This window comes from Streptomyces sp. TLI_053, from assembly GCF_900105395.1.
Taxonomy (GTDB): Bacteria; Actinomycetota; Actinomycetes; order Streptomycetales; family Streptomycetaceae; genus Kitasatospora.
This window is the reverse complement of the sequence record NZ_LT629775.1, coordinates 3,033,442-3,090,307: the sequence shown is the minus strand read 5'-3', so window position 1 is coordinate 3,090,307 and position 56,866 is coordinate 3,033,442. Positions and strand designations below refer to the sequence as shown.

The following is a 56,866-nucleotide window of genomic DNA, read 5'->3' as shown; positions in this document are numbered from 1 at the left end:
CCGGCCACCGCGATCCTCGGCCGCGCCGCACCGGAAGCCGCACCGGAGGCCGGACCGGGGGTCGCACCGGAAGCCGGACCGGGGCCGGCGGCGACCGCGGCCACCTCGCGGGCCGGGTCCCACGGCTGCGCGGACAGCGGCGGTGCGGTGCGGGCCAGCGCCAGCACCGCGTCCAGGTCCACCGAGGCGGCGACCAGTTCGCCCATGTCGGCCACCGCCCGCAGGGCCTGCGCCGAACGCTCCACCGCCGGGATCAGCCCCAGGTGCCGGGAGGGCGTGGCGACCGCCGCCGAGCGCCGCACCGAGCCCAGCACCGGCACCCCGGAGCCCTCCTCCAGGGCCTCGCGCAGCAGCAGTTCGTGCCGGTCGGAGGCGACCCGGTTGAGGATCACCCCGGCCAGTCGGACCTCCGGGTCCCAGGAGGCGAAGCCGTGCACCAGCGCCGCCACCGACCGGGACTGCGAGGAGGCGTCCACCACCAGCACCACCGGCGCCCGCAGCAGCTTCGACACGTGCGCGGTGGACGCCAGCTCGCCGCGCCCGGAGGCACCGTCGAACAGCCCCATCACACCCTCGACCACCGCCACGTCCGCCCCGGCCGCGCCGTGCAGGAACAGTGGTGCGACCCGCTCCGGCCCGCACATGAACGCGTCCAGGTTGCGGCCCGGCCGGCCGGCGGCCAGGCCGTGGTAGCCCGGGTCGATGTAGTCCGGGCCGACCTTGTGCGGCGAGACCGCCAGCCCGCGGGCGGCGAGCGCGGCGATCAGGCCGGTGGCGATCGTGGTCTTGCCGGCGCCCGAGGAGGGCGCCGCGACGACGAGACGGGGGATGTTCACGGTGCTGCTGCTTCTCTCGCTGGTACTACCGGGACGCGCGGCGGGTCCGACGGACCCGGCGCGCTACCACTCGATGCCGCGCTGGCCCTTGCGGCCGGCGTCCATCGGGTGCTTGACCTTGGTCATCTCGGTGACCAGGTCGGCCGCGTCGGTCAGCAGCTCCGGCGCGTACCGGCCGGTGATGACGACGTGCTGGCTGCCCGGGCGGTCCTTGAGCACGGCCACCACCTCCGCCGGGTCGATCCAGCCCCAGTGCATCGGGTAGGTGAACTCGTCCAGCACGTAGAAGCGGTAGGTCTCGGCGGCGAGGTCGCGCTTGACCTGCTCCCAGCCCTCCTTGGCCGCCGCCTCGCTGTCCAGCTCCATCTCGCCGGTGCGCTGGATCCAGGACCAGCCGGAGCCCATCTTGTGCCAGTCGACGGTGCCGCCCTCGCCGGAGGCGCCGAGCACGCGCAGCGCGTTCTCCTCGCCGACCTTCCACTTGGCGGACTTCACGAACTGGAACACCCCGACCGACCAGCCCTGGTTCCAGGCCCGCAGGGCCATGCCGAACGCGGCGGTGGACTTGCCCTTGCCGGGCCCGGTGTGCACGGCGGTGATCGGCTGGGTACGGCGCTGGCGGGTCGTCAGGCCGTCGTCGGGAACGCTCTCGGGGACACCCTTGGGCATGTCGGCTCAGGCCGCCTTTCGCGAAGCAGGAGAAGCAGAGGAAGCAGAGGAAGCGGAGGCAGAGGAAGCAGAAGCGGAGGAAGCAGAGGCGGAGCCGCTCGGACGGTTCCCGCCCCGGCTGTCGCGGACCAGTGAGGCGACGCCGTCGGCGCGCAGCTCGTCCAGGGTCACGGCGGTGGCGCGGAGCCGGTCGGCCAGGGTGCGGGCCAGGCCGAGCCGGACCGGGCCGGACTCGCAGTCCAGCACCACGCTCGCCACGCCCTGCCCGGCCAGCAGTCCGGCCGCCCGGTGCGACCGCGCGACGGCGTCCCGGGCGCCGGTGGCCCGGCCGTCGGTCACCACGACCAGCAGCGGGCGGCGGTCCGGGTCGCGCAGCCGCTCGACCCGCAGCACCTCGTGCGCCCGCAGCAGTCCGGCCGCCAGCGGGGTACGGCCGCCGGTGGGCAGCGACTCCAGCCGGGCCGCGCCGACCTCCACCGAGGAGGTCGGCGGCAGCACCAGCTCGGCGTCCGAGCCCCGGAAGGTGATCATGCCGATCTTGTCCCGGCGCTGGTAGGCGTCCATCAGCAGCGACAGCACCGCGCCCTTGACCGCGGTCATCCGCTGCCGGGCCGCCATCGAGCCGGAGGCGTCCACCACGAACAGCACCAGGTTGGACTCCCGCCCCTGGCGCACCTGCTCGCGGAAGTCGTCCTTGTGCAGGACCAGGGCCCGGGAGGACCGGCCGCGCGCCAGCTGGTGCGGGGCGGCGGCGCGCAGGGTGGCGCTCAGGTGCAGCCGGGCGAGCCGGCCGCGCGGGCGGCGGGCCCTGATGGTGTGACCGCTGTCGGTCTCGGCGGGGGAGCGGCGGCCCTGGGCGCCGCGCCCGGTGCCGTCCACGGCGAACAGCCGGGTCCGGTACGGGTCGCCGGCCGCGACCGGTGCCGTCTCCCGGGCGGGGGACGGCGGCTGGAGCGGGACCGGCTGCGGGGCCGGGGCGTCGTCCTGGGCCGGGGCGTCCGGCGCCTCGGCCGTCGGGCCGTCGGGGCCGTCCTGGCCGGACGGCTCGGGTGCGCCGCCGCCACCGCCGCCGTCGGGGCCGCCGTCCTGCGGGCCGTCACCCTCGGGGCCGTCGCCCTCGGGACCGCCCTCCGGGTCCGGGTCCTCCTCGGGCTCCTGCGGCGGCTGCGGCTCCTCGGGCTCCGGCTCGGCGTGCTCCTCCAGCACCCGGTCCAACTGCTCCTCGTCCAGCCCGGGGGCGTCGAAGGGGTTGCGCCGCCGCCGGTGCGGCAGCGCCAGCCGGGCGGCCTTGCGGACGTCCTCCGCCAGTACCTCGGTCCGGCCCGCCCAGGCGGCCAGCGCGACGGCGGTCCGGGCCATCACGATGTCCGCGCGCAGTCCGTCCACCTCGAACGCCGCGCAGACGGCGGTGATCTGCCGCAGGGCGGCGTCGGTCAGCTCCACCTGCGGCAGCAGCTCGCGGGCGGCGGTGATCCGGTCGGCGAGCGCCCGCTCGTCCGCGGCGAAGCGGCCGGCGAAGGCGGCCGGGTCGGCGTCGTAGGCGAGCCGGCGGCGGACCACCTCGGCGCGCTCCACCGGCTCCCGGGTGGCGGCGATCTCCACCGTCAGGCCGAACCGGTCGAGCAGCTGCGGCCGCAGCTCGCCCTCCTCCGGGTTCATCGTGCCGACCAGCAGGAAGCGCGCCGCGTGCCGCACCGACACGCCCTCGCGCTCCACGTAGGAGCGGCCCATCGCGGCGGCGTCCAGCAGCAGGTCCACCACGTGGTCCTGGAGCAGGTTGACCTCGTCGATGTAGAGCACGCCGCGGTGCGCCCGGGCCAGCAGCCCCGGCTCGTACGCCTTGACGCCCTCGGACAGCGCGCGCTCGAGGTCCAGCGAGCCGACGATCCGGTCCTCGGAGACGCCGACCGGCAGCTCGACCAGCTCGGCCGGGCGCTCCGAGGACGTGCCTCCGCCGTGCGCGCCGTCCGGGCACTGCGGGTCCGGGCCGGCCGGGTCGCAGGCGAAGCGGCAGCCGTCGACGGTCGCGATGGAGGGCAGCAGCCCGGCCAGCGCGCGCACCATGGTCGACTTGGCGGTGCCCTTCTCGCCGCGCACCAGCACCCCGCCGACCGCCGGGGAGACGGCGTTCAGCAGCAGGCCGAGCCGCAGGTCGGCCATGCCGACGATCGCGGTGAACGGGTATCGGACGTCACTCATGCATGCTCCCCAGGGGCTCCGGGCGGAAGGAACGGCAGCGATCCGGCCGCCGGCACCCCGCCCTCGATCAGCTTCCACAGCGCGTCGGTGTCGGCGTGTTCCTCGATCAGTTCGCCCAGCCGGTCGAGCCGGGCCTCCCGCGCGTCGGTGAAGGAGGTGTCCGGCGCGGGGACGAACGCCCGGCCGGCCGCCGTCGCGACCTCGCGCAGCAGCGCGCGCCGGAAGCCGTCGTTCTCCAGCGCGCCGTGCCAGGTGGTGCCCAGGACGGAACCCACCCGGCACCCGTCGAGGCTCTGTCCGTCGTCATCGGAGATGAAGGCCTCCCCGCCCTCGACCGCGACGATGCCGTGGTGGATCTCGTAGCCCTCGACCCGCTCCCCGAACGCCTCGCCGACGGGCCGGCCGAGCACCTTCTCCACGCCGAAGCGCACGGACGTCGGCAGCAGCCCGAGGCCCTCCACCGGGCCCGCCTTCGACTCGACCTCGTCGACGATCGAGCCGGCCAGCATCTGGTAGCCGCCGCAGACGCCCAGCACCGGCAGCCCGGCCGCCGCCCGGGCCCTCAGCACCGGTTCGAAGCCGCGCTCGCGCAGCCAGCCGAGGTCGGCGACGGTGGCCCGGGTGCCGGGCAGCACCACCAGGTCGGCGTCGGCCAGCTCCTCCGGCCTGGTGGCCCAGCGGACCAGCACACCGGGTTCCTGGGCGAGCGCGTCCAGGTCGGTGAAGTTGGACAGCCGGGGGAAGCGCAGCACCGCCACCCGCAGCACGTCGGCGCCCAGCGGGCCGCGCGCGGCGGTCCGGTCGACGACGGTGGACAGGTCGAGCGAGTCCTCCGCGTCCAGCCAGAGGTCCGGCAGCATCGGCAGGGTGCCGAGCACCGGACGCCCGGTCAGCTCCCGCAGCATCTCCAGCCCGGGGGCCAGCAGCCGTGCGTCGCCGCGGAACTTGTTGACGAACCAGCCGGCCACGTGCCGCTGGTCCTCCGCCGACAGCAGCGCCAGCGTCCCGTACATGGCCGCGAACACGCCGCCGCGGTCGATGTCCCCGACCACGACGACCGGCAGGCCGGCCGCGGTGGCCAGGCCCATGTTGGCGATGTCCCGGTCCCGCAGGTTGATCTCGGTGGGCGAGCCGGCGCCCTCGCAGACCACCACGTCGAAGCGGCGGCGCAGGTCGGCCAGGCACTCCAGGGCGCGTTCCAGCAGCAGCGGCTTGCGTTCGCGGTAGTCCAGCGCGCCGACCTCGGCGACCGGGCGGCCCAGCAGCACCACCTGGCTGCGGCCGTTCGCGCCGGGCTTGAGCAGCACCGGGTTCATCGCCGCCTCCGGCTCGACCCGGGCGGCCTGCGCCTGCATCACCTGGGCGCGGCCGATCTCGGCTCCGTCGGCGGTGACGAAGGAGTTCAGCGACATGTTCTGCGCCTTGAACGGCGCGACCGAGACCCCCTGCCGCGCCAGCCAGCGGCAGATGCCCGCCGTGACCACGCTCTTGCCGGCGTCCGAGGTCGTCCCGGCGACCAGCAGTGCCTTGCTCATGCCCGGTACCTCCGCTTCCTGATCAGCGCCGCCCGCAGCAGCAGGTGCCCGGCGACGGTCGTACCCAGGGCCAGCGCGCCCACCCGCCGGGAGAGCACGCAGGCCCGCTCGATGTCGTCCACCCCGACCGGGCGCAGCCCCTCACCGAGCACCGGCCGGTGCTCCGTGCGATCGCCGTACCGGAGCGTCCCGCCGAGGCGGACGCCGACCGCGCCGGCGAAGGCCGACTCGGCCTGGCCGGCGTTGGGGCTGGGGTGCGCGGAGCCGTCCCGCCGCCAGATCCGCCAGGCGGTGCCCGGTTCGGGGGCGGCGGCCACCGTCAGCAGCGCGGTCAGCCGGGCGCCCGGCCAGCCCGCCACGTCGTCCAGCCGGGCCGAGGCCCAGCCGAACCGGGCGTAGCGCGGCGAGCGGTGACCGACCATCGCGTCCAGGGTGTTCACGGCGCGGAACGCCAGCAGCCCCGGGGTACCGGCCAGGCCGCCCCAGACCAGGGCGTTCACCACGGCGTCGGCGGTGTTCTCGGCCACCGACTCGACCACCGCGCGGGCGATCTGCTGCTCGTCCAGGGCGCTCGGGTCGCGTCCGCACAGGTGCGGCAGCCGTTCCCGGGCCGCCGTCAGGTCACCGGCCGTCAGCGCGCGGCCGACGGTGCGGGCCTCCCGGGTCAGCGAGGTGCCGCCGAGCACCGTCCAGGTCGCGGCGGCGGCGAGCGCGGCCCGGCCGAGCGGCCGTCGGGCCAGCAGCCGGTCGGCGGCCACCGCGCCGGCCGCGACGGCGCCCACGCACAGCGCGGTGTAGGCGGTGCCGGCCGCGCGGTCGTCGCGCCACAGCAGCCGCTCCAGCCGACCGGCCGCGCTGCCGAAGCCGGCCACCGGGTGGCCGCGGCGCGGATCGCCGAACCGGGCGTCGGCCAGGTACCCGGCGACGGCGCCCGCGCCGAACGCGGCGGCCCGGGTCAGCGGGCGCAAGGGAGGGCGGGTGGCGCGGTCGGCGGAGTGCTCGGGGGGAGGTCCCGGCCCGGCGGGGCAGCCTGCATCGCGTGCGTGTCCTCACTCAGGGTCCGCGCCCTGGATCGACGTACCGGGGGCGAGAGTCTCCTGGCTCCCGGGTCGGACGCGCTCCCGGGCCTTCCGGCGGCCGCTGACGGCCCTCCGTGGCTGAACTCCGGTCGTGCTCCCCGGTGACAGTGGCGGGACCGCGCCGGACTCGCACCGGCTTCCTCTGCTTGCCTCCGTAATGGCTGAAGGATCCCATCACGGGCCCGAAGGGGGAGTCAACCGAGGTCGCGGAGGGGTTGGTCACACGCCGGGGCCCTCCCGGCGGCCGCCCCGGCACCCGCTCGGCACCTGCCCCGTGCCCGCCCCGGCACCCGTCCGCCGCCCGCCCCGGCGGCCCGCCGTGCCCCGTCGCTACCTCCGAGGCCGCCCGCCGCCGGACCGCGCCCCGCTGTGCGATCCTCCACCCCCGCCGGGCGGCGCGCCCGCCCCGCTTCGTGCGTTCGTCGGCTGGGGCACCACCCGGCGCCGCGCCTACCGTCGGGACCCATGCGACCCCAGCGCCCCCACCTCTTCGCACGTCCGGCCCGGTCCGCCCCGCCCGCCCCGCCGCCCCCGGTGCCGTTCTCGCCCGCCGCCGTCCGCGCCCACCGCGCCGCCCTCGGCCTGACGCCCGAGCAGGTCGCCGAGGGGATGGCCGCGCACGGCGTCCGGCTGCTCCCGGCCCACGTCCTCGGCTGGGAGAACGGCGGTCCGCCCCCCGGCGAGGAGGAGTTCCTCGCCCTGGCCCGGGCGCTGTGGTGCCCGCCCGAGCAGCTGATGGGTGTCCGCCCGGCGAGCCTGCGGGACTTCCGGCTCGCCCGCGAACTGAGCCAGGACGGCGCGGCCCGCCGGATCGGCGTCCCGGCCGGGGAGTACCGGCGGGCCGAGGTCACCGGCCAGTGGGACGGCGACGCCGAGCCGACGGCCGCGCTCGCGCACGTGCTGGGCCTGACCCTGCGGGAGCTGGTCGCGGCCACCGGCCGCCGGGAGGAGCTGGACCGGCGGCTGCGGCGCTGCGTGGACGGCCGCTGGCAGGCGCAGGTCGGCGCGATCGTCCGGATCGTGCCGGTGGACCGGGCGGACCTCGAGGCCGTCCTGCCCGTGCTCCAGGACGAGCGGCAGGTGCCCGCGCACTGGGGGTCCGGCGGCTGGGGGCCCGCCGAGGGGGCGGCCGCGCCGTCCGCGGCCGGGGGCCCGCCGGTCGAGCACTTCTGGGAGCTGCTGGCCCGACGGGAGCCCGCGATCCCCGTGTGATCCGGCGTTCGTTCTGGCACTCTCGTTCTGACGATCCCGGTGCGGCCCTCCCCGCGCGGCAACCCGTACGGCCGTGTCCTGCTGGCCCGGCCGGGTCGCGGCCAGTGGACTGGGCTGTGACGTGGGTCCGGACACCGGTCGGCCCAGAACCGAGCAGCGGGGAGCGAGTATGCGTTGGGGAATCGCGGCCACCGTGGCGGCCGCCGCGGTCGGCACCGGGGCGGCCGTCCTGGTGATCGGCCGCCGGGCCTCGGAGCGGATGGTCCGCCCGGCCGGGGCCGCCCGGGAGCGGACCGGCCCGGTCGTGGTCCAGAGCCTGGGGGCCGGGCGGATCACCTTCACCCGGAGCGCGGAGAGCGAGCGCCCCGGGCGCTGGGCCGTCGAGTGGGGGGAGGACGGGCACGCCGTCGTCGAGGAGGTCCTGCACCGCGACGAACGGGGCGTCACCCGCCGCCTGGTCCGCGCCGACCGTGGCACCCTCGCCCCCGGTACCGAGGTCCGCTTCACCCCGCGGGTGTACCTCGGCGACCCGGCCTCGGCCCTCGGCCTGACCTTCGGCGAGACCGCCGTCGAGGGGGAGCTGGGCGCGCTGCCCGCCTGGTGGCTGGACGGCAAGCGCGGCACCTGGGTGATCCTGGTGCACGGCCCGGACGCCGACCGCGCCCAGGTGCTGCCCGTCCTGCCCGTGCTGCGGCGGCTCGGCCTGCCCGCGCTGGCGGTCAGCTACCGGGGCGACGCGGGCGCGCCGGCCTCCCCCGACGGCCTGGGCCACTTCGGCGAGACGGAGTGGCGGGACGTCGAGGCGGCGATCCGGCTGGCCCTGGACGGCGGCGCGGGCCGGGTGGTGCTGTACGGCTGGTCGCTGGGCGCCACGATGGCCCTGCAGGCCGCCGCCCGCTCGGACTTCGCCTCCTCGGTCAGCAGCCTGGTCCTGGACTCCCCGGTGCTGGACTGGCCGGCCACGGCCCGCCGGGGCGCGGCCAGGGCCGGGTACCGGGGCGCGGCCGCCGAACTCGGCGCGCTGGCCGCCGAGGGCCGGACCGGCGTGGATCTGGCCGACTTCGCCCGTCTCGCGGAGGGCACCGACCTGCGGGTGCCCACCCTGGTGCTGCACGGCCCCGACGATCCGGTGGCGCCGTTCCGGGCCGCCGAGCGGCTGGCCGCGAGCCGTCCGTCCCTGGTGAACCTCCAGGCCTTCCCCGGCGGCGACCACGCCGCGCTGTGGAACACCGACCCGGACCGCTACTCCGAGACCCTGCGCCGCTGGCTCACGCCCTTCTGCTGAGCCGCCGCCCCCGTCGCCCCCGCCGCCCCGGCTCCGGCCCCGCCGGGTGCTCCCCGCCGCGTCGCGCGGGGCCGGGGAGCCGGGGGGAGCGGGTGAGCGGCCGGCGGACGGAGGGCGGCGCGCGGGCCGCCCGGGACCCCCTCCGGACCACCGGCCCCTCCGGGCCGCCCCACCTGGCATGGACCCGCCACAAAGATCAAGCCAGTCGGTTTGGCCTCTGTTGCCCGATCTTGTCGATCCCCCCGCGCCCCCGCCCCGCCCCGCGCGGACAACCGGATGTGACAGAAGGCCGGTACAAGGGGAAGACTGCTCGACGTGACGTCTCGGAATCCGCGCGACCGTGATGCCCCGCTCCCGCCGACCAACGGTTCCGGCGCGACGGTGACCCGTCTCCCCGGAACGGCCCACCGCCCCGCCGGCGCGAGGCCGGGGAGCCAGGGCGTACCCCGCCGACGAGGCCCCGCCCCCGCCCCCGGCCGAGGCCGGGTCCCCGTCCCGGAGGGCTTCCCCGCACCCGCCGAGCTGGCCCCGCTGGCCCGCCGGATGCTGGTCGACGCCGTCCGGATCGCCCGCTGGGCCGGCGACCTCGAGGAGGTCGACAAGCGCGGCGAACTGCTCCCCGAGGACGCCCGCGCCGCCGGCCGCGCCCTCGCCATGACGGTGGGCGCCGCCGCCAAGGCCTGGGGCCAGGCCCTGCTGGTCGGCCTGGTCGAGCCCCGCGACGGCGGCGCCGTCCCCGGCTGGCGCCTGCACGCCTGGGAGCACGACGACGAGGCGGTGATCCGCGGCTGGTCGACCCTGTTCGACGCCTGGACCCTGCTCGCCCCGGTGCCGCCCGCCGCCCTGCGCGGCGTGTTCGCGGTCCTCGCCGGACAGGCCGTCGACCAGGCGCCCCAGCTGCTCTCCTTCCTGCACCTGGTGGACGGCCCGGTCGCCGACGTCGAGCTGCTGGAACTGCTCCGGCGCGGCCTGGACGAGCGCCGGGTCGGCGGCGGCGAGGGCGCCTTCGGCCTCTCGCCCGTCCCGCACGCGGCCTCCGCCGTCTCCGCCGTCCGCGGCACCTGCCGCGAGCCGCAGATCGACACCCCGGCCTCGCCGGCCGACGTCGCCGCCGTCCTGGACTGGATGCTGGACGGCCTGGCCGCCGTCGGCGCGCTGGTCCGCGAGGACAACGCCGCCGAGCTCTCGCCGCTCGGGCACTGGGCGGTGCGGGCCAAGCTGGAGGAGATCTGCACCGTCGCGCAGACCGCCGCCGGCCACATCGAGCAGAGCGCGATGGAACTGCTGAGCGCCTGCGCCGACTACTCGCCGGGCCCGGCCCGCGCCGAGTACCGGGCCTGGCTGGCCGCCCGCCCCGCCGACCGGGCGGTGGCCGAGCTGCTGGAGGCCGCGCAGGGCGAGGACGCCCTGGTGCGCGGCCTGGCCTTCGAGGCGCTGAGGGTGGCCGGATCCACCGCCGAGCAGGCCGTCCGGGCCGCCGTCGACGAGCCGGTGCTGCGCCCGTACGCGCTGCTGTGGCTGGCCGAGCGCTCGGACGAGGGGGTCTCGCCGGCCGACGTGCTGGGCGCGGAGGACGCCGCCTGGCTCTGGGTGGACACCGCCGCGGCCGTGCTGGACCACGGGGAAACGGAACTTCTGGTGGGCCATGTCGAGGGCGCCTCGGCCGGTGATCCGGTGCGGCTGTTCGCCCGGGCCCGGCAGTCCGGGCACCCCCGGGCGGCCTCGGTGCTGACGGCCGTCTCCGGCGTCCACCCGGACCCGGCGGTGGCCCGGGCGGCCCGCCGCTCGGCGTTCAGCGTGCACCGCGGCGGTGCCTGAGCGAGCGGTTCGCGCGGACGGCGCCAGGACATGCGGAAGGGCCCGGCTCCCCTCGGGGAGCCGGGCCCTTCCGCATGTCCTGCGGCGGTCGTCAGCCGATCCGCGACTCCGCGCGGCGGGCCCGCACGTCGCCGACCTTCTGGCCGACCTTGCGGCGGATCACCAGCAGCGGCGCCATCGCGGCGAGCGCGATCTGCGCGAACGCGCCGATGTGCAGCAGGTTGTCGCCGCCCGGCAGACCGGTCGCCCAGGCCGCCAGGCAGCCGATCGAGACCACGATCCAGCACAGCGTGGCGGTGGCCAGCAGCCCCTGCGGCTTCGGGTACTCGATCCGGCTGACCATGAGGTACGCGACGGCGAAGATCGCCAGCAGACCGGGCAGGAACGGTGGGTCGAGCAGCACGATGGCGATCACCGTCATCGCGCCCATCGGGCAGGGCATGCCCTGGAACACCCCCGGCCGCATCTTCACGGTGGAGAAGCGGGCGAGCCGCAGTACCACCGCGAGCAGCACGGTCAGCGCGATCAGCGCCGACAGCCGGCTGTTGGAGCCGGGCGAGACCATGCCCCAGACCGCGACGAAGTAGGCCGGCGCGATGCCGAAGCTGATCAGGTCGGCCAGGTTGTCGAGTTCGGCGCCCAGCGCGGAGGAGCGCAGCTTGCGCGCCACCAGGCCGTCGAACAGGTCGCACATCGAGCCGATCAGCAGCAGCGTCACCGCGGTGGCGGCGCTGTGCTTGTCCGGCGCGGCGTCCGGGTTGGTGATGTGCGGGACGAGCACCCCGGTGGTGATCGAGTAGATCGCCAGGAAGCCGCAGACGGCGTTCCCCAGGGTGAGGAAGTCGGCGGTGGAGAGGTGCTGGGGCGAGCGCGGCGCGCGCAGCTCGCGGTCGCGGGCCCAGCGGCGACGGCGCAGGGCCGTCTCCTCGTCGTCCAGGCCGACGATCGTCTCAGGATCAGTCACGGTCAAGGCGCGTCACCCCGGCGGTGGTCTTCTGGCCGACCTCGACGCCGACCTCGACGCCGGCCGGCAGGTAGGTGTCGACCCGGGACCCGAAGCGGATCAGACCGATCCGCTCGCCCTGCTCGACCTTGGTACCGGCGTCGACGTACGGCACGATGCGGCGCGCCACGGCGCCCGCGATCTGGACCATCTCGATGTCGCCGAGCTCGGTGTCGAAGTGCCAGACGACCCGCTCGTTCTGGTCGCTGTCCTTGTTGAACGCGGGCACGAAGCCACCGGGCACGTGCTCGACGGAGGTCACCGTGCCGGGCAGGGGCGCCCGGTTGACGTGGACGTTGAGCGGGCTCATGAAGATCGCCACGCGGGTCCGGCCGTCCGGCCACGCGTCGATGCTCTGGACCACGCCGTCGGCGGGGGAGATCACTCTGCCCGTGCCGATCTCACGCTCGGGGTCGCGGAAGAACCACAGCATGCCGGCGCCGAGCGCACAGGCGGGTACCGCGGCCAGGGCCCACTTGCCACTGCGCCGGGTGAGCGCGGTGGTCACGGCGGCCGTGGCGAGGGTGGGGACGAACCAGGGGGTGGCTCCGCGCGCGATGGTCACGCGGGGTCGCCGGCCGGCCGTCGTGGCGGCGAGGGCATCGCGGTCCGTGACGGAGGAGTGAGGGGACGGGCTGATGGGCATCGAAGACCTTTGTCGCGGGGGATCATGGCCGCTGGACGGGGGCCACCGCGGGATCGGGTAATAGAGGGACGTCTGCTGTCCCGGTGGATGCTATCGGGAGCACACGGTGGGTGGGCAACCCGCCTGCTCGTTCATGTGACCTGCGGGAGGCGCCGACGCGCCCCCTTGTATACGACCGTAGCTCGCCCCGCTCCGGTTCCCAAGGGACCGGGCGAAGCTGGTGACTCATGTCTCAACGCTGCCCGGCCGGTCCTCCCGGACTGCCCGTCGGGGGCGCGGGACGGTGTGCCGGAGCGGCCGCAGGGCGTGTGACAGCAGCTGTACGCCCTGCGGCCGCTCCGGAGCGGCCGTGTCGTCCCCGGGGCGGACCAGGCCTCCGGGGCGGGACACGGCGCGGTGCCGGGACGGGCCCGCACGCCCGTCGTCCGGCGGTCTCGCGGGCCGGCCGCGAGCCCCGCAGCGGGGTGCTCAGCCCGCGATGCGGTACTCCTCGAGCAGCCGGCGTCCGATGATCATCTTCTGGATCTCCGCAGTACCTTCACCGATCAGCAGCATCGGGGCCTCCCGGTAGAGCCGCTCGATCTCGTACTCCTTGGAGAAGCCGTAGCCGCCGTGGATGCGGAAGGCGTCCTCGACGACCTCCTTGCAGTACTCGGAGGCGAGGTACTTCGCCATGCCCGCCTCGAGGTCGTTGCGCTCGCCGCTGTCCTTCTTGCGGGCGGCCATGACCATCATCTGGTGCGCGGCCTCGACCTTGGTGGCCATCTCGGCGAGCTTGAACTGGATCGCCTGGTGCTCGGCGATCTTCTTGCCGAAGGTGGAGCGCTGCTGGGCGTAGGAGATGCCCAGCTCGAAGGCGCGGCGGGCGACGCCGCAGCCGCGCGCGGCCACGTTGACCCGGCCGACCTCGACGCCGTCCATCATCTGGTAGAAGCCCCGGCCGGGGACGCCGCCGAGGATCCGGTCGGCCGGGATCCGGACGTCCTGGAGCACCAGCTCGGTGGTGTCGACGCCCTTGTAGCCCATCTTCTCGATCTTCCCGGGCACGGTGAGGCCGGGGACGGTCGGGTTGGCGCCGAAGCCCGGCGTCTTCTCGACCAGGAAGGTGGTCATGTTCTTGTACGGGGTGGAGCCGCCCTCGTCGGTCCGGCAGAGCACCGCGACCAGGCTGGAGGTGCCGCCGTTGGTCAGCCACATCTTCTGGCCGTTGAGGACGTAGAAGTTCCCGTCCTTCACACCCTTGGTACTGATCGCCGCGACGTCGGAGCCGAGGCCGGGCTCGGACATCGAGAAGGCGCCGCGGATCTCGCCGGCGGCCATCCGCGGCAGGAAGTGGTCCTTCTGCTCCTGGGTGCCGTGCGCGTTGATCATGTGGGCGACGATGAAGTGGGTGTTGACGATGCCGGAGACGGACATCCAGCCGCGGGCGATCTCCTCGACCACCAGCGCGTAGGTCAGCAGCGACTCGCCGAGGCCGCCGTACTCCTCGGGGATGGTCAGGCCGAAGAGCCCGAGCTCCTTCATGCCCTCGACGATCGCCGTCGGGTACTCGTCCTTGTGCTCCAGCTCGGTCGCGACCGGGATGATCTCCTTGTCGACGAACTCGCGCACGGTGGCGAGGATGTCCCGCTGGATCTCGGTGAGGCCGTCGGTCTGTGCGAGGCGTCCCATCGTGCGGCTCCTGTCATGCCTGGAAAAACGAGGGTGGGGGAAGTGGACGGGGGCTCCGCGGGCGTGGCTCCGCGGAGCCCCCGTGAACCGGTGCGGGGCACGGCCGATGACGGCGGCCGGGCCCGTCCGGGGTCCTGGGGGCGGGGCTTCGAGAGGGCTCAGGCGAGCGGCGTCGGCCGGGCGGGCTGCTCGCCGCCGCGCGCCTCGATGTACGTCGCGGTCGGCACCATCACCTTGCGGCGGAAGACGCAGACGACCGTGCCGTCCTGCTTGTAGCCCTTGGTCTCGACGTACACGATGCCGCGGTCGTCCTTGGACTTGGACGGCCACTTGTCGAGCACGGTGGTCTCGCCGTAGATCGTGTCGCCGTGGAAGGTCGGCGCGACGTGCCGCAGCGACTCGATCTCCAGGTTGGCGATCGCCTTGCCGGAGACGTCCGGGACGGACATGCCCAGCAGCAGCGAGTAGATGTAGTTGCCCACCACCACGTTCTTGCCGAAGTCGGTGGTCCGCTCCGCGTAGTTGGTGTCCATGTGGAGCGGGTGGTGGTTCATGGTGAGCAGACAGAAGAGGTGGTCGTCGTACTCGGTGACCGTCTTGCCGGGCCAGTGCCGGTAGACGGCGCCGACCTCGAACTCTTCGTAGGTGCGTCCGAACTGCATGATCGACGGCTCCTGACCGGTCTCAGGCCTGCGGGGGCTCGAACGTGGAGGTGCGCTTCATACCGGCCGCGCGGCCCTTGCCGGAGACGACCAGCGCCATCTTGCGGCTGGCCTCGTCGATCATCTCGTCGCCGAGCATCGCCGAGCCCTTGAAGCCGCCGGCCTCGGAGGTGCACCAGTCGTAGGCGTCGAGGATCAGCTCGGCGTGGTCGTAGTCCTCCTGGGAGGGCGAGAAGATCTCGTTGGCGGCGCCGATCTGGTCCGGGTGCAGCACCCACTTGCCGTCGAAGCCCAGCGCGGCGGCGCGGCCGGCCACCTCGCGGTAGCCCTCCTGGTTGCGGATCTGGAGGTAGGGGCCGTCGATCGCCTGGAGGTCGTTGGCGCGGGCGGCCATCAGGATGCGCATCAGGATGTAGTGGTAGGCGTCGGCCGAGTAGCCGGGCGGCTGCTCGCCGACCACCAGCGACTTCATGTTGATCGAGGCCATGAAGTCGGCCGGGCCGAAGATGATGGTCTCCAGCCGGGGCGAGGCCTGGGCGATGGTGTCGACGTTGATGAGGCCCTTGGCGTTCTCGATCTGCGCCTCGATGCCGATCCGGCCGACCTCGAAGCCCATGGTCTTCTCGATCTGGGTGAGCAGCAGGTCGAGCGCCTTCACCTGCTCGGCGTCCTGGACCTTCGGCAGCATGATGCAGTCGAGGTTCGTGCCGGCGCCCTCGACCACGGTGATCACGTCGCGGTAGGTCCAGTGGGTGGTCCAGTCGTTGACCCGCACGACCCGGGTCTTGCCGGTCCAGTCGCCGTTGTTCAGGGCGTCGACGACGGTGTGGCGGGCGCTCTCCTTGACCAGGGGGGCGCAGGCGTCCTCCAGGTCGAGGAAGACCTGGTCGGCCTGCAGGCCCTGGGCCTTCTCCAGGAAGCGCGGGTTGGAGCCCGGCACGGCGAGGCAGGAACGGCGCGGGCGGAGGCGGTTCTGGGACAAGGGGGTGGTTCCTTCCGGGGTCAGCTGGTCGTCGTGGCCGGGGCCGGCGTCCAGGGCTGGAGCCTGTTGGCCAGCCGGATCTCGTCCACGATCCGGCCGATGATGGTCGTGATGCCGAAGTCCTTCGGGGTGAACACGGCGGCGACGCCGGCGGCCCTGAGGGCCTCGCCGTCCGCTGCCGGGATGATGCCACCCACGATCACCGGGACATCCTCCACCCCGGCCCGGCGCAGCCGGTGCAGCACGTCCGGCACCAGCTCGGAGTGGGCGCCGGAGAGGATCGACAGGCCCACGCAGTGGACGTCCTCGGCGACGGCGGCGGAGACGATCTGCTCCGGGGTGAGCCGGATGCCCTGGTAGACCACCTCGAACCCGGCGTCGCGGGCCCGGACGGCGATCTGCTCGGCCCCGTTGGAGTGCCCGTCCAGGCCGGGCTTGCCGACCAGCAGCCGCAGCTTGCCGGCGCCGAGTTCGGCGGCGGTCGCGGCGACCGCCTCGCGGACGGCCGCCAGCTCGCCGCCGGGCTCGGCCGGGACCGCGACCGGGGCGCCGCCGACGCCGGTGGGCGCGCGGTACTCGCCGAACACCTCGCGCAGGGCGAAGGCCCACTCGCCGGTGGTGACCCCGGCCCGGGCGCAGGCCAGGGTGGCCGGCACGAGGTTGGCGGTGGTGCCGGCGACGGCCTTGAGCTCCGCCAGGGCGCTCAGCGCGGCCGCCTCGTCGCGCTGACCGCGCCAGGCCTCCAGCGCGGTCAGCACGGACTGCTCGGAGGCCGGGTCGACGACCATGATCGCGGTGTCGAGGTCGGCCGTGAGCGGGCTCTCCTCGGTGGTGTCGAAGCAGTTGACCCCGATGATCTTGTCCTCGCCGGACTCGATCCGGGCCCGGCGGGCGGCGTGCGAGGCGACCAGGTTGGACTTCAGGTAGCCGGACTCGACGGCCGGGATGACCCCGCCCATCCCCAGCACCTTGGCGATCTCGGCCTCGGCGCCCGCCAGCAGCGCCTCGGTCTTGGCCTCGATCACCTCGGAGCCGTTGAAGATGTCCCCGTACTCCAGCAGGTCGGACTCGAAGGCCAGCACCTGCTGGATCCGCAGCGACCACTGCTGGTCCCACGGGCGGGGCAGGCCGAGCGCCTCGTTCCAGGCGGGCAGCTGGACGGCGCGGGCGCGGGCGTCCTTGGAGAGCGTGACGGCGAGCATCTCCAGCACGATCCGCTGGACGTTGTTCTCCGGCTGGGCCTCGGTCAGGCCGAGCGAGTTGACCTGCACGCCGTAGCGGAACCGGCGCTGCTTGGGGTCCTCGATGCCGTACCGCTCCCGGGTGACCTTCTCCCAGAGCCGGCCGAAGGCCCGCATCTTGCACATCTCCTCGACGAACCGCACCCCGGCGTTGACGAAGAAGGAGATCCGGGCGACCACCTCGCCCATCCGCTCGGCCGGCACCTGGCCGGAGTCGCGGACGGCGTCCAGCACCTCGATCGCGGTGCACATCGCGTAGGCGATCTCCTGGACCGGGGTGGCCCCGGCCTCCTGGAGGTGGTAGCTGCAGATGTTGATCGGGTTCCACTTCGGGATGTTCCCGACCGTGTAGGCGATCATGTCGGTGATCAGGCGCACCGAGGGGCCGGGCGGGAAGACGTGCGTCCCGCGCGACAGGTACTCCTTGACGATGTCGTTCTGGGTGGTGCCGGTGAGCTTGGCGATGTCCGCGCCCTGCTCCTCGGCGACCACCTGGTAGAGCGCCAGCAGCCACATCGCGGTGGCGTTGATCGTCATGGAGGTGTTGGTCTGCTCGAGCGGGATGCCGTCGAACAGGGTGCGCATGTCGCCGACGTGGCCCACCGGCACCCCGACCCGGCCGACCTCGCCGCGGGCGAGGATGTGGTCGGAGTCGTAGCCGGTCTGGGTCGGCAGGTCGAACGCCACCGAGAGGCCGGTCTGCCCCTTGGCGAGGTTCCGCCGGTACAGCGCGTTGGAGTCCTCGGCCGTCGAGTGCCCGGCGTAGGTGCGCATCAGCCAGGGCCGGTCGCGCTTCTGGTCGGTCATCGGGTCGCCTTAGATGTCGCGGCTCGGCTGGATGGTCCGCTCGGTGACCTCGCGGAAGAGGTTGATCGCGGGCAGGTGCTTGGCGCGCAGCTCGGCGTCGCGCACGCCCAGGCCCTCCTCGGGGGCGAGGCAGAGCACGCCGACCTTGCCCTGGTGCCGGTTCTGGTGGACGTCGAGCGAGGCCTGCCCGGTCTGCTCCAGCGGGTAGACCTTGGACACGGTCGGGTGGATCTTGCCCTTGGCCACCAGGCGGTTGGCCTCCCAGGCCTCGCGGTAGTTGGCGAAGTGCGAGCCGACGATCCTCTTGAGCGACATCCACAGGTAGCGGTTGTCGTACTGGTGCATGTAGCCGGAGGTGGAGGCGCAGGTGACGATGGTGCCGCCCTTGCGGGTGACGTAGACGCTGGCGCCGAAGGTCTCCCGGCCGGGGTGCTCGAAGACGATGTCGACGTCCTCGCCGCCGGTCAGCTCGCGGATCCGCCCGCCGAAGCGCTTCCACTCGCGCGGGTCCTGGTTCTGCTCGTCCTTCCAGAACCGGTAGCCCTCGGCGGAGCGGTCGATGATCGCCTCGGCGCCCATCGCCCGGCAGATGTCGGCCTTCTCCGGGCTGGAGACCACGCAGATCGGGGTGGCGCCGCCGGCCAGCGCGTACTGGGTGGCGTACGAGCCGAGGCCGCCGCTGGCGCCCCAGATCAGCACGTTGTCGCCCTGCTTCATGCCCGCGCCGTTCTGCGAGACCAGCTGGCGGTAGGCGGTGGAGTTGACCAGGCCGGGGGAGGCGGCCTCCTCCCAGGTCAGGTGGGCGGGCTTGGGCATCAGCTGGTTGGTCTTCACCAGGGCCAGCTGGGCCAGGCCGCCGAAGTTGGTCTCGAAGCCCCAGATCCGCTGCTCCGGGTCCATCATCGTGTCGTTGTGGCCGTCCGAGGACTCCAGCTCGACGGACAGGCAGTGGGCGACCACCTCGTCGCCCGGCTTCCAGGCGTTGACCCCGGCGCCGGTGCGCAGCACCACGCCCGCCAGGTCGGAGCCGAGCACGTGGTACGGCAGGTCGTGGCGCTTGGTGAGCGGGGAGAGCCGGCCGTAGCGCTCCAGGAAGCCGAAGGTGGAGACCGGCTCGAAGATCGAGCTCCACACGGTGTTGTAGTTCACCGCGCTCGCCATCACGGCGACCAGGGCCTCGCCCGGGCCCAGCTCGGGCAGCGGGACGTCGTCGAGGTGGAGGGACTTGCGCGGGTCCTTGTCGCGGCTGTCGAGGCCCGCGAACATCTGCTCCTCGTCCTTGTGGAGCGTGACCGCCCGGTAGGACTCCGGCAGCTTCACGTTGGCGAAGTCCGCCGAGGTGCTGTCGGAGCTGAGGATCGCGTCGAGGATTTCCTTCATGGCTGCCTCCGAAGGCGTACCTGTGTGAGGGCACAGGGCGTCTGGGGGAGCCGGGAGCGGACACCGGCTTCGCTGAACGGGGTGGTGGGTGTGGGTGGCTGGTGGGCCGGGGTGGCTGGTGGGCCGGTTATGCGGTGGGTCGCCCCCGGGGTCGGGGAGCGCCGGTACGACGGCGCGCCGAGGTGGGGAGCCGCGGCGCCGCGACTGGTGGGTAACAAGGTAGTGGCACCCTGTGCCACTCGTAAAGACACGCGGTGCCACCAATTCGGACGGATCGGCGGCACCTCCGGAGGGCTCGCGGAGGGCATCGAAAAGGCCCGTGCCGACACTCCGGCACGGGCCCTCGAATCCCTTGTGACCTGCGAAAACTCCTGCGGTCAGGCCTGCTTGACGCCCTCCAGGGCGGCCCGCACGGCATCCACCACCAGCTCCAGCGGAGCGTCCGTCCGGGTGACTGTGATGAGTACCTCACCTCCAGCGGTGGCACTCGGTGCGCGCGAGGTCGAGGCCTCCGCCTCCGCCCCACTGGCACCCGGTGCCACCACGGCACCGCGCCGCCGCGCCCCCGGCGCGCTGGAGCCCCAGAAGGTCTGCCGGATCACCTCGAAGGAGTGGTCCAGCTGCGCCTCCACGTCGCCCCGCCCGCCGGCCCGCAGCCAGCGCCGCAGGACGTGGTTGTGCGCCGCGACCACCGCCGCCGCCGACACCTCGGCCAGCATCGAGTCGTCCTCGCCGCCGTGCTGCCAGCCCGCGGGGATCTCCCCGGCGGTGTCGAACCGGCCCAGCAGGTAACGGGTGAACAGCCGCTCGTAGCGGGCCACCACGGCGATCTCCCGCTCCCGCAGCGTCGGCACCTGGCGGATCAGCTGGTACCTGGCCACCGAGACCCCGGGCGTGGAGGCGTACATCCGCAGCACCTCCTTGATGCCCCGGCAGACCACGTCCAGCGGGTGCTCCTCCGGCTCGGCGCTGGCCAGCAGGTCGGCGACCCGCACCAGGGTGTCGTCGTGGTCCGGGAAGATCGCCTCCTCCTTGGACCGGAAGTACCGGAAGAAGGTCCGCCGGGCCACCCCGGCCGCCGCGGCGATCTGGTCGACCGTGGTCTCCTCGTAGCCCTGCGAGGCGAACAGCTCCATCGCGGCGGTGGCCAGGTCCTGGCGCATCTGCTGGCGCTGGGCCGCCGCCCGGCGGCTGCCCTGGCCCCCCTCCGAGCCCGTCCCGGCCGGCCGGCCGTCACGCGCCGGCGCGGACTGCTGCGGGGCCGACTGCTGCGGGGAGACTGACTGAACCCGATCCATGCCCGGAACGCTACACGCCCCCGGCGCCGGAGCAGGGGGCCTTGCCCGGCGGACCGGGGCGACCGGTCCGCCCACCGCCGGTCTCGGCCAGTGCGCGGACACCGAACCTGCCCCCCAGCCGGCCCGCTCCGCGCGGAACGGCGGCCGGTCGGGAGCTCCCCCGTAGGACGGCGGCGTGGTCATCGGCGCGCGTGGTCGCGGAAACCGCGGCCGGTCTTGCGGCCCAGGCAGCCCGCCGCCACCAGGTGCTCCAGCAGCGGCGCCGCGGCCAGGCCCGGCTCGCGGAACTCCTGGTGCAGCACCTGCTCGATGGTCAGCGAGACGTCCAGGCCGACCACGTCCAGCAGCTCGAACGGACCCATCGGGTAGCCGCAGCCGAGCTTCATCGCGGTGTCGATGTCGTCCACCGTCGCGTAGTGCTCCTGGAGCATCCGCACCGCGTCGTTGAGATAGGGGAAGAGCAGCGCGTTCACGATGAAGCCGGCCCGGTCCCCGCACTCCACCGGGTGCTTGCGGACCTTCGCGCACAGCTCCAGCACGGTCGCGGTGACCTCCGGCGCTGTCAGCACCGTGGAGACCACCTCGACCAGCCGCATCGCCGGCGCCGGGTTGAAGAAGTGCATGCCGACCACGTCCTGCGGCCGCCCGGTGGCCGAGGCGCACGCGACCACCGGCAGCGAGGAGGTGGTGGTGGCCAGCACCGCGCCCGGCTTGACGATCGCGTCCAGCGCGGTGAACAGCTCGCGCTTGACCGCGAGGTCCTCGGCCACCGCCTCGACCACCAGGTCCACGTCCGCCAGCTCGCCGTACTGCCCGACCGGCGTCACCAGGCCCAGGGCGGCGTCCCGCTGCTGCTCGGTCAGCCGGCCCTTCGCCACCGAGCGCTCCAGCGACCTGGCCAGCTGGGCCTTGGCCCGCTCGGCCTTCTCCAGGCTCCGGGCGGCCAGCAGCACGGGGTACCCGGCCTTGGCGAACACCTCGACGATGCCGGTCGCCATGGTGCCCGAGCCGCAGACGCCGATGCTGCGCACCTCCCGGCCGGACACCCCCGGCCGGGCCGGGCCGGCGGTGGTGTCGACGGCCCGGGAGGAGCCGGGCGCCTCGTAGGTGTAGAAGCCGCGGCCGGTCTTGCGGCCCAGCAGTCCGGCCGAGACCAGCTGGCCGAGGATCGGCGCGGGCGCGTGCAGCCGGTCCCTGGACTGCTCGTACATCGCCTCCAGGACGGTCCTCGCGGTGTCCACGCCGATCAGGTCGAGCAGGGCCAGCGGCCCCATCGGCAGGCCGCAGCCCAGCCGCATCGCGGCGTCGATGTCCTCCCGGGTGGCGTACCTGGACTCGTACATCGCGGCGGCCTGGTTCAGGTACGCGAAGAGCAGTCCGTTGACCACGAAGCCGGCCCGGTCGCCGGCCGCCACCGGCTCCTTGCCGAGGTCCCGGGCCAGCGCCGCGGCGTCCTCGGCGACCTGCGGGGCGGTGAGCACGGTGCGCACCACCTCGACCAGCTTCATGGTGTGCACCGGGTTGAAGAAGTGCAGCCCGAGCACCCGGTCCGGGCGGGCGGTGGCGGCGGCGATCCGGGTCACCGAGAGCGCGGTGGTGCCGGTGGCGAACACGGTCTCGGCCGGGCAGATCCGGTCCAGCGCCGCGAAGACCTCCCGCTTCAGCTCCAGCTGCTCGGGCACCTCCTCGATCACCAGGTCCGCCTCGGCGGCGGCCTCCAGCGCGTGGCCGACGGTGAGCCTGGCGAGCAGCCCGGCCCGCTCCTCGGCGGTGAGCCGCTCCCGGGCCACCGCGTGCGCGGTGGACTCCTCGATCCGGGCCAGGGCCCGGGCGGCGGAGTTCTCGTCGGCCTCGATGCCGATCACCCGGCGGCCGCTCCTGGCGACCGCGACGGCGACGCCGGTGCCCATCGTGCCGAGTCCGACCACGGCGACCGTGGGGAAGGGACGCTCCATCTGTCCTGACTCCTTGTCATGGAAGGCCCGCGCGCGCTCCGGAGGGCGCGCCCCCGGAACGAGGGCGCGCGCTCCGCAGGAGGGTCCGCGCGCGGTGCGGGGGGATGACGGTTGCGGCCACCGCGCAGCCGCCGGTCCGCTCCGGCGGTGCTGCGGGTGTGCCGTGGTACTCAGGCGCTCGGGGTGAAGGAAGCGGCTCTGAACACAGAGGAGAGAAATCCGGCCCCGGCCGCGATCCGCGGCACCGGCCGGTGAACGAACGCACCGTCGTCCGCCGTCGGCCCCGCGGTTCCCGGCGCGGCGGACGGCGCCCCGCCGGTGCGGCTCCCGAAGCCCGGCAGTGGTGCGTGCGGACACTGTAGCGAAGCTACCGGCGAGTAGGAAGGGGGTGGGGGACAGGAGTTCCGCTGCTCACGACCGGGTGATCACCCGTGCGGGTGAGGTCGTGGACGGACGTCCGTTCGGACCACCCGATAGGGGAGTTACGCGGCCCGGCGGGGCTGGGAACCATGGGGGCATGACCACTGGAACCGTTGCCACGGACCGACCCGAGCCCGCCGCCGGGTCCGCCGCCCGACCCGCCCCCGGCCCGGCCGGGCACGTCGAGTCCGGTGCCGGCGCCGTGCTGCCGCCGCGGGCGGACCGGGCCGAGCGCGGCGAGCGCGCGCGGGCCGCCGCCGACCGGCTGCGGGGCTCCGGGGTCGAGGCGGTCGCCGTCACCTGGGTGGACAACGCCGGCATCGCCCGGGTCAAGGCGGTGCCGCTCGGCGGCCTGGTGCACGCGGCGCAGTGGGGCGTCGGCGCCGCCCCCTGCTTCGACGTCTTCCTGGCCGACGACTCCGTCGTCACCAGCCGGCTGATCGGCGGCCCCACCGGCGACCTCCGGCTCTACCCCGACGTCGAGCGGATCGTCCCGCTCGCCGCCCAGCCCGGCTGGGCCTGGGCCCCGGGGGACCGCTACACCCAGGGCGGCGCCCCGCACCCCGGCTGCCAGCGGCTCTTCGCCCGCCGGGCGGTGGCCGCCGCGGCCGAGCAGGGCCTGGCCCTCAAGGCCGGGATCGAGATCGAGTGGGTGGTCGCGCTGGCCGGCCCGGAGGGGGAGGAGCCCCGTTACCCGACGGCCGGCCCGGCCTACGGCATGCAGCGGCTCACCGACCTCTCCGACTACCTGCGCGACGTCCTCCGCGCCCTCGGCGAGCAGGGCCTGACCGTGCTCCAGATCCACCCCGAGTACGCGCCCGGGCAGTTCGAGGTCTCGGTCGCCCCGGAGGGTCCGGTCGAGGCCGCCGACACCTCGGTACTGGTCCGGCACACCGTCCGGGCCGTCTCCGCCCGGCACGGTCTGCGGGCCTCCTTCGCCCCGGCGGTCGAGGCCGGCGGGGTCGGCAACGGCGGCCACCTCCACCTCAGCCTCTGGCGCGAGGGGCACAACCTCGCGCACGGCGGCCCCGGCCCGCACGGGCTGACCGCCGAGGCCGAGGGCTTCCTGGCCGGGGTGCTCGGCGCGCTGCCCGAGCTGCTGGTGCTCGGCTGCTCCAGCCCGGCCGGCTATCTCCGCCTGGTCCCCACGCACTGGGCCGGGGCCTACCAGTGCTGGGGGCTGGAGAACCGCGAGGCCGCGCTCCGCCTGGTCACCGGCTCCACCGGCGAGCGGTCCTCCGCCGCCAACGCCGAGATCAAGTGCTTCGACGCCACCGCCAACCCGTACCTGGCGGTCGGCGCGGTGATCGCCGCCGGCCTCGCCGGGCGGGAGCAGCGGCTCGCGCTGCCGCCGGAGTCCACCGGGGACCCTGCCCTGGCCGAGCCCGGCACCTTCCCCCGGCTGCCGACCGGCCCGGCCGAGGCGCTGGCCGCCTACCGGGGCTCCGCCGTGCTCCGGGAGGCGCTCGGCGATCCGCTGTTCGAGGCGGTGCTGGCCGTCCGTCAGGCCGAGGCCGAGCAGTACGCGGACGCGGCACCCGAGCAGCTGGCCGCCGCCACCCGCTGGCGGTACTGACCGGTGCCCCCGCCGGACGTCCCCGCGCTGGTCGACCACCACTGCCACAGCGTGGTGACGGCCGAGCTCGACGACGACGCCCTGGCGGGGCTGCTCACCGAGTCCGACCGCCCGCCCGCGCCCGGCACCTCGCCCTTCGACAGCGCGCTCGGGCTCGCCGTCCGCCGCTGGTGCCCGCCCGCGCTGGGGCTGCCCGCGCACGCGCCCGCCGAGGAGTACCTGGCCCGGCGGCGCGAGCTGGGCGCCCCCGAGGCCACCCGGCTGCTGCTGGCCGCCGCCGGACTGGACACCTGCCTGGTGGACACCGGGCTGACCGAGGCCGCCGGCCGCCCGCTGCTGTCGCTCGACGGGTTCGCCGGGGCCGCCGGCGCCCGGGTGCGCGAGGTGGTCCGGATCGAGCCGGTCGCCGAGGCCGTCACCGCTCCGCCCGGCGACTGGGCGCGGGCGGTGCGCGAGACACTGGCCGCCGCGGCCGCCGGCGCCGTCGCGCTCAAGTCGGTGGTGGCCTACCGGGCCGGCCTCGCGGTGCCCGCGCGGCGGCCCTCCCCGGCCGAGGTGACGGCGGCCGCCGCCGCCCGGGAGCACGCCGGCGGCGGCCGGCTGACCGACCCGGTCCTGCTGCACGAACTGCTCCACACCGCCCTGGAGGTCTGCGCCGGGCTGCGGCTGCCGCTCCAGCTGCACACCGGCTTCGGCGATCCCGATCTCACCCTGCACCGGGCCGACCCGTCACTGCTCGCCGACTTCGTGCGGGCCGCCGAGCCGTCGGGCGTCCCGCTGGTGCTGCTGCACGGCTACCCCTACCACCGGCAGGCCGCCTGGCTGGCCCAGGCCTTCCCGCTGGTGTACACCGACCTCGGGCTGACCGCCTCCTACGTCGGCCCGCGGGCGTCGGCGGTGCTCGGCGAGATGCTGGAGCTGGCGCCGTTCGGCAAACTGCTGTTCTCCACCGACGGCTACGGCCTGCCGGAGCTCCACCTGGTCGGCGCGGCGCAGTTCCGCCACGGCCTTGGCTCCCTGCTGGCCGGCTGGCGTGCCGACGGCGCCTGCACCGCGGCCGACGCCGAGCGGCTGGCCCGGCTGGTGGCGGCCGACAATGCCCGTCGACTGTACGCGATCTGAGTATCCGCCGCGCCGTCGTGGCGGCCATCCGCCACTGGCCGCTTTCGGCCGCCCCGGATGCCTGTTCCCCCGTCGGTGCGGCTGACTAGGATCCCCGCCAGCGAGGTCTGCGTCTTTTCCGATCATTTGATCGGTCGCCCCTGCCCAGCAGGACCGGAGTCATACCTTCCGCCGGTGGACGACTTGTGACGATTAGATGTCTACCTCTTGCGGATTGCAACACTTGTTCACTAGCGTCCCGATCATTCCAAGCGCATCTGCCAACCGCAGCTGCAGCATGACGACTCGGGAGGGCCAACCCCTATGAGTGTTCCTCGGATCAGCCGGACCCGGATCGCGGCGGTGGGCGTCGTCCTCGCCACCGCCGGAGCCCTCGCGCTCCCGGCCGGCAGCGCCTTCGCCGCCGGGGCGGAGACGACCACCGGTCCGCTGCTCAGCTACGTCGTCAACACCAAGGCCAACCACGGCCAGGTCCAGAAGGTCGAGACCGCGGTCAAGGCCCTCGGCGGCACCGTCGTCTACTCCTACGAGCAGATCGGCGTGGTGATCGCCCGCTCGACCGACACCCAGTTCGCCGCCAAGCTGCGCAAGGCGAAGGCCGTCGAGTCGGTCGGCGCCAGCCGCACCAAGGGCATCACCGCCTCCGAGGACAAGGTCGCCGAGGTCGCCGCCGCCCCGACCGCCGCCCCCGCCGCCGGCGAGGAGCCCTACTGGGCCAACCAGTGGGACATGCGTCAGATCGGTGTCGACAAGGCCCACAAGCTGTCCCTCGGCAGCAACAAGGTCACCGTCGGCGTGCTGGACTCCGGCATCGACGGCACCCACGAGGACCTCGCCGCCAACGTCGACGCCTCGCAGTCGGTCTCCTGCATCGACGGCGGCAAGCCGAACACCGCCTGGGACGCGTGGCAGCCGGGCGTCGACGGCGCCCACGGCACCCACGTGGCCGGCACCATCGCCGCCGCCAAGAACGGCAAGGGCATCGAGGGCATCGCCCCGAACGTCAAGCTCGCCGCGGTGAAGGTCGTCGACGACGGCGGCTTCATCTACCCGGAGTACGCCATCTGCGGCTTCGTCTGGGCCGGTGAGCACAAGTTCAAGGTCACGAACAACAGCTACTTCGTCGACCCGTGGATGTTCAACTGCCAGAACGACGCGGACCAGGCGGCGATCACCACCGCCGTCCGCCGCGCCGTCGAGTTCTCGCAGCGCAAGGGTGTCCTCAACGTCGCCGCCGCGGGCAACGAGAACATCGACCTGGCGCACAAGACCAAGGACGTCGCCAGCCCGGACGACACCACCCCGGTCGAGCGCCCGATCACCCAGGACTGCCTCAACCTGCCGACCGAGCTGGACGGCGTGGTCTCGGTCTCCTCCGTGGGTGTCAACGGCGACAAGTCGTACTACTCCAGCTACGGCAAGAACAAGGTCACCGTGGCCGCCCCCGGTGGCGACCGCATCTACCAGGTCCCGAACACCCCGGACAAGAACGGCCGCGTGCTGTCCACCATCCCGGGCGGCGGCTACGGCTACATGCAGGGCACCTCGATGGCCTCCCCGCACGCCGCCGGTGTGCTCGCGCTGCTGGCCGGCACCTTCCCGTGGGCCAGCCCCGAGGAGCTGACCGAGCTGCTCACCAACCAGGCCGAGTCGCACGCCTGCCCGTCGGGCCCGTACAACCCGGGCGGCACCGGCACCTGGGCCGCCACCTGCGAGGGCGGCGCGGACGACAACGGCTTCTACGGCGCGGGCATCATCAACGCCGAGAAGGCGGTCCAGTGGTGGCGCTGAGCCACGGCTGACCGGCTGCTGAACCCCTGAGTCGCCGGACGGGGGCGGGACACGAGTCCCGCCCCCGTCCGCGTGCCCGGGTCCTGCGCGCCAGGGTCCTGCGCGCCCGCGGACGCGCGCCCGGGTGCGCGGCCGGCCCGGCGGTCACTCGACGTGCTGCTCCCACACCGTCTCCACCGACGGCTTGCCGTGCAGGTCCGGCACCTCGCGCAGCCAGGCCGGCCGTCCGGCCCTGGTCCGCGCGGCCCGCCGCCGCTCCGCGTCGAGCAGCTGCTCGGGGGTCGAGAACCCCTCCGGAAGCCACTCGGCCGAACGGGCCGCCCGTTCCGCCAGGTGCTCCACATAGGCCCGGCGCAGCGCCCCGACCGAGTCGAACCCCGGCTCGTCGGCCAGCCAGGCGTCCGGCACCAGGGCCACCACCTGCTCCAGCAGTCCGGCGGTGACCAGCGGCCCCAGCTCCTCGTCCGCCAGCCGCACGTCCGGGCGGTAACCGCCGAGGGCGTGGGCGCTCAGGTCGTACCGCTTGCCGACCGAGGCGCCGGCCGCGGACCAGCGGTGGTGGAAGATCAGCGCGGCGCCGTTGTCGATCAGCCAGAGCCGGCCGTGCCAGACCATGAGGTTGGGGTTGTGCACCGTCCGGTCGACATTGCCGGTGAGCGCGTCCAGCCACACCACCCGGCCGGCCTCGGCCGGTCCGACGTCGATCATGCCGGGCCGGAAGTCGCGGGCGCCGGGCAGCAGGTCCATCCCGAGGTTGACGCCGCGGCTGGCCCGCAGGATGTCCTGGATCTCGCTGTCCGGCTCGTCCTCGGCCACCGCCGGGTCGAAGTCCACCAGCCGCAGCTCCGGCACCCGCAGGCCGAGCCGCCGGGCCAGCTCGCCGACGATCACCTCCGCCACCAGCGCCTTCCGGCCCTGGGCGGCCCCGGTGAACTTCACCACGTAGGTGCCCAGGTCGTCGGTCTCCACCACGCCGGGCACGGAACCGCCGGCCCGCAGCGGGTCGACGTAGCGCACTGCTGTCACCTGTTCGAGCACAACCGCCACCCTAACGTCCGCGCGCGGGCGGAGGCCGCCGCCCGGCGCACCCCGTTCGCTGTGATTGGCTTGCCGGTGAGCGACACCGGCCGGACGGAACCCGGCGCCGGACGACCGACGAAGGAGAGCAGGACCATGGGACAGGTGCAGGCCACCACCGAGCGGGTCTACGACGCGGCCCCCGAGCGGGTGTACGAGGCGCTGGCCGACTACCAGGTGATCCGCCCCAAGCTGCTGCCCGCGCAGTACAGCGAGTACGAGGTCCGGGTCGGCGGCACCGGGGCGGGCACCCAGGTGCACTGGAAGCTCCAGGCCACCGAGAAGCGGATCCGCGACTGCCTGCTCACCGTCTCGGCGCCGCGGCCGGACCAGCTGGTGGAGAAGGACGCCAACTCCAGCATGGTGGTCACCTGGACCGTCGCGGCGGCCGGCGAGGGCCGGACCAGGGTCACCGTCACGGCCACCTGGCAGGGCGCGACCGGTATCGGCGGCTTCTTCGAGCGGACCTTCGCGCCCAAGGGCCTGAACCGGATCCACGACGAGGTGCTCGCCAACCTGGCCGCCGAGGTGCGCTGAGCCCGAGCGCCGGAGGCGCGGCCCCGGTCCGGCGCGGGCCGGGGCCGGTTCGGTCGGGCCCGGGTCGGGGTCGGCCCGCCCGCCCCGCCGGCTCGCCCAGGAATTCGAGGAGTTCGTCCACCCGTACGAGCGGCGCGCCGTACGGGTGGACGCCCCGCCACCTCCGGGTGACGGGGGCCCCGCGGCACGGTGCGGCCACCCTAGGCTCGCCGCCGTGCATATGACGATCCTTCACATTTCCCAACCCGTCGACGGTGGAGTGGCCCGCGTCGTGGTCGACCTGGTCCGGGGGCAGCGCGAGGCCGGCCACCGGGTGCTGGTCGCCTGTCCGCGCGGCGGCCGGCTGGCCGAGGAGGCCGCCGCGGTCGGTGCGCTGGTCCAGGACTGGCCCGCCGGCCGTTCGCCCGGCCCGGCCACCGCGGCCGAGGCCTGGCGGCTGCGCCGGATCGTCCGGGCCGCCGCGCCCGACATGCTCCATCTGCACAGCGCCAAGGCCGGGCTGGCCGGCCGGCTGGCGGTCCGCGGCGCGGTGCCCACGGTCTTCCAGCCGCACGCCTGGTCCTTCGCCGCGGTGGACGGCGCGCTGGCCGCCGCCACCCTGCGCTGGGAGCGGTACGCGACCCGCTGGGCGCACCGGCTGCTCTGCGTCTCGGTCCAGGAGCGGACCGACGGCATCGCGGCCGGACTGCACGCCGACTGGGCGGTGGTGCCCAACGGCGTGGACGTGCGCCACTACGCGCCCGCCGACCGCCGGGCGGCCCGGATCGCGCTCGGTCTGGAGCTCGACGCCCCGCTCGCGGTCTGCGTGGGCCGGCTCTGCCGTCAGAAGGGCCAGGACGTGCTGCTCGCCGCCTGGCCGGAGGTGGCGCGCCGGGTGCCGGCCGCCCGGCTGGCGCTGGTCGGCGGCGGACCGGAGGAGGCCCGGCTGGCCGCGACGGTCCGGGAGGGCGCCGAGCCGTCCCGGGTCCGGCTGGTGGGAGACGTCGCGGACCCCCGGCCGTGGCTGGCGGCGGCCGATCTGGTGGTACTGCCCTCGCGCTGGGAGGGCATGGCGCTGGCCCCGCTGGAGGCGATGGCCTCCGGGCGTCCGGTGCTGCTGACCGATGTGCCGGGCGCGCGGGAGTGCCTGCCGCCGGTCGAACGCGCGTCCGCCGTGGTGCCGCCCGGCGACGCGGACGCGCTGGTCACTCGAATGGCCGAGGCGCTGTCCGATCCGATCGAGTGCGAGCGGCGCGGGCTGCGCCTGCGCGAGCACGCCGCGGCCCGCCATGATGTTCGCTCGGTGGTCGAACAGGTGGACGCGCTCTACCGCGACCTGCTGGGGGCCGGTCCGGCGGCCGGGCGGCGCCGCGCCCGTGTCCCGCAGCGGATCTGATCGTTTCACATGCCGTGAATGACCCGCCGATCCGGCGCCGTCGTATTCGCACCCTCAACCGGTTGTGGATGAGGGGTGAAATCAGAAATACCTATTAATGGGCGGCTGGAATGAAATGGCAAGTCAACTTCCAGCATTCAAGCCAGCGTTCGGTAACGTCTGATTTTGCCTGCTTCGTTTCGATTTCACGCCGGAAATTCGCGAGGAAATCGAAAGCCGCCAGCGGCAGCAGGTGCTGTCAGGACCGCGCCCACCGGGCCGGGACGGCCGCTCCGGGCCAACCGGTGCCGGGCCGCCGTCACCCCGGGCACACAGCAGGGGAGTTCGTGCGCTGATGACCATTGACCACGACAGCGTGCCAAGGCCCGGGCGGTCCCTGTCAGGCCCGCCCAGGCCCGCCACCGGGCTGCTCGACCGCCCGGCGCGCTCCGCCCAGACCCGCAGCGCCGCCCCGGCCCGCCGGCACCGCCGCCCGGTCCGCGCCCGGCTCGCCCTGCCCGTCGCCCTGGTCGCCGTCGACGCCCTCGCCCTCTGCACCGCCACCGGCGTCGCCAACCGCGCCCTCGACCCCGCCGTCCGGGTGGCACCCCTGCTCGGCGTCGCCGCCCTGCTGCCCCTGCTCCTCCTGCTCAACCTGGCCGGCGGCCTCTACCGCACCCGCCTCACCCTCTCCGTCCTCGACGAGCTGCCCGCCCTCACCGCGCGGGCGCTCGTCGCCTCCGCCTTCGCCATCAGCCTGGCCGGCTGCCTCGAAGGCCACTGGCCCGACACCGGCCCCGCCACCCCGGCCCGGCTGATCGTCCTGCTCGGCACCCAGCTCCTGCTCGCCGTCTGCGGCCGCGCCCTGCTCTACCACCTGGTGCGCCGGATCCGCCGCAGCCGCCCCAGCCCCGTCCTGGTGCTCGGCGCCGGCCGCCTCGGCCGCCGCGTCGCCGCCGCCCTCAACGAACGCGGCGAGTACGGGATGCGTCCGATCGGCTTCCTCGACCCCGACCCGCCGCTGCTCGCCGGCGACACCGACCTGCCCGTGCTGGGCGGCCGCGAAGTACTCGAACGCGAAGTCCGCCGCCACCGCGTCCACCACGTGGTCGCCACCGCCGGCGCCGCCGACGAGGCCGAGACCGCCGCCGCCCTGCGCGACGCCGCCCGCCTCGGCTGCCAGGTCTGGCTGGTCCCCGCCCTGCGCGAGTACGGCTCCCTCACCGCCGGCCGTCTCACCGGCGCCGACCACCTCTGGGGCTACCCCTGCCTGCGGGTCGGCCGCGCCGCCACCCGCCGCCCCGGCTGGGCCGCCAAGCGGACCCTGGACGTCACCGCCGCCGCGACCGGCCTGCTGCTGCTCTCGCCCGTACTCGCCCTCTGCGCGCTCGCCGTCCGCTTCGACACCGGCCCCGGCGTCCTCTTCCGCCAGCAGCGCACCGGCCTCGACGGCCGGGTCTTCACCGTCCTCAAGTTCCGCACCCTGCGGCCCAGCAACGAGCACGAGTCCGCCACCCGCTGGAACATCTCCCAGGACCACCGGATGGGCGCCGTCGGCCGGCTGATGCGCCGCAGCTCCCTCGACGAACTCCCGCAGCTGTGGAACGTGCTCCGCGGCGACATGAGCCTCGTCGGCCCCCGCCCCGAACGCCCCTACTTCGTCATGCGGTTCAGCCAGGCCTACCCCGAGTACGCGGACCGCCACCGCGTCCCCGTCGGCCTCACCGGCCTCGCCCAGGTCAACGGCCTGCGCGGGGACACCTCGATCGAGGACCGGGCCCGCTTCGACAACCGCTACATCGAGAGCTGGAGCCTCTGGCAGGACGTCAAGATCCTGTGCCGCACCGCGGCCCTCATGCTCCACCCGGACGGGAGCTGAACAACGCCGTGGCCCTGACCCTCGCCGCACCACCGCACCCCGCCCGGCTGTTACGGCGTGCGGGCGGCGTCCTCCAGGAACGCCCAGCCCTGCTGGCCGCCGCCACCGTGCTGCTGGTCTGCGTCCCCACCGGGGAGAAGGACGTCGCCGCCGCCGTCCACATCACCGCCGCCGACCTCGCCTCCCTCGCCCTGGTCGCCCTCACCGCCGTCAACCTGCTGCGCGGCCGCACCCCCGCCCTCGGCCGCGCCGACGCCGTCCGGTTCGGCGCGATCGTGACCGCCGCCGCCGTCGCCACCGTCGGCTCCATCGACCCGGCGACCAGCCTCACCGGCTTCGTCCGGCTCACCCAGGTGTTCGTGCTCGTCCCCGCCGCCGTGCTCTGCTCCCTGCGCGACCGCACCGACCAGCGCCTCGTCCTCGGCTCCTTCGTCGCCGCCGCGCTGATCCAGGGCGTCGTCGGCGTCCACCAGTTCCTCACCGGGACCGGCGCCTCCTACACCGGCCGCCCGATCCGCGCCGTCGGCACCTTCGGCGCCCTCGACATCATGGCGATGTCCACCGTCGTCGCCTACGGCCTGCTCGCCGCCCTCGCCCTCGCCCTCGGCGAACGCGGACCCGACGGCGACCCCCGGCTGCGCCGGGCCATGTTCGCCGCCGCCGCCTTCCTCGCCCTCCCGCTCGCCGTCTCCTTCAGCCGCGGCAGCTGGATCGCCACCGCCGCGGCCGCCACCGTCCTGCTGCTGCGCGCCGACGCCAGGCTCGCCGTCCGCGGCGCCCTGCTCGGCGCGGCCGCCGCCGTCGTCCTCGTCGGCGGCCTCGGCCTCGGCGGCTCCGGCGTCACCGACCGGCTCAGCTCCATCGGCTCCGTCTCCGCCGCCCCCGACCAGTCGGTCTCCGACCGCTACGACCTGTGGGCCACCGCCGGCCGGATCTGGCAGGACCACCCCGTCTCCGGCGCCGGCCCCAAGGCCTTCCAGCAACTGCGCGACAGCCACGCCCCGCTCCGGCTCTCCTCCGGCAGCGACGCCGCCGACGCCACCATCGGCTTCCAGCGCGAACCCCTGCTCTCCCCGCACAACATGTACTTCCTGGTCCTCAGCGAACAGGGCCTGATCGGCATCGTCGCCTACGGAATGCTCTTCCTCGGCCTCCTGCTCGGCTGCCTGCGCCACGCGCGCGGCCGCGGCCCCGCCCTCGCCGCCCTCGCCCTGCTCACCTGGGTCCTGATCGACTTCCTCTACGCCGACATCGGCGGCACCACCACGGTGCTGACCTCGGTCGTCCTCGGCCTCGCCGCCCGCGCGGCCCGACCCCCGGCGGGCACGCCATGACGACCGACCGACCGACCGCGCTGCCCACCACCCTGCCGGCCCCCCGCCCCGCCCCGCCCGGACCGGGACCGGCCGCCGCCCCCCGCAGCCGCTTCCTCGCCCGGGCCTTCGGCGTCACCGCCGTCCTCAGCGCCGCCGGCTCCGCCCTCGGACTGCTCCGCGACCTCCTGCTCGCCCGCTACTTCGGCGCCAACCAGGGCACCGACGCCTTCCTGGTCGCCTGGACCGTCCCCGAGACCGCCGCACCCCTGCTGATCGAGGACGCCATGTCCTTCCTCATGGTGCCCGCCTTCGCCCTCGCCCTGGTCCTGCGCGAGGAACGCCCCGACGGCCCCGACCCGGTCCGCCAGGTCGTCCGGGCCACCCTGCCCTGGCTGCTGCTCGCCCTCACCACCCTCTCCCTCGGCGCCGCCCTCGGCGCCCCCCAGCTCGTCGACCTGCTCGCCCCCGGCCTCGCCGACCCCCGACTCGCCGTCACCTGCACCCGGATCACCGCGATCACGGTGCTGCCGTTCGGCGTCGCCGGCTACCTCGCCGCCGCCCTGCGCGCCCACCACCGCTTCACCGCCCCGGCCGGCATCTACGTCGCCTACAACCTCGGCATCCTGGTCGTCCTGCTCAGCTGCCACGCCCTGTGGGGCGTGCGCTCCGCCGCGATCGGCGTCGCCCTCGGCAGCCTCCTCATGGCCGGCCTGCTGATCGGCCCGTCCCTGCGCGCCCTGCGCACCGGCCCCGGCCGCGCCGCCCGCGCCCGTCGCTCCCGCAACGCGCTGGTCCTGATCCCGCTCGCGCTGCTCCCCGTCGGCGCGTTCACCCTCACCCGCCAGGCCCAGGTCTTCATCGAGCGCTACCTCGGCTCGGGACTGCCGCCCGGCACCATCTCCCACCTCAACTACGCCGCCAAGGTCTCCCAGCTCGCCATGACCGCCGGGATCCTCATCTGCACCGTCACCTTCCCGCTGGTCGCCCGGGCCCTCGCCGCCGGAGACCTCACCGCCGCCCGCGACCGGGTCGAGAAGGACCTCGGCCAGGCCGCGGCCGTCGTCCTGCTCGGCACCGCCTTCCTGATGGCCTGCGCCCCCTCCGTGGTCGCCCTGCTCTTCGAACGCGGCGCCTTCGGCCCCACCGACACCGCCGCCACCGCCGCCGTGATCCGCGTCTACAGCTTCGGCCTGCTCGCCCAGGCACTGATCGGCGTCATGATCCGCCCCTACTTCTCGCTGCGCCCGGTGGTCCGCCGGGCCGCCGACCCCAGCCCCGAGGACGGCGGCCGCCGACTGCTCGACTGGTACCCGGCCGCCGCGATGGCCCTCGGCCTCGTCGTCACCGTCACCGTCGGACTGCTCGCCACCCCCCGCTTCGGCGCCCTCGGCCTGGCCGCCGGCAACGCGGCCGGCATCACCACCGCCGCCGCCCTGCTGCTGCGCGGCCTCGTCCTGCGCGGCATCCCGCTGCGCCTGCGGCGCGTCCTCGGCGGCCAGGCCCGGCTGCTCGCCGCCGCGGCCGGCGCCGCCGCCCTCGGCGCGCCGGTGGCCGGCCTCACCGCCGACCCGCTGCTCTCCACCGTCCTCGGCGGCCTCACCGTCGCGCTGGCCTTCGCCGCCCTGGGCACCGGTCTCGGCGCCCACGAGGTGCGCGGTCCGGTCCGCGCCGCCGTCCGGGTCCTGGGACCCGTTCCCGACCCGTCACCTGTCGCCGATGAAGGGAACCCTCCTCATGGACGCTGAACGGGGAACCGTCAGGTCGGCCCCGCCGGGCGTACGCCGCCCGGCCGCGCCGACGGCCGGCGGCCGGCGCACCGAAGCGCCGCTCACCGACGTGCCGCTCACCGAGGGGCCGCGCGCCGACGCGCCGGCCACCGACAGGCCGCGCGCCGACGCGCCGCACACCGACCCGCCGTACCCCGGCGCCCGCCGGCCGGCGGCCCGGCTGCCCAGGAGCCGCCGCCCCCTCACCGACGCCCCCACCGCCGAGACCACCTCGCCGTGGATCCTGATGTACCACTCGGTGGCCGTCGAGAAGGAGGACCCGTACCGGCTCACCGTCAGCCCGGAACGGTTCGCCGAGCAGATCGCCTGGCTGCACCGGCGCGGCAAGCGCGGCGTCTCGGTCCGCGAGCTGATCCGGGCCAGGGCGGCCGGGCGGGCCGACCGGCTGGTCGGCCTCAGCTTCGACGACGGCTACGCCGACTTCGCCCGCCACGCCGTACCGATCCTCCAGGCCTACGGCTTCACCGCCACCGCCTACGTCGTCGCCGACCTGCTCGGCCGCGCCAACGACTGGGACAGCGAAGGCCCCCGCAAGACCCTGCTCACCGTGCAGGAGGTCACCGACCTCGCCGCCGCCGGCTGGGAGATCGGCTCCCACGGCCTCGGCCACCAGGCCCTGCCCGGACTCCCCGCCGACGTGCTGACCGCCCAGACCCGGGAGAGCCGACGGCTCCTGGAAGAGGTCGTCGGCGGCCCCGTCACCGGCTTCTGCTACCCCTACGGAGCCGTCGACCTGGCCGCCACCCTGGCCGTCCGCGACGCCGGCTACGACTACGCCTGCGCCATCGCGCACTCCCCGCTCACCGGCCGGTACGCGCTGCCCCGCTGCTACGTCGGCGACCGCGACGGCGCCTGGCGACTGCGCGCCAAACGCGGCCGCCACCGCCTGCGCGACACCGTCACCGAACTCCGCCGCCACCGCCTCGCCACCCGCGCCGGACGCCTCCGGAGGGTGCCGTGAGGATCCTGCACATCGTCACCGGCCTCGCCTCCGGCGGCGCCGAACGCCAGCTCCACCTGCTGCTCCGCCACCTGCCGGCCCACCAGCAGTGCGAAGTCCTCGCACTGACCAACCCCGGCACCGTGGCCGCCGCGCTGCGGGCCGACGGCATCACCGTCCACCACCTCGGCATGCGCGGCAACCGCGACCTCGGCGCGCTGCCCCGGCTGGCCCGCCTGGTCCGGGCCGGCCGCTACGACGTGGTGCACACCCACCTCTACCGGGCCGGACTCTACGGACGGCTCGCCGCCCGGCTCGCCGGCGTCCGGGCGGTGGTCGCCACCGAGCACTCGCTGCACGCCGGAGTGATCGAGGGCCGCCCGGTCACCCGCGGCGTCAAGGGCCTCTACCTGGCGGCCGAACGCCTCGGCACCACCACCGTCGCGGTCTCCCGGCAGGTCGCCCAGACCCTGCACGCCTGGGGCGTGCCGCCGGCCAGGGTCGAACTCATCCCGAACGGCATCGACGCCGCCCGCTACCACCACCCGCCCGCCGACCGGGCCGGCACCCGCGCCCGCCTGCGCGCCGAACTCGGCCTCCCGCCGCACGCCTGGGTGATCGGCGGGATCGGCCGGCTCGTCCCCGGCAAGCGCTTCGCCGTTCTGGTGGAGGCACTCGCCGCACTGGACCCCGCCGCCCGACTGGTGCTGATCGGCGAAGGCCCCGAACGCGCCGCCCTGGAACGTCTGGCCGACGACCTCGGCGTCCGCGACCGCCTCGTCCTGACCGGCGAACGCGACGACGTCCCCGACCTGCTCACCGCACTCGACGTGCTCGCCGCCCCCTCCACCGAGGAGACCTTCGGCCTCGGCGTGCTGGAGGGGCTCGCGGCCGGCCTGCCGGTGCGCCACAGCGCCTGCCCGGCCCTGGACGAACTGCCGCCCAGCGCCGCCCCGCAGGCCCGCCGGATCCCCTCCGGGGCGGCCGCCTACACGGCCGCGCTGCGCGACCTGCGCCATCTCGACGACCTCGGCGCCGACCCGCTGCCCAGGCCGCCCGCGGTCGGCCACTACGACATCGTCCGGGTCGCCGCCGACCTCGGTGCGCTCTACGACCGGCTGGCCCGGGCTTGAGCCGGCAGCACCCCCGCAGACACCGGGCCGCCGGCCGGGCGGCCCTCATAGCCAAGGAGTCCCCATGAGCGAATCGCGCCGCAGTGCCCGTCGGCTCGTCGGCCGATGGTGGCCGATGGCCCTCGCGGTGCCGCTGGGCGCCGCCGCCGGCGCCGGGTACGCCGTCGTCGCCCACCCCTCGTACGCCGCCAACTCCTATGTGATCGTGGTGCCCGACGCCCAGGGCCAGGCCGCCACCGCGGTCAACTTCGCCCAGGCGTACGGCCGGCTGGCGGGCCAGCCGCAGGTGCTCGCGGCGGCCGCCGCCGAGACCGGGCACAGCCGCGGCGAACTGGAGAGCCTGGTGCACGGCACCACCTCGCCGGACGCCCCGATGATCGAGATCACCGGCACCGGCGCCGAGCCCGGGGAGGCGGTCCTGGCGGCGGACGCGGTCGCGCGTTCGTTGGTGGCGTTCGCCAACGGCAGCAGCAAGGAGACCGGCGTCCGCCTGGTCCCGCTGGCGGCCGCCGCCGAACCGGACCGGCCGACCACGCCCTCCGGCAAGCTGGACGTCGCGGTCGGCGGCGCGGCCGGGGTACTGATCGGCGCGCTGGTGATGATGACCCGCCGCCGGGGGACCGGGACCGCTGCCGAGGAACTGCCCGCCGGGTCCGGTCCCGCGACCGCCCCGCGCCCGCGCGCCGCCGAACCGGACCCCGACCCCGCCGGCCCGTCCGGGCCGACCGATGCCGCGACCGCGAAGCCCGGGAACGCGAAGTCCGGTACCGCGAAGCCCGGGTCCGCGACGTCCGGGGCCGCGAAGTCCGGGGCCGAGAGGTCCGGAACGGCGAAGGCCGGGCCCGCCGGGGCGGGCACCGGTCCCACGACCGAGCCGCGGGCCGAGGCCCGGGCCGGGACGACGGCGGGGGGCGGACGATGAGCACCGAGGCCGTCACCCCCACCGCGGGCCTCCCCGCCCAGGCCCGCTCGCCCCGCTGGACCACCGAGCTGCGCCGCGAGGACGACGCCCTCGACACCCTCGCCGAGGAGTGGGACGACCTGGCCGCCCGCTGCCGCACGGCCACCACCTTCCAGACCGCCGCCTGGCAGCGCTCCTGGTGGCGCCACTACGGCCGCCCCGGCGCCCTGGTCGTGCTGCTGGTGCGGCGCGAGGGCCTGCTGGTCGGCGCGGGCGCCTTCCACCGCCGCGGCGGCCCGCTCGGCGGACTCACCGGCCTCGGCGGCGGCCTGGTCGACTTCACCGACATCCTGCTCGACGACGCCTGCGCCGACCGGGCCGCCGCCGAGTTCGCCGCCGCCCTCCCGCTCACCCGCCCCTGGCACAGCCTGGAGCTGCGCGAGGTCCACCCGGAGGCGGCCGTCCAGCGGGTCTTCGAGCAGTGGCGCGGCCGGCGCCACCGCTTCACCGACTCGCTCTGCCAGTACCTGCCCGCCGTCCCGATGGACCAGCTCCTCAAACGGCTGCCCGGGAAGACCGCCCAGCGCAGCCGGGTCAAGCTGCGCCGGATCGCCGAATCCGGCGTCGAGGTGCGCGCGACGAGCCCCGAGGAGGTCCCGGAGGCACTGGAGGCGCTGCTGCGGCTGCACTTCGTCCAGTGGGAGGAGCGCGGGGTGACACCGGAGCACCGCACCGAGCGGTTCTCCCGGCACCTCACCGAGTCCACCGCGGCACTGGTCGCCGCCGGCGGCGCCGCCGTGCACCGGTTCTGGCTGGACGGCGAACTGCTGGCGGTCAACCTGGTGCTGCTCTGCCCCTCCTACAGCGGCCTCTACCTGTACGGCGCGCACCCCCGGCTGCGCGAGCGGCTGGACATCGCCGGGCTGCTGTTCGGCGCCGCGCTGGACGAGACGCTGGCGGCGGGGATCCCGGTGATAAGCCTGCTGCGCGGCCAGGAGGCCTACAAGCAGCGCTGGCGCCCGGACCGGCTGCCGAACCAGCGGCTGCTGTTCGGCCCGCGCGGCCCCGCCCCGGCGGCCGCGGCCCGGGGCGGCGCCGTCCGCGCCCGGCGGGCGGCGGTCCACCTGCTCAGCACCCGGATGCCGCGGCTCAAGGCGGCGCTGGCCGCCCGCCGCCGCGGCTGACCGCCCGCCCCACTACCACCAGGGCCACCAGTGCCACCCCGGCCGGGCGGTCGGCGAGGGGGAGGGCACCGCGGGCGGCGACGACGGGACCGCCGGGGCGGTCGGACTGACCGGGGCCGTCGGCGCCGCCGACGGCGACGGCTCGCCCGGCCCCCCGGGGCTCGGCGGCGCCGTCGGGGTGGCGGACGGCGAGGGCGGCGCGGTCGGCGCACCGGGCTGCGCCGGCTGCGCCGGGACGCTCGGCGCCACCGGTGCGACCGGTGCCGGCGGCGGCGTCGGCGCCGCCGGGGCCCCCTTCGAGCCGGCCATCAGCTGCCTGAACCGGGCACCGGCCCGCGGGTTCCGGTCGCACTGCCAGAACCCGTGCGGGCAGTAGTCGGTGACGGTCTGGTACGCGGTGTCGTGGGTCCGGATCCACTCGACCATCCGCTGCACGAACTCCGGGTTGTCCCCGTTCCGGAACAGCCCCCACTCCGGGTACGAGACCGGCTTGCCGCGCTTGGCCGCGAACTCCACCTGGTCCTGCAGCCCGTACGGCTCGCGCACGTAGTCGTCGAAGGTCCCGCCGGCCGGCTGGTCGTAGCTGTCCATGCCCAGGATGTCGACCACGTCGTCCCCCGGGTAGCACTTCGTCCACGGGATCGCGTCCAGCCCCCGGTTCGGCGTGAAGTCGAACCGGAAGCGCTGCCCCGGCACCGAACGCATCACCGTGACGATCCGCCGCCAGTACGTCTTCCAGGCGGCCGGATCGGGCTTGCAGCGGTGCGTGTAGGTGACGCCGTTCATCTCCCAGCCGAGCGTGAGCACCGTGTCCGCGCCGCCGAGCGCGACCAGACGCCGGGCCAGCTTCAGGAAATGCCGGTCGAAGTCACCGCGCGCCCCCTGGGCCAGCAGCCGCGCCACCTCGCCGTCCGGCACACCGGCCTCGTTCGGCACCAGCATCGGCACGCCGAGGATCAGCATCCGGGACGGGTCCGCCAGCCGCCACTGCGACCACAGGCCGAGCACCACCGGCTCGCCCTCGATGTCCGCCCAGCCGTTGCCCGCCAGATAGGTGTGCCCGACCTGCATGTTCGCGTTGCCCAGCCACTGCGAGTACCGCCCGATCTGCGGGATGTACTTGTCCCAGGAACCGACGAAGGCCCCGAACGGCGGCTCGTGCGGCGGCCGCTGCACCACCGGGCGGGGCGCGGCCCCGCGCGGCGAGATCCCGTCCGAGGAGAGGGCGTGCCGCTCCGTCTGGCCCAGCGGCGTGCCGGCCGGAACACCGGCCGTGGTGAGCAGCAGCAGGGTGGCGGCGGCCAGCGCCAGGCGGCCGAATCGCATGGTCTCTCCTCGGGCGGTTCCCCGGACGGTGCCGCGGGCGGGGCAGGCTGGGCGGAGGCGGACAGGGGCACGCACGGTGGTGTCCCGATTGCCGACAGTAGGGCCGCCCGGCCGAGGAAAAGCCGAATGTCACCCTAAAGTGGGCGATATTCGAACGCCGTCCGGCGGTGTGCCGTGTATCACCTCCGTAACAGTCCTGACCGTCCCGGGAGCCCTACCGCGCGGCCCCGCCCGGAGGCCCTCCGGGCCCGACGGCGCAGGTCGCCGGGCGGGTACGGGAGACCCGCGCGCAGCCGGCCCGAGCGCCTGCGCCGTTCGGCGGCACGGCGAATCGCGGCTGACTCGCGCGGCCGCCGAAAGGTACGCTCCGCCCGTGTCCTGGAAGTCGCGCGCCCTCAGCCCCCGATCGATCCTGCCTGCCCTGGCGGTGCTGCTGGTCCTTGTGGCGGGCGCCGCCGCGCACGCCAACAAGCCGGTCCCGTTCGGCGACCGGGTGGCCGCACGGAGCGCCACGGACCCGAGCACCGACGCCACCGCGACCCTCGACGCCGCCGACCTCGACCTGCGGGTCGGCCCCGGCCTGGAGGCCTACCACCGGGCCACCGGCGAGCACGCCTGGTCCTACCAGCGGGAGGGCGCCACCGCGCTCTACCTGGCGACCGCGGGCGAGAACGCCGTGGTCGTCTGGGACGACGGCCTGGTCACCTCGGTGCGCCCCGGCGACCAGCAGGTCCGCTGGCACCGGGCGGTACCCGGCCTCGCGGACTGGCTGCGCGGCGCCGGCGAGCCGGGCGCCGACAAGCGGACCGAGGAGCAGCGCAAGCAACTGGCCACCGAGCGGGCCGCCGCCGCGCTGCGCACCGTCCAGCAGACCACGCCCTGGGTGGCCGTGGTCACGCCCCAGCTCACCATGGGCTTCCGGGACGCCGACGGCGACCTGCGCTACAACTCCAAGCCCGCCGGCAACTGCGTCTACGACCCGGAGCGCACGGTCGCCACCGACTACGCGGTGCTGGTCCCGCGCAGCTGCGCCAACAGCACCGGGCAGCAGGTCTCCGGCGGCATCTCCGGCTACCGGCTGGACAGCACCGGCTGGCAGCTGAACGCCGGTCCCGGCGTCTCGATGAAGGCGCTCGACGGGCGCCGGGTACTGATCTCGGACGGCCCGATCGTCGCCCCGCGGGTCTTCGACACCTGGGCCGCAGCCCCCGAGGCCGCCTGCGGCAGCGTGGCCGAGCCGTTCGCCGCCGTCCCCCCGGCCGGAGGCTGCGCGGCACCGGACGCGGACAGCCCGCAGGCCCGTTAGCGGCCGGCGGCCGGCCCCCGGTCCCGCCCGGCCGGGGCCCGCCCGGTGCCCCGGGCGGGCGGCTCCTCCGGGGCCGCGCGCGCGGCCCGGTAGACTTGCCGTCATGGCTGTTCTCTCCGGGCACTAGCGGGTGCGCGGCACCGCCCCGAGCGGTCCGCCGAACCCCGTCGACGACGCCCCTTCCCGCCGCCCCGGCCCGAGCCCGTCCGGTCGCCCGCCCACGTCCCAGGAGTAGTGCCCAGCCATGATTTCCGTCAACGGCCTCGAACTGCGCGCCGGCGCCCGGATCCTGATCGAGTCCGCGAACTTCAAGGTCGCCGCCGGTGACCGGATCGGCCTGGTCGGGCGCAACGGTGCCGGCAAGACCACGCTGACCAAGGTGCTGGCCGGCGAAGGCATCCCCGCGGCCGGCAGCGTGATCCGCTCCGGCGAGGTCGGCTACCTGCCGCAGGACCCGCGCACCGGCGACCTCGACGTCCTGGCCAAGGACCGCATCCTCTCCGCCCGCGGCCTCGACACCGTGCTGAAGAAGATGCGCGAGAACGAGGACCGGATGGCGAACGGCAAGGGCGCCACCCAGGAGAACGCGATGAAGAAGTACGCGCGCCTGGAGACCGAGTTCCTCACCAAGGGCGGGTACGCCGCCGAGGCCGAGGCCGCCACCATCGCCGCCGCGCTGGGCCTGCCGGACCGCATCCTCAACCAGCCGCTGCACACCCTCTCCGGCGGTCAGCGCCGCCGCGTCGAGCTGGCCCGGATCCTGTTCTCCGACTCCGACGTGCTGCTCCTCGACGAGCCCACCAACCACCTCGACGCCGACTCGATCGTCTGGCTGCGGGACTTCCTGAAGACCTACAAGGGCGGCTTCATCGTCATCTCGCACGATGTCGAGCTGGTCGAGACGGTCGTCAACAAGGTCTTCTACCTGGACGCCAACCGCTCCGCGATCGACGTCTACAACATGGGCTGGAAGCAGTACCAGCAGCAGCGCGAGGACGACGAGAAGCGCCGCAAGCGCGAGCGCGCCAACGCCGAGAAGAAGGCCGCGACCCTCAACGCGCAGGCCGACAAGATGCGCGCCAAGGCCACCAAGACCGTGGCCGCGCAGAACATGGCCCGCCGCGCCGACAAGCTGCTCTCCGGCCTGGAGCAGGTCCGGATGAACGACAAGGTCGCCAAGCTGCGCTTCCCGGACCCGGCCCCGTGCGGCAAGACCCCGCTGACCGCCAGCGGGCTGTCCAAGTCCTACGGCTCGCTGGAGATCTTCACCGACGTCGACCTGGCCATCGACCGGGGCTCCCGGGTCGTCGTGCTGGGCTTCAACGGCGCCGGCAAGACCACCCTGCTGCGGATGCTCGCCGGGGTGGAGAAGCCGGACACCGGCGAGGTGATCCCGGGCCACGGCCTGAAGATCGGCTACTACGCCCAGGAGCACGAGACCCTGGACCCGGAGCGCACGGTGCTGGAGAACATGCGCTCCTCGGCACCCGACACCGACCTGGTGCAGATCCGCAAGATCCTCGGTTCGTTCCTGTTCTCCGGCGACGACGTCGACAAGCCGGCCGGGGTGCTCTCCGGCGGCGAGAAGACCCGGCTCGCGCTGGCCTCGCTGGTGGTCTCCAGCGCCAATGTGCTGCTGCTCGACGAGCCGACCAACAACCTGGACCCGGCCAGCCGCGAGGAGATCCTCGGTGCGCTGCGCGAGTTCAGCGGCGCGGTCGTGCTGGTCACCCACGACGAGGGCGCGGTCGACGCGCTCCAGCCGGAGCGGATCATCCTGCTCCCCGACGGCGTCGAGGACCTCTGGAGCCCGGCCTACGCCGACCTGGTCTCGCTGGCCTGATTCCGCCACGTCAGGGCCCGGTCGTCCGTACGGACGACCGGGCCTTCGTGTTCCCGTCCGGCCGGCGGTAGACGCTTCCTCCGCTTTCTGCGCCAGAAAAACTACTCCTTCCGGCGTGTCCGGGAATGAAGGGGTCGCGCATTCCGTTTGAGGAGCTTCCGTCAGCCCACCACTCGATCGTGGGCGGGCCCACGCTGCTGATCAGCCCATTCGCTCCGAACGGCGGTAGACCTCCGGGGGCGTGCACTCAGCGTGAGCGCCCTTGTGCGCTCGGATCACCACCGCAGGACCGCCCATTCCAGACATGGACCTTGTCGAATGGGTGGCCAGGACGCGGTGGATGGGTGATCATGGGAATCTGACCGAGCAACGCTACGAGGAGGCACGGGTGGCCGAGACTCTGAAAAAGGGCAGCCGGGTAACCGGTGCCGCGCGTGAGAAGCTCGCGGCCGATCTCAAGAAGAAGTACGACTCCGGGGCGAGCATTCGCGCCCTCGCGGAGGAGACCGGTCGCTCGTACGGCTTCGTGCACCGAATGCTCAGCGAATCCGGGGTGATCCTCCGGGGCCGCGGCGGTGCTACGCGGGGCAAGAACAAAGCCGCAGCCGGGGCCGGTTCCTGACGCCCCGTCACTTCATCGGACGGATGACTCGGCGGCAGGGCGCCGACCGGGAAGGCGACCGTCGATCGCCCGCCCCCGGCCAGAGCGAACCGGCCGCCGATCGTCATGTCGCGGCCCGGCCGTGACCCGGTCGCAGGCCGCCGCGCGACGATCGGCCGTGGGCCCCTGCCGCTGCGCCGTCAGTTTTGTTACTCTCCGGTAGCCAAGCACCCTCGCCACCGGAGGTCCCCGCATGACCGCTCCCGCCACCGATCCGCAGACCCCGATCCGGGAGCAGGACGGCGTTCGCCTGGAGATCGACGGCGACCTCGCCGTCGTCACCCTCTGTCAGCCCGCGCGGCGCAACGCGCAGTCCCCCGCGATGTGGCGCGCCCTCGCCTCGGTCGGCCGCGAGCTGCCCGGGAACGTCCGGGTGGTACTGCTCCGCGCCGAGGGCGTCTCCTTCTCCGCCGGCCTGGACCGCGCGATGTTCAGTCCCGAGGGCATCCCCGGCGAGCCCAGCTTCCTCCAGCTGGCCGCCGCCGAGGACAAGGAGCTCGACGCCACCATCGCCGGCTACCAGGAGGCCTTCACCTGGTGGCGCCGGTCCGACCTGGTCACCCTCGCCGCCGTCCAGGGCCACGCCGTCGGCGCGGGTTTCCAGCTCGCCCTCGGCTGTGACCTGCGGGTGGTCGCCGAGGACGTCCAGTTCTCCATGAAGGAGACCTCGCTCGGCCTCGTCCCCGACCTCGCCGGCACCAAGCCGCTGACCGACCTGGTCGGCTACGCCCGGGCGCTGGAGATCTGCGCCACCGGCCGCTGGGTCGGCGCCGACGAGGCCACCGCGATCGGCCTGGCCAACCTCGCCGTCCCGGCCGCCGAGCTGGACGCCGCCGCCCGCGACCTCGCCGCCGCCCTGCTCGCCGCGCCGCGCGACGCGGTCATCGAGACCAAGGCCCTGCTCCAGGGTGCTGCCGGCCGCTCCTACGACGAGCAGCGCTCGGCCGAACGGGCGGCGCAGGCCCGCCGGCTCCGCGACCTGGCCGGCCTCGGCGACTGACGGCACCCCCCGGGGCGGTCGGAACGCCCGCCCCGGTGCCCGAGGAGACTTTGCAAAGTGTGACTTTGCAAAGTCCCCTCGGACGCGAGAGGTCTTTGCAAACAGCTGCTCGAGGGGCCCGGGCCCGTGGGATCTCCCACGGGCCCGGGCTTTTTCGTCCGTCGGGCCGTCCGGCCGTCCGCCGGGCCCCTCCATGCGCCCGTCCGTCCGTGTGCGCGTCCGTTCGGGTGGGCGGCACTTTGCAAAGTCGCACTTTGCAAAGTTTTGCCGGATCACCGGATCAGGCGGGGCGGTGCGGACGGACGCACGGAGGGGCCCGGCGGACGGCTGCCCGCCCGCCTCCCGCTGCCCACCCGATCCGTCCGTCCGTCCGGCTGCTCCGGGGGCGGGAACCGTGGCGAAATGCCAGAGTTGGAGCGATTTGCGATATAGCTGGAGCCGCACAACGGGAGATGAGCCATGCCTGACACTCCGACGCCCGCCACCCTGCACAAGAACCCCTCGGCCGGTGCCGCGTCCTCGACGGGCGCCGACGGCGCGACGGCGGTCGCCGAGCGCGGCCGCACCGCGCTGGCCGTCGGCGTGGTCGAGAAGATCGCCGGGATGGCCGCGCGCGAGGTCAGCGGAATCCACGCCCTCGGCTCCGGCCTCGCCCGCACCTTCGGGGCGATGCGGGACCGGGTCCCCGGCGGGCGCAGCAGCATCGGGCGTGGCATCAAGGCCGAGGTGGGGGAGAAGCAGACCGCCATCGACATCGCGCTGGTCGTCGAGTACGGCGTCGTCATCCCCGAACTCGCCCGCCAGGTGCGGGAGAACATCGTGGACGCGGTCGAGCGGATGACCGGTCTCGAGGTCGTCGAGGTGAACATCGCCGTCAACGACGTCCACCTGCCCGACGAGCCCGACGTGGTGGAGGAGGAAGAGGAGCCCCCCTCCTCCGGCCAGCGCCCCAAGCTGAAGTAGCCCGCAGCGGAAGACGAGGTGGAACGCATGAACCTGGCCATCGTCGGCCTGGTGGTGGGAATGGCCCTGGGCTTCGCCGGATACTTCGGCGGGTTCGCGGCCTTCCTGCTGGTGGCCGCGCTGGGGGTGGTCGGATTCGTGGTCGGCCGTCTGCTGGAGGGCGACATCGAGCTCGGCGAGCTCGGCGACCTGCTGCGCAGCCGCGACCGGCGCCGCTGATGGCGGCCCTCGTCCCCGCGCCCGCGCACGGGGATCCCGGCACGCGCGGCCGGTTGCGGATCGCCGACCGGGTCTACGCCCGGATCGCCGCCAGGGCCGCCCGGGAGGCGCTCGCCGATGCCTGGCAGGGGCGGAGCGCGCGCGGCGGGCCGCCCACCGTCTCGGTGGACCGGGCGTCCACGCCGGGTGCCCCGGTCACTGTGCGGGTCGCCGTCGACCTGCCGTTCCCCGCGGATCTCACCGCCCTGGCCCGTGCCGTCCGTGACCGGATCGGCGCCGACGTCCGCGCCCTGACGGCCACCCGGGTGGCCGAGGTCGTCGTGGTGGTCGAGCACCTGGTGCCGGAGGCGGCGGGATGAGTACCTGGCGGAGCGCCGGGGTGGGCCGGCGGGAGGTCTGGGCGTCCGGCGGCCACTGCGGTGGCGGCACCGGGCCGGGCTGGGGCCGGGGTCGGCCGGGGCCGGGCGGCGGGCCGGCCTGTCACGGCGGTTGTTGGATGACCGGGCCCGCCGTGCGGCGGGCGGACCTCGTCGTGCGCCGGCCCGGCCGTCGGGGCCCGGAGGGACGGGTATGAGCGGAGCGGACGGGGAGCAGCCGTCCGCCGGCGGAGCCCCGGAGGACCCGGCGGCCGAACGGGCGGCGAAGGTGCCCCGGCTGCGGGCGCCGCGCACCACGGCCGCCGTCGTGGTGGCCACCGTGCTGCTGGTCCTGGCCGTGGCGCTGCTGTACGACGTGGTGGCCGTGCGGGCCGGGCAGCCGGCCCGGCAGTGGCGTACGGACCTCGCCGACGAGCTGGCCGCCCGGCACCCGGACGATCTCGTGGTCCTGCTGGGCGCCGGGGCGGCGACCGCGCTGGGCGGCTGGCTGCTCTGGCTGGCGCTCGCCCCCGGCCTCGGCCGCTGGCTGCCGCTGCGCCCGCACGGGGACACGGCGGCGGCCATCGACCGGTCCGGTGTGGCCGCCCTGCTGGCCGACCGGGCGGCCAGGCTGCCGGGTGTGGAGCACCTCAAGGTGCGGGTCAACCGGCGCCGGGTGCGGATCGCGCTGGTCGGACCGGCCGATCCGGCCTCGGTGCAGCGGCAGCTGCGCGAGGAGCTGGCGGCGGTCACCCTGGCCGGGCCGCTGCGGTTGGACGTGCGGACGGCGGGCCGCGGTCGGCGGGCCGGAGCCGGCCCGGTACCGGAGGAGGAGTCGGTGCGGGAGGACGGCGTGGCGGAAGGCGGCGCGTCGGACGGCGGTGCGGCGGACGGCGGTGCGGCGCAGGGCGGCACGGCGGACGGCGGCACGGCGCAGAACGGCACGCCGGGTGCCGGCGGGCCGGAGGCTCCGGCGCGGGGCGGTGGTGGCGGGTGAGCCGGACGGCGGTCAACCGGCTGCTGCTGGGGGTGGTCGGGGCGGTGCTGCTGGTGGCCGGGCTGCTGGCGCTGCTCGGCGGGCTCGACCTGTACCGGCGGCTCGGCCTGGACCCGCCGTCCGGCTGGCCGCTCGCCTCGCCCGACCGGCCGGTGCTCGGTGCCCGCGCGCGCACCCGCTGGGAGGACCGGTCCTGGTGGTGGCCGGTGGTGATCGGTGGACTCTCCCTGCTGGTGCTGGGCACCGGCTGGTGGCTGCTGGCGCAGTTGCGCCGCAGCGGCCCGACGACCGTCCCGCTGCCGACACCGGGAGTGCCCGGGTTGCGGCTGCGGCTGCGCACCCGGGCCCTGGAGGAGGTGGTGGAGAGCGGCGCGGTCGCCCTGCCGGAGGTCGAGCGGGTGGGTGTCCGGCTGGTGCGGGGGCGGCGGCACCCCCGGTTGCGGGCGGTCGTGCGGATGACCCCGGGCGGTGATCCGGCCGCGCTCGCGGAGCATTTCGAGACCGGCCCGCGCACCGGGGCGCGGGCCAGTCTGGGGCTGCCGGAGCTGCCGGCGGAGCTGCGGATCCGGGTGGTGGCGGCCCGGCCGGAGGTCACCGGGCGTCAGCACCGGCGGAACAAGCGGCCGCGCGTGGTCTGACCGCTCGGGGACCCCCGCCACGGACCCCCGCCACGGACCGTTGGCCCGGCGGCGGCTCAGAGGCCGCGCAGGGCGCCGCCGTCGACCGGGACCATCACACCGGTGAGGTAGGAGGCGGCGGGGGAGAGCAGGAACGCGGCGACCTTGCCGAACTCCTCCGGGGTGCCGTAGCGGCCGAGCGGGATCGCGGCGCTGTGGTGGGCGCGGGAGGCCTCCGGGTCGCCGCCGAGCGCGTCGAGCTCACGGACCCGGTCGGTGTCGATCCGGGCCGGGAGCAGGCCGACCACCCGGATGCCGCGCGGTCCGAGTTCGTCGGCCAGCGACTTGGCGGCCATCGCCAGGCCGGGGCGCAGGCCGTTGGAGATGCCGAGGCCGGGGACGGGCTGGCGGACCGACCCGGAGAGCACGAAGCCGATCACCCCGCCCTCGCCGAGGGCCGCGGCGGCGGCGCGGGCGATCCGCAGGGCGCCGAGGAAGACGGATTCGAAGGCGTCCCGCCAGGCTTCCTCGGGGGCGGTGGCGACCGGTCCGGCCTGCGGTCCGCCGACGCTGATCAGGATGCCGTCGAGGCGTCCGAAGCGTTCGACGGCCGCGGCGACCAGCCGTTCGGCGGTGCCGGGGTCGGCGTTGTCGGCCACCAGTCCGTGCACCGCGTCCGGTCCGCCGCCGAGGGCGGTGAGTCCGGCCACGGCGGCGTCGACGGCGGCGGCGCCGCGGCCGGTGACCAGTACCCGGGCGCCGTCGGCGGCGAGTTCGCGGGCGGTGGCCAGACCCAGGCCCCGGGTCGCCCCGGTGACCACGTACACCTTGTCCTGCAGTCCAAGATCCATGGGGACATCCTGCCGGGTGGGTCGGGGCCGGAGGTAGGGGGCGCGGCGGGGCCGGCCACGGAGGCCGACGCGGCCGCTGGCGTTGACGTCGGCGTCAAGGTCTACCGTCGGTCCAGGCGGCGTTCGGACGGCTGCCGGAAGGGCAGGGTCCGGACATGCGGATCGGTGAACTGGCGAAGCGGGCGGGGACGACCACCCGGGCACTGCGGTACTACGAGCAGCTCGGGCTGCTCCCGGCCCGTCGGACCGGCAACGGGTACCGCGCGTACGGGGAGGAGGACGTGCGGCTGCTCCGGCAGATCCGCACCCTCCAGGACTTCGGTTTCGGGCTGGAGGAGACCAGGCCGTTCGTCGAGTGCCTGCAGGCGGGGCATCCGCACGGCGACTCCTGCCCGGCCTCGCTGGACGTCTACCGGAGGAAGCTGTCCGAGCTGGACGAGTGCATCGCCCGGCTGCAGGAGGTCCGCTCCCGGGTGTCCGAGCAGTTCGCCCGGGCGGAGCGGGAGCGTGACGCGCTGGCGGCCGGGGCCGCCGCGGAGCCGCCGTTGTGCGAGTGGGCCGCGTCCGCGGCCCCCGACCGGAACACAGGGGAGAGGTAGAGCATGACGCGGATCGCGGGAGTGACGGCGGTGACGGACGGGACCTTCGCCGCCGAGGTGCTGGCCGCCGAGGGGCCGGTGCTGGTGGACTTCACGGCGGACTGGTGCCCGCCGTGCCGCCAGATGGCGCCGGTCCTGGCGGACATCGCCCGGGAGGAGGCGCACCGGCTGACGGTGGTCAGCCTGGACGTGGACCACAATCCGGAGACCCAGGCGGCCTACGGGGTGCTGTCGATGCCGACGCTGATGGTGTTCCGCGGCGGTGAGCCGGTGAAGGCGGTGGTCGGGGCGCGGGCCAAGGCCCGGCTGCTGCGCGATCTGGAGGACGTGCTCTGACGGTCGCCGGTCCGGTCCGGTCCGGTCCGGTCCGGGACGGGACGGCGGCGGGTCCGGACCTGGTGGTCGTGGGTCCGGACCCGGTGGTCGGGGGACCGGGCGGGGCGGCCGGGGGATCAGGCCGGGACGGCGACCGCCAGGCCCTCGGCCTCCCCGGCCTCCTTGCGGCGGTCCTTGGCCTCGCGCCGCGCCATCACCACGAATCCGACCGGGATCAGCGCGGTGAACAGCCACCACTGGATCGCGTACGCCATGTGCGGCCCGATGTCGGAGTGGTTGGGCTCGGGCAGCAGCTCGGGCTGGTCGCCGGGGGCCGGCTCGGTGGCGGTGAGCTCCAGGTAGCCGCCGAGCAGGGCGGCGCCGGTGTCCTTGGCCTGCTGGGTGGAGCTGATCAGGTTGAACTGCCGGTCCGGCAGTCCGGCCCGGTCCTTGAGGCTGCCGGTGGCGGCCTCGTCGGCGCGCAGCCGGCCGGTCAGGGAGACCGGGCCGGCCGGGGCGGCGGGGACGGCGGGGTAGTCGACGGCGGAGGTGCCGGAGGCCACCCAGCCCCGGTTGACCAGGACGGTGCCGGCGCCGTCGGCGAGCACCAGCGGGGTGATCACGAAGTAGCCGATCTTGTCGCCGCTGGAGTCGGTCCGCTTGCGGACCACGAACTCGTGCGCCGGGTCGTACTGCCCGGTGGCCGTCACGGTCCGCCAGGTGAGGTCCTTGGGGACGGCGAAGCCGGGCGCCGCCGACAGGGTGTCGAACGGCACGGGCGGGTCGGTGAGGGACCGGGCGATCAGCTCGTTGCGGTCCACCCGCGCCTCGTGGCGGTGCAGCTGCCAGAACCCCAGCCGGACGGTCGTGGGGATCAGCAGCAGGGCGATCAGGAGGGTGATCAGCCAGCGCCGGGAGAGCAGAAAACGGTACACATGGGCACGGTACGCCCTGTTCACAACGGGCTCACGCACCGGGGTGCGGGGCGACCTCGCGCAGCAACTGGAGGAAGGCGTCCTCGCCGACGACGGGGGTGCCGAGCTCGCGGGCCCGGCGCGCCTTGCCGCTCCAGCTGCCCGGTTCGTTGGTCACCAGCAGGCTGGTGAGCCGGCTCACCGAGGTGGCGATGTGCAGGCCGGCCTCGACGGCGCGGTCCTCCAGCAGTTCCCGGTCGGTGGCGGTGTCGCCGGTGAAGGCCACCCGCATGCCCTGGACCAGCGGACTGCCGTCCTCCCAGCGCCCCGGGTTGGGGTAGGGGCACGGCGGGCGCTTCTTGGCCTGGCGGTAGGCCGCGCCGGTCCAGGAGGCCCGGGAGGGGGAGGCGGGCGCGTCCTCGCCGAGGTCGGTGACGGCCACGCAGGACTGGAGCGGCAGCGGGACGCCGCCCGAGCGGGCCAGGTGCAGGCTGGGGCGGAAGGCCTCGGCGAGGACCCGGGCGTCGTCGAGCGCGTTGTGCGCCTGGCGCTGCTGCACGCCGAAGTACGCGGCGAGCGAGGAGAGCTTGCCGTTGGGCAGCGGCAGCCGCAGGTCGCGGGCGAGCACCATGGTGCACAGCCGCTGGTCGACCGGGGCGTGCAGGCCGGCCCGGGAGAACTCGCGGGAGATCATGTTCCAGTCGAAGAGCGCGTTGTGGGCGACCAGGACCCGGCCGCGCAGCCGCTCGGCGAACTCGCCGGCGATCTCCGGGAAGGTGGGGGCACCGACCAGCTGGTCGGCGGTGAGGCCGTGGATCCAGACCGGGCCGGGGTCGCGCTGGGGGTTGACCAGGGTGTACCAGTGGTCGGTGACCTCGCCCTCCTCGTCCAGCTGGTAGACGCCCGCCGAGATGACGCGGTCCGTCCGGCCGAGGCCGGTGGTCTCGACGTCCACCACCGCGTAGCCGGCGTCGGGCGCGGCGGACCGCTGGCCGGGGAGGGGGGCGGTCCGCGGAGCTGCGCCGGGGGTCTCGGGCTGGATCGCGTACATGGTGCAACAGAATACGGCCCGTCGGCGGTCGCGGCGGGCGGTCCGGCCGGGTCGGCCCCGGTCCGCCGCTGTCCGGAATGTTGCCGGGGACCGGCCGGAATAGAGTGGGCGGTGCAGTCGTCGTACATCTGGTCGATTGTTTTCCGGTCGTCCGCGCCACCCCTGCGGACACCTCTGCGAAGGACGAACCCTCATGCGCGCCACCGTCATCCACGGCCCCAACGACATCAGGATCGAACAGGTGCCGGACCCGGTCGTGCAGCAGCCGACCGACGTCGTGGTGCGGGTGGTGAACGCCTGCATCTGCGGCAGCGACCTGTGGGCGTACCGCGGTGTCGCCTCGCGGGTGGCCGGGCAGCGGATCGGGCACGAGTTCCTCGGTGTGGTCGAGGAGGCCGGCGCCGAGGTCCGCGGCTTCCGCCCGGGCGACCTGGTGGTGGCGCCGTTCGTCTGGTCCGACGGCACCTGCGACTTCTGTCGCGAGGGCCTGCAGACCTCCTGCCCGCACGGCGGTTTCTGGGGCGAGGTCGGTTCGGACGGCGGGCAGGGCGAGGCGGTGCGGGTGCCGTTCGCGGACGGCACCCTGGTGAAGCTGCCCAAGGAGGCGCTGGGCGACGAGAAGCTGCTGCCGGGTCTGCTGGCGCTGTCGGACGTGATGGCGACCGGTCACCACGCGGCGGTGTCGGCGCGGGTCCGGGAGGGTTCCACGGTCGCGGTGGTCGGGGACGGCGCGGTCGGTCTGTGCGGGGTGCTGGCCGCGCACCGGCTGGGGGCCGGGCGGATCATCGCGCTGGGCCGGCACACGGCCCGGACCGACCTGGCCCGCCGGTTCGGCGCGACCGACGTGGTCGCCGAGCGCGGCGAGGCGGCGATCGAGGCGGTGCGCGAGCTGACCGGCGGGCAGGGCGCGCACGCGGTGCTGGAGGCGGTCGGCACCGAGGAGTCGATGCGCACCGCGGTGTCGATCACCCGGGACGGCGGCGCGGTCGGTTACGTGGGTGTGCCGCACGGCGGCAGTGCGGGCGTCGACATCGGTCAGATGTTCGGCCGAAACGTTTCGCTCAACGGCGGCGTCGCGCCGGCCCGCGCCTACATCCCCGAGCTGCTCCCCGACGTCCTGTCCGGTGCCATCGAGCCGGGCCTGGTCTTCGACCGCACGGTCGACCTGGACGGCGTTCCGGACGGCTACCGGGCGATGACCGACCGCTCCGCGCTGAAGGTGCGGATCACGTTCTGACCCGGGGCCCTCGACGGGCCTGTGACGAAGTAGTCCTGACGGATGATCGGGGCGGCGCCGAAATGACCGGTGTCGCCCCTTTCGTTTGCCCGGATACGGTGGTTTTCGGCCAATCGGTTAGTGCAGAGGGGTGAACGTCTGGCTGGTCACGGTCAAACCCTTTCGGCTTACGCGCCACCCTCCTAGCATTGCGCGGCGCGCATCCGGACTGTGACGCCGCTCACGTCCGATCGTTCCACTGGTGCGACCACTACGCCGAACGAGTGAGGAGTCAGAGTGGAATCGCCGCCGATCGACACCACCGCCACCGAAACCCAACTCATCGAGGAGAGTGCGGAGTTCCGCGCCCTACGGTCCTCGTTCCGGAGCTTCGCGTTCCCGGTCACCATCGGATTCGTGCTCTGGTACCTGCTCTACGTCCTGCTCTCCAGCTACGCCCCGGGCCTGATGGGCACCCGGGTCGTCGGGCACATCAACGTCGCCCTCGTCCTCGGGCTGCTCCAGTTCCTCACCACGTTCGCCATCGCGGCCTGGTACGCGCGCTACGCCGCCCGGAGGCTCGACCCGCCCGCGGCCGTCATCCGCGAGGCGCGCGGCGCCGTCGTCCACGCCCCCCGGGAGGCCGCCGAATGAACCTGCTCGCCACATCAGCCACCGACCACCGCGGCCTGACGATGACCCTGTTCGGGATCTTCGTGCTCGCCACCCTCGGCATCACCGTCTGGGCCGGCCGCCAGACCAAGGACGCCGCCGACTTCTACGCCGGCGGCCGGGGCTTCTCCGGCTTCCAGAACGGCCTCGCCATCTCCGGCGACTACATGTCCGCGGCCTCGTTCCTCGGCATCGCCGGAGCCATCGCGTTGTTCGGCTACGACGGCTTCCTGTACTCGATCGGCTTCCTGGTCGCCTGGCTGGTCGCCCTGCTGCTGGTCGCCGAGCCGCTGCGCAACTCCGGCCGCTACACCATGGCCGACGTGCTGGCCTTCCGGATGCGCCAGCGCCCGGTGCGCACCGCCGCCGGCATCTCCACCATCGTGGTGTCGATCTTCTACCTGCTGGCCCAGATGGTCGGCGCGGGCAGTCTGGTCGCCCTGCTCCTCGGGGTCAGCGGTGACGGCGCCAAGCGCTGGACCATCGTCGCGGTCGGCGCGCTGATGGTCCTCTACGTCGCCATAGGGGGCATGAAGGGCACCACCTGGGTGCAGATCGTCAAGGCCGTGCTGCTGATCGCCGGCACCGCGCTGATGACCTTCCTGGTGCTGGCCAAGTACCACTTCAACATCTCCAGCCTGCTCGGCGCCGCCGCCGATGCCAGCGGCAAGGCCAACGCCTTCCTGGAGCCGGGGCTGAAGTACGGCGCCACCGGCACCAGCAAGCTCGACTTCCTCAGCCTCGGCCTCGCGCTGGTACTGGGCACCGCCGGCCTGCCGCACATCCTGGTCCGCTTCTACACCGTGCCCACCGCCAAGGCGGCCCGGAAGTCCGTGCTCTGGGCGATCGGGATCATCGGCGGCTTCTACCTGATGACCCTCGCGCTCGGCTTCGGCGCCGCCGCGCTGGTCGGCCCGAAGACCATCAAGGCCTCCAACGCGGCGGGCAACACCGCCGCCCCGCTGCTCGCCGAGAACCTGGGCGGCGGCGCGGGCACCACCGGCGGCGCCGTGCTGCTCGCGGTGATCTCCGCGGTCGCCTTCGCCACCATCCTCGCCGTGGTCGCCGGGCTCACCCTCGCCTCCTCGGCCTCCTTCGCCCACGACCTCTACGCCAACGTCATCCGGCGCGGCAAGGTCTCCGAGCGCCAGGAGGTGTACGTGGCCAAGTGGGCCGCCGCCGGGATCGGCGCGGTGGCGATCGCGCTCAGCCTGTTCGCCGACAAGCTCAACACCGCCGCCCTGGTCGCCCTGGCCTTCGCGGTCGCCGCCTCGGCGAACCTGCCCACCCTGCTGTTCTCGCTCTTCTGGAAGCGGTTCAACACGGTCGGCGCGGTCAGTTCCGTCTACGCCGGACTGGTCACCTCGGTGGTGCTGGTGCTCTTCTCGCCGGTGGTCTCGGGCGGGAAGAACTCGCTCTTCCCGCACTCCGACTTCCACTGGTTCCCGCTGGAGAACCCCGGCCTGGTCTCGATCCCGGTCGGCTTCCTCGCGGGCTGGCTCGGCACCGTGCTCTCCCGTGAGCAGGCCGACCCGGCGAAGTACGCTGAACTGGAGGTCCGCTCGCTGACCGGGCTGGGCGCCCACTGACGAACAGGTGGTGACTAAGCTGGCCCGGCCCCGCCGTGACGGTGGCCGGGCCGGCCGCCCACCAGGCGGCACCTCTACTCGGGAAGGGACCGCCGTGCTGCTCGACACCTTCGGCCGCCGCGCCGTCGACCTGCGGGTCTCCCTGACCGACCGGTGCAATCTGCGCTGCACCTACTGCATGCCGGAGCAGGGTCTCCAGTGGCTGGCCAAGCCCGAACTGCTCACCGACGAGGAGATCGTCCGGCTGGTGACGATCGCGGTGCGCGACCTCGGCGTCCAGGAGGTCCGCTTCACCGGCGGCGAGCCGCTGCTGCGCCCCGGACTGGTCGGCATCGTCCAGGCCTGCGCCGCCCTCGAACCGCGCCCCGAGCTCTCGCTCACCACCAACGGCATCGGCCTCGCCCGCACCGCGACGGCGCTGCGCGCGGCGGGCCTGGACCGGGTCAACGTCTCGCTCGACACCCTCGACCCGGACACCTTCCACACCCTCACCCGGCGGCACCGTCACCAGGACGTCCTGGACGGCCTGGCCGCCGCCGAGGCCGCCGGGCTCACCCCGGTCAAGCTCAACGCGGTGCTGATGCGCGGGGTCAACGAGGACGAGGCGCCCGCGCTGCTCGCCTGGTGCCTGGAGCGCGGCTACGAGCTGCGGTTCATCGAGCAGATGCCGCTGGACGCCCAGCACGGCTGGGACCGCTCCTCGATGATCACCGCCGAGGAGATCCTGGAGCGGCTGTCCGCCCGCTTCGACCTCACCCCCGAACCGTCCTCGGCCCGGGGCGCGGCCCCCGCCGAACGCTGGCTGGTGGACGGCGGGCCGGGCCGGGTCGGGGTGATCGCCTCGGTGACCCGTCCGTTCTGCCGCGCCTGCGACCGCACCCGGCTCACCGCCGACGGCCAGATCCGCGACTGCCTCTTCGCCACCGGCGAGACCGATCTGCGCGCCGCCCTGCGCTCCGGCGCCGACGACGCCGAACTGGCCGCCCGCTGGCGTACGGCGATGTGGGGCAAGAAGGCCGGCGCCGGGATCGACAGCCCGGAGTTCCATCAGCCCGACCGCCCGATGTCGGCGATCG

General features: G+C 74.6%; 49 protein-coding genes and 1 riboswitch (2 of these 50 running past the window's edge). Of the genes, 30 read left to right on the top strand and 19 right to left on the bottom strand.

Going from position 1 to position 56,866, the window contains the following annotated elements:
* From BLU95_RS12035 to BLU95_RS12015, 5 genes are all read right to left on the bottom strand, one after another.
* Window positions 1–836 carry the 5' portion of a cobyrinic acid a,c-diamide synthase CobB gene (locus tag BLU95_RS12035; protein WP_093860015.1) on the bottom strand. It extends 604 nt beyond the left edge of the window, so only the first 836 of its 1,440 coding nucleotides appear in the window; the start codon lies at window positions 834–836; the stop codon falls past the left edge of the window.
* A gap of 63 nt (window positions 837–899) precedes the next feature.
* Window positions 900–1,505: a cob(I)yrinic acid a,c-diamide adenosyltransferase gene (gene cobO, locus BLU95_RS12030; protein WP_030398311.1), complete on the bottom strand. Its 606-nt coding sequence runs from the start codon at window positions 1,503–1,505 to the stop codon at window positions 900–902.
* Between the two features lie 6 nt (window positions 1,506–1,511).
* The gene (locus BLU95_RS12025) at window positions 1,512–3,704 is read right to left on the bottom strand and encodes a putative cobaltochelatase (RefSeq protein ID WP_093860014.1); all 2,193 of its coding nucleotides are present in this window, start codon (window positions 3,702–3,704) and stop codon (window positions 1,512–1,514) included.
* Window positions 3,701–5,239, bottom strand: a complete 1,539-nt coding sequence (locus BLU95_RS12020) for a cobyric acid synthase (protein WP_093860013.1) — start codon at window positions 5,237–5,239, stop codon at window positions 3,701–3,703. The genes BLU95_RS12025 and BLU95_RS12020 overlap by 4 nt, the downstream gene beginning before the upstream one ends.
* Complete coding sequence (locus BLU95_RS12015) at window positions 5,236–6,207, bottom strand: cobalamin biosynthesis protein (RefSeq protein ID WP_093860012.1); 972 nt, start codon at window positions 6,205–6,207, stop codon at window positions 5,236–5,238. The genes BLU95_RS12020 and BLU95_RS12015 overlap by 4 nt, the downstream gene beginning before the upstream one ends.
* Window positions 6,208–6,310: 103 nt before the next feature.
* Window positions 6,311–6,509, bottom strand: a riboswitch (cobalamin riboswitch).
* Window positions 6,510–6,783: 274 nt separating this feature from the next.
* On the opposite strand from BLU95_RS12015, the gene BLU95_RS12010 reads away from it, so the two are divergent.
* From BLU95_RS12010 to BLU95_RS45070, 3 genes are all read left to right on the top strand, one after another.
* The gene (locus BLU95_RS12010; RefSeq protein ID WP_093860011.1) at window positions 6,784–7,530 is read left to right on the top strand and encodes a helix-turn-helix domain-containing protein; all 747 of its coding nucleotides are present in this window, start codon (window positions 6,784–6,786) and stop codon (window positions 7,528–7,530) included.
* A 169-nt stretch (window positions 7,531–7,699) separates the two neighbouring features.
* Window positions 7,700–8,815, top strand: a complete 1,116-nt coding sequence (locus BLU95_RS12005; protein ID WP_093860010.1) for an alpha/beta hydrolase family protein — start codon at window positions 7,700–7,702, stop codon at window positions 8,813–8,815.
* 315 nt (window positions 8,816–9,130) lie between these two features.
* Window positions 9,131–10,633 carry an amino acid adenylation domain-containing protein gene (locus BLU95_RS45070; RefSeq protein ID WP_286158626.1) on the top strand — a complete coding sequence of 501 codons (1,503 nt, stop codon included), beginning with the start codon at window positions 9,131–9,133 and terminating at the stop codon, window positions 10,631–10,633.
* A 91-nt stretch (window positions 10,634–10,724) separates the two neighbouring features.
* Here BLU95_RS45070 and BLU95_RS11995 read toward each other — a convergent pair whose 3' ends face one another.
* The 9 genes from BLU95_RS11995 to BLU95_RS11955 form a co-directional block, all read right to left on the bottom strand.
* On the bottom strand, window positions 10,725–11,603 hold the full coding sequence (locus tag BLU95_RS11995; RefSeq protein ID WP_030398304.1) for a CDP-alcohol phosphatidyltransferase family protein: 879 nt from the start codon (window positions 11,601–11,603) through the stop codon (window positions 10,725–10,727).
* Complete coding sequence (locus BLU95_RS11990; RefSeq protein WP_173862041.1) at window positions 11,590–12,282, bottom strand: phosphatidylserine decarboxylase; 693 nt, start codon at window positions 12,280–12,282, stop codon at window positions 11,590–11,592. Before BLU95_RS11990 ends, BLU95_RS11995 begins: the two co-directional genes overlap by 14 nt.
* A gap of 468 nt (window positions 12,283–12,750) precedes the next feature.
* Window positions 12,751–13,953, bottom strand: coding sequence for an acyl-CoA dehydrogenase family protein (locus tag BLU95_RS11985; protein WP_093860008.1), 1,203 nt, complete (start codon window positions 13,951–13,953; stop codon window positions 12,751–12,753).
* Window positions 13,954–14,111: 158 nt separating this feature from the next.
* Window positions 14,112–14,615 carry a MaoC family dehydratase gene (locus tag BLU95_RS11980; RefSeq protein ID WP_030305811.1) on the bottom strand — a complete coding sequence of 168 codons (504 nt, stop codon included), beginning with the start codon at window positions 14,613–14,615 and terminating at the stop codon, window positions 14,112–14,114.
* Window positions 14,616–14,637: 22 nt separating this feature from the next.
* The gene (locus tag BLU95_RS11975; protein ID WP_400745948.1) at window positions 14,638–15,597 is read right to left on the bottom strand and encodes an HpcH/HpaI aldolase/citrate lyase family protein; all 960 of its coding nucleotides are present in this window, start codon (window positions 15,595–15,597) and stop codon (window positions 14,638–14,640) included.
* A 20-nt stretch (window positions 15,598–15,617) separates the two neighbouring features.
* The gene (locus BLU95_RS11970) at window positions 15,618–17,645 is read right to left on the bottom strand and encodes an ethylmalonyl-CoA mutase (RefSeq protein WP_093860007.1); all 2,028 of its coding nucleotides are present in this window, start codon (window positions 17,643–17,645) and stop codon (window positions 15,618–15,620) included.
* 9 nt (window positions 17,646–17,654) lie between these two features.
* On the bottom strand, window positions 17,655–19,025 hold the full coding sequence (gene ccrA / locus BLU95_RS11965) for a crotonyl-CoA carboxylase/reductase (RefSeq protein ID WP_093860006.1): 1,371 nt from the start codon (window positions 19,023–19,025) through the stop codon (window positions 17,655–17,657).
* Window positions 19,026–19,402: 377 nt separating this feature from the next.
* Entirely contained in the window at window positions 19,403–20,323 is a 921-nt protein-coding gene (locus tag BLU95_RS11960) for a TetR family transcriptional regulator (RefSeq protein WP_093860005.1), read from the bottom strand.
* Window positions 20,324–20,502: 179 nt separating this feature from the next.
* The gene (locus BLU95_RS11955; protein WP_093860004.1) at window positions 20,503–22,278 is read right to left on the bottom strand and encodes a 3-hydroxyacyl-CoA dehydrogenase family protein; all 1,776 of its coding nucleotides are present in this window, start codon (window positions 22,276–22,278) and stop codon (window positions 20,503–20,505) included.
* A 517-nt stretch (window positions 22,279–22,795) separates the two neighbouring features.
* Here BLU95_RS11955 and BLU95_RS11950 point away from each other — a divergent pair.
* The 3 genes from BLU95_RS11950 to BLU95_RS11940 all read left to right on the top strand — a co-directional run bounded on the left by BLU95_RS11950 (window position 22,796) and on the right by BLU95_RS11940 (window position 27,187).
* On the top strand, window positions 22,796–24,274 hold the full coding sequence (locus BLU95_RS11950) for a type I glutamate--ammonia ligase (protein ID WP_093860003.1): 1,479 nt from the start codon (window positions 22,796–22,798) through the stop codon (window positions 24,272–24,274).
* A gap of 3 nt (window positions 24,275–24,277) precedes the next feature.
* A complete protein-coding gene (locus BLU95_RS11945; protein ID WP_197698752.1) occupies window positions 24,278–25,396 on the top strand; it encodes an amidohydrolase family protein in 1,119 nt (372 codons plus the stop codon).
* Window positions 25,397–25,699: 303 nt separating this feature from the next.
* Window positions 25,700–27,187: a S8 family peptidase gene (locus BLU95_RS11940; protein ID WP_093860002.1), complete on the top strand. Its 1,488-nt coding sequence runs from the start codon at window positions 25,700–25,702 to the stop codon at window positions 27,185–27,187.
* A gap of 144 nt (window positions 27,188–27,331) precedes the next feature.
* On the opposite strand, the gene BLU95_RS11935 is transcribed toward BLU95_RS11940, so the two are convergent.
* Window positions 27,332–28,225 carry a HipA family kinase gene (locus BLU95_RS11935; protein ID WP_030398292.1) on the bottom strand — a complete coding sequence of 298 codons (894 nt, stop codon included), beginning with the start codon at window positions 28,223–28,225 and terminating at the stop codon, window positions 27,332–27,334.
* A 135-nt stretch (window positions 28,226–28,360) separates the two neighbouring features.
* Between BLU95_RS11935 and BLU95_RS11930 the strand changes: the two genes are divergently transcribed.
* From BLU95_RS11930 to BLU95_RS41435, 9 genes are all read left to right on the top strand, one after another.
* Window positions 28,361–28,801, top strand: coding sequence for an SRPBCC family protein (locus BLU95_RS11930; protein WP_045941742.1), 441 nt, complete (start codon window positions 28,361–28,363; stop codon window positions 28,799–28,801).
* A gap of 220 nt (window positions 28,802–29,021) precedes the next feature.
* Window positions 29,022–30,176, top strand: a complete 1,155-nt coding sequence (locus BLU95_RS11925) for a glycosyltransferase (protein WP_093860001.1) — start codon at window positions 29,022–29,024, stop codon at window positions 30,174–30,176.
* Window positions 30,177–30,510: 334 nt separating this feature from the next.
* Entirely contained in the window at window positions 30,511–32,034 is a 1,524-nt protein-coding gene (locus tag BLU95_RS11920) for an exopolysaccharide biosynthesis polyprenyl glycosylphosphotransferase (RefSeq protein WP_093860000.1), read from the top strand.
* Window positions 32,035–32,042: 8 nt separating this feature from the next.
* Entirely contained in the window at window positions 32,043–33,368 is a 1,326-nt protein-coding gene (locus BLU95_RS11915; RefSeq protein WP_093864814.1) for an O-antigen ligase family protein, read from the top strand.
* Complete coding sequence (locus tag BLU95_RS11910; protein WP_093859999.1) at window positions 33,365–35,095, top strand: lipid II flippase MurJ; 1,731 nt, start codon at window positions 33,365–33,367, stop codon at window positions 35,093–35,095. The genes BLU95_RS11915 and BLU95_RS11910 overlap by 4 nt, the downstream gene beginning before the upstream one ends.
* On the top strand, window positions 35,085–36,098 hold the full coding sequence (locus tag BLU95_RS11905; protein ID WP_231978528.1) for a polysaccharide deacetylase family protein: 1,014 nt from the start codon (window positions 35,085–35,087) through the stop codon (window positions 36,096–36,098). Before BLU95_RS11910 ends, BLU95_RS11905 begins: the two co-directional genes overlap by 11 nt.
* Complete coding sequence (locus tag BLU95_RS11900; protein ID WP_093859998.1) at window positions 36,095–37,210, top strand: glycosyltransferase; 1,116 nt, start codon at window positions 36,095–36,097, stop codon at window positions 37,208–37,210. Before BLU95_RS11905 ends, BLU95_RS11900 begins: the two co-directional genes overlap by 4 nt.
* A 64-nt stretch (window positions 37,211–37,274) precedes the next feature.
* Window positions 37,275–38,132: a YveK family protein gene (locus BLU95_RS41440; protein WP_159424865.1), complete on the top strand. Its 858-nt coding sequence runs from the start codon at window positions 37,275–37,277 to the stop codon at window positions 38,130–38,132.
* Window positions 38,129–39,295 carry a GNAT family N-acetyltransferase gene (locus BLU95_RS41435; protein WP_107452529.1) on the top strand — a complete coding sequence of 389 codons (1,167 nt, stop codon included), beginning with the start codon at window positions 38,129–38,131 and terminating at the stop codon, window positions 39,293–39,295. The genes BLU95_RS41440 and BLU95_RS41435 overlap by 4 nt, the downstream gene beginning before the upstream one ends.
* A 12-nt stretch (window positions 39,296–39,307) precedes the next feature.
* Here the strand turns inward: BLU95_RS41435 and BLU95_RS11890 are convergent, their stop codons facing one another.
* Window positions 39,308–40,621, bottom strand: coding sequence for a glycoside hydrolase family 26 protein (locus BLU95_RS11890; RefSeq protein ID WP_107452526.1), 1,314 nt, complete (start codon window positions 40,619–40,621; stop codon window positions 39,308–39,310).
* 373 nt (window positions 40,622–40,994) lie between these two features.
* Here BLU95_RS11890 and BLU95_RS11885 point away from each other — a divergent pair, with 373 nt between their 5' ends.
* The 9 genes from BLU95_RS11885 to BLU95_RS11845 all read left to right on the top strand — a co-directional run bounded on the left by BLU95_RS11885 (window position 40,995) and on the right by BLU95_RS11845 (window position 48,604).
* A complete protein-coding gene (locus BLU95_RS11885; RefSeq protein ID WP_093859996.1) occupies window positions 40,995–41,927 on the top strand; it encodes a hypothetical protein in 933 nt (310 codons plus the stop codon).
* A gap of 244 nt (window positions 41,928–42,171) precedes the next feature.
* Window positions 42,172–43,770 carry an ABC-F family ATP-binding cassette domain-containing protein gene (locus BLU95_RS11880; protein WP_030398280.1) on the top strand — a complete coding sequence of 533 codons (1,599 nt, stop codon included), beginning with the start codon at window positions 42,172–42,174 and terminating at the stop codon, window positions 43,768–43,770.
* Between the two features lie 388 nt (window positions 43,771–44,158).
* On the top strand, window positions 44,159–44,392 hold the full coding sequence (locus tag BLU95_RS11875; RefSeq protein WP_030398279.1) for a helix-turn-helix domain-containing protein: 234 nt from the start codon (window positions 44,159–44,161) through the stop codon (window positions 44,390–44,392).
* A 232-nt stretch (window positions 44,393–44,624) separates the two neighbouring features.
* Window positions 44,625–45,431, top strand: coding sequence for an enoyl-CoA hydratase/isomerase family protein (locus BLU95_RS11870; protein ID WP_093859995.1), 807 nt, complete (start codon window positions 44,625–44,627; stop codon window positions 45,429–45,431).
* Window positions 45,432–45,890: 459 nt separating this feature from the next.
* Complete coding sequence (locus BLU95_RS11865) at window positions 45,891–46,394, top strand: Asp23/Gls24 family envelope stress response protein (RefSeq protein WP_093859994.1); 504 nt, start codon at window positions 45,891–45,893, stop codon at window positions 46,392–46,394.
* Between the two features lie 27 nt (window positions 46,395–46,421).
* Entirely contained in the window at window positions 46,422–46,613 is a 192-nt protein-coding gene (locus BLU95_RS11860; protein WP_030398276.1) for a hypothetical protein, read from the top strand.
* Complete coding sequence (locus BLU95_RS11855; RefSeq protein WP_093859993.1) at window positions 46,613–46,972, top strand: hypothetical protein; 360 nt, start codon at window positions 46,613–46,615, stop codon at window positions 46,970–46,972. Before BLU95_RS11860 ends, BLU95_RS11855 begins: the two co-directional genes overlap by 1 nt.
* A gap of 211 nt (window positions 46,973–47,183) precedes the next feature.
* Window positions 47,184–47,966 carry a DUF6286 domain-containing protein gene (locus BLU95_RS11850; RefSeq protein ID WP_093859992.1) on the top strand — a complete coding sequence of 261 codons (783 nt, stop codon included), beginning with the start codon at window positions 47,184–47,186 and terminating at the stop codon, window positions 47,964–47,966.
* Window positions 47,963–48,604, top strand: coding sequence for a hypothetical protein (locus BLU95_RS11845; protein ID WP_093859991.1), 642 nt, complete (start codon window positions 47,963–47,965; stop codon window positions 48,602–48,604). The genes BLU95_RS11850 and BLU95_RS11845 overlap by 4 nt, the downstream gene beginning before the upstream one ends.
* 56 nt (window positions 48,605–48,660) lie before the next feature.
* On the opposite strand, the gene BLU95_RS11840 is transcribed toward BLU95_RS11845, so the two are convergent.
* A complete protein-coding gene (locus tag BLU95_RS11840; RefSeq protein ID WP_093859990.1) occupies window positions 48,661–49,434 on the bottom strand; it encodes an SDR family oxidoreductase in 774 nt (257 codons plus the stop codon).
* A 155-nt stretch (window positions 49,435–49,589) separates the two neighbouring features.
* On the opposite strand from BLU95_RS11840, the gene BLU95_RS11835 reads away from it, so the two are divergent.
* Together BLU95_RS11835 and trxA are read left to right on the top strand one after the other, a co-directional pair.
* Entirely contained in the window at window positions 49,590–50,033 is a 444-nt protein-coding gene (locus BLU95_RS11835; RefSeq protein ID WP_093859989.1) for a MerR family transcriptional regulator, read from the top strand.
* Between the two features lie 3 nt (window positions 50,034–50,036).
* A complete protein-coding gene (gene trxA / locus BLU95_RS11830) occupies window positions 50,037–50,369 on the top strand; it encodes a thioredoxin (protein WP_093859988.1) in 333 nt (110 codons plus the stop codon).
* A 116-nt stretch (window positions 50,370–50,485) separates the two neighbouring features.
* On the opposite strand, the gene BLU95_RS11825 is transcribed toward trxA, so the two are convergent.
* Window positions 50,486–51,283 carry an SURF1 family cytochrome oxidase biogenesis protein gene (locus BLU95_RS11825; RefSeq protein ID WP_093859987.1) on the bottom strand — a complete coding sequence of 266 codons (798 nt, stop codon included), beginning with the start codon at window positions 51,281–51,283 and terminating at the stop codon, window positions 50,486–50,488.
* Window positions 51,284–51,314: 31 nt separating this feature from the next.
* Entirely contained in the window at window positions 51,315–52,313 is a 999-nt protein-coding gene (locus BLU95_RS11820) for a DEDDh family exonuclease (RefSeq protein ID WP_093859986.1), read from the bottom strand.
* Window positions 52,314–52,506: 193 nt separating this feature from the next.
* Here BLU95_RS11820 and BLU95_RS11815 point away from each other — a divergent pair, with 193 nt between their 5' ends.
* From BLU95_RS11815 to moaA, 4 genes are all read left to right on the top strand, one after another.
* Complete coding sequence (locus BLU95_RS11815) at window positions 52,507–53,550, top strand: zinc-dependent alcohol dehydrogenase family protein (protein ID WP_093859985.1); 1,044 nt, start codon at window positions 52,507–52,509, stop codon at window positions 53,548–53,550.
* 276 nt (window positions 53,551–53,826) lie between these two features.
* On the top strand, window positions 53,827–54,183 hold the full coding sequence (locus tag BLU95_RS11810; RefSeq protein ID WP_093859984.1) for a DUF485 domain-containing protein: 357 nt from the start codon (window positions 53,827–53,829) through the stop codon (window positions 54,181–54,183).
* Complete coding sequence (locus BLU95_RS11805) at window positions 54,180–55,790, top strand: monocarboxylic acid transporter (protein ID WP_093859983.1); 1,611 nt, start codon at window positions 54,180–54,182, stop codon at window positions 55,788–55,790. The genes BLU95_RS11810 and BLU95_RS11805 overlap by 4 nt, the downstream gene beginning before the upstream one ends.
* A gap of 94 nt (window positions 55,791–55,884) precedes the next feature.
* On the top strand, window positions 55,885–56,866 hold the 5' portion of the coding sequence (moaA, locus tag BLU95_RS11800; protein WP_231978527.1) for a GTP 3',8-cyclase MoaA. It continues 8 nt past the right edge of the window; the window shows 982 of its 990 coding nt (coding positions 1–982); its start codon is at window positions 55,885–55,887; its stop codon lies off the right edge, out of view.

Bases quoted from the DNA above. Each gene is read 5' to 3' on its own strand.
- cobO (WP_030398311.1), bottom strand. From the start codon at position 1,505: ATGCCCAAGGGTGTCCCCGAGAGCGTTCCCGACGACGGCCTGACGACC.
- BLU95_RS12025 (WP_093860014.1), bottom strand. From the start codon at position 3,704: ATGAGTGACGTCCGATACCCGTTCACCGCGATCGTCGGCATGGCCGAC.
- BLU95_RS12020 (WP_093860013.1), bottom strand. From the start codon at position 5,239: ATGAGCAAGGCACTGCTGGTCGCCGGGACGACCTCGGACGCCGGCAAG.
- BLU95_RS12010 (WP_093860011.1), top strand. From the start codon at position 6,784: ATGCGACCCCAGCGCCCCCACCTCTTCGCACGTCCGGCCCGGTCCGCC.
- BLU95_RS12005 (WP_093860010.1), top strand. From the start codon at position 7,700: ATGCGTTGGGGAATCGCGGCCACCGTGGCGGCCGCCGCGGTCGGCACC.
- BLU95_RS11990 (WP_173862041.1), bottom strand. From the start codon at position 12,282: ATGCCCATCAGCCCGTCCCCTCACTCCTCCGTCACGGACCGCGATGCC.
- BLU95_RS11985 (WP_093860008.1), bottom strand. From the start codon at position 13,953: ATGGGACGCCTCGCACAGACCGACGGCCTCACCGAGATCCAGCGGGAC.
- BLU95_RS11980 (WP_030305811.1), bottom strand. From the start codon at position 14,615: ATGCAGTTCGGACGCACCTACGAAGAGTTCGAGGTCGGCGCCGTCTAC.
- BLU95_RS11970 (WP_093860007.1), bottom strand. From the start codon at position 17,645: ATGACCGACCAGAAGCGCGACCGGCCCTGGCTGATGCGCACCTACGCC.
- ccrA (WP_093860006.1), bottom strand. From the start codon at position 19,025: ATGAAGGAAATCCTCGACGCGATCCTCAGCTCCGACAGCACCTCGGCG.
- BLU95_RS11960 (WP_093860005.1), bottom strand. From the start codon at position 20,323: ATGGATCGGGTTCAGTCAGTCTCCCCGCAGCAGTCGGCCCCGCAGCAG.
- BLU95_RS11955 (WP_093860004.1), bottom strand. From the start codon at position 22,278: ATGGAGCGTCCCTTCCCCACGGTCGCCGTGGTCGGACTCGGCACGATG.
- BLU95_RS11950 (WP_093860003.1), top strand. From the start codon at position 22,796: ATGACCACTGGAACCGTTGCCACGGACCGACCCGAGCCCGCCGCCGGG.
- BLU95_RS11940 (WP_093860002.1), top strand. From the start codon at position 25,700: ATGAGTGTTCCTCGGATCAGCCGGACCCGGATCGCGGCGGTGGGCGTC.
- BLU95_RS11930 (WP_045941742.1), top strand. From the start codon at position 28,361: ATGGGACAGGTGCAGGCCACCACCGAGCGGGTCTACGACGCGGCCCCC.
- BLU95_RS11925 (WP_093860001.1), top strand. From the start codon at position 29,022: ATGACGATCCTTCACATTTCCCAACCCGTCGACGGTGGAGTGGCCCGC.
- BLU95_RS11920 (WP_093860000.1), top strand. From the start codon at position 30,511: ATGACCATTGACCACGACAGCGTGCCAAGGCCCGGGCGGTCCCTGTCA.
- BLU95_RS11910 (WP_093859999.1), top strand. From the start codon at position 33,365: ATGACGACCGACCGACCGACCGCGCTGCCCACCACCCTGCCGGCCCCC.
- BLU95_RS11905 (WP_231978528.1), top strand. From the start codon at position 35,085: ATGGACGCTGAACGGGGAACCGTCAGGTCGGCCCCGCCGGGCGTACGC.
- BLU95_RS41440 (WP_159424865.1), top strand. From the start codon at position 37,275: ATGAGCGAATCGCGCCGCAGTGCCCGTCGGCTCGTCGGCCGATGGTGG.
- BLU95_RS41435 (WP_107452529.1), top strand. From the start codon at position 38,129: ATGAGCACCGAGGCCGTCACCCCCACCGCGGGCCTCCCCGCCCAGGCC.
- BLU95_RS11890 (WP_107452526.1), bottom strand. From the start codon at position 40,621: ATGCGATTCGGCCGCCTGGCGCTGGCCGCCGCCACCCTGCTGCTGCTC.
- BLU95_RS11880 (WP_030398280.1), top strand. From the start codon at position 42,172: ATGATTTCCGTCAACGGCCTCGAACTGCGCGCCGGCGCCCGGATCCTG.
- BLU95_RS11870 (WP_093859995.1), top strand. From the start codon at position 44,625: ATGACCGCTCCCGCCACCGATCCGCAGACCCCGATCCGGGAGCAGGAC.
- BLU95_RS11865 (WP_093859994.1), top strand. From the start codon at position 45,891: ATGCCTGACACTCCGACGCCCGCCACCCTGCACAAGAACCCCTCGGCC.
- BLU95_RS11860 (WP_030398276.1), top strand. From the start codon at position 46,422: ATGAACCTGGCCATCGTCGGCCTGGTGGTGGGAATGGCCCTGGGCTTC.
- BLU95_RS11855 (WP_093859993.1), top strand. From the start codon at position 46,613: ATGGCGGCCCTCGTCCCCGCGCCCGCGCACGGGGATCCCGGCACGCGC.
- BLU95_RS11850 (WP_093859992.1), top strand. From the start codon at position 47,184: ATGAGCGGAGCGGACGGGGAGCAGCCGTCCGCCGGCGGAGCCCCGGAG.
- BLU95_RS11840 (WP_093859990.1), bottom strand. From the start codon at position 49,434: ATGGATCTTGGACTGCAGGACAAGGTGTACGTGGTCACCGGGGCGACC.
- BLU95_RS11835 (WP_093859989.1), top strand. From the start codon at position 49,590: ATGCGGATCGGTGAACTGGCGAAGCGGGCGGGGACGACCACCCGGGCA.
- trxA (WP_093859988.1), top strand. From the start codon at position 50,037: ATGACGCGGATCGCGGGAGTGACGGCGGTGACGGACGGGACCTTCGCC.
- BLU95_RS11820 (WP_093859986.1), bottom strand. From the start codon at position 52,313: ATGTACGCGATCCAGCCCGAGACCCCCGGCGCAGCTCCGCGGACCGCC.
- BLU95_RS11815 (WP_093859985.1), top strand. From the start codon at position 52,507: ATGCGCGCCACCGTCATCCACGGCCCCAACGACATCAGGATCGAACAG.
- BLU95_RS11805 (WP_093859983.1), top strand. From the start codon at position 54,180: ATGAACCTGCTCGCCACATCAGCCACCGACCACCGCGGCCTGACGATG.